A 57,671-nucleotide genomic window follows, 5' to 3' on the forward strand; every position below is an offset into this window, starting at 1 on the left:
TTTATATATTTTTTTAATAATTTTATAGTTTAAAAATTATTAATTGTCAAAATTTTAACCATAAATTATAATAAATTCTATTTATCTATAAAAAAATACTATGAACTAATTAAATTCTAGTTCATAGTATTTTTACTTATATATTCGAATATTTCATTATAATTTTTTCTGCACACTTTATTCCATCTACTGCAGCTGTAACTATACCACCTGCATATCCTGCACCTTCTCCACATGGATATAGATTTTTAACATTTACAGACTCTAAAGTTTCCTCATCTCTAACTATTCTTATAGGAGCTGATGATCTAGTTTCTACACCTGTTAAAACTGCATCATGCATAGCAAATCCATTTAATCTTTTATCTAAAGAAATTAATGATTCTTTCATAGTCGTAGTTACAAACTCCGGAAGACATTCTCTTAAATCTACAAATTCTATTCCTGGCTTATATGATGGTTCTACACTGCCTAATGATGTAGATACTTTATCATTTATAAAATCTCCTACAAGTTGAGCTGGAGCATTATAATTTTTTCCACCTAATTCATAAGCTAACCTTTCATATTTTTCTTGGAAATATACTCCTGCTAATGGATCATCGCTTCCAAAGTCTTCTGGAAGTACATTTACTAAGAAAGCACTATTGGCATTTACTTGGTCTCTTGCATGTTCACTCATACCATTTGTCACTACTTCAAATTCATTAGATGCTGAGGCTATTACAGTCCCTCCTGGGCACATACAGAATGTATATGCAGTTCTACCATTTGATGCGTGATCTATCAGTCTATAGTCTGCTGCACCTAATCTAGGATGATTATAATATTCTTTGTACTGAGACTTGTTTATTAATTCTTGAGGATGCTCAATTCTTGCCCCTATAGCAAAAGGTTTTTGAATTATTTTTACACCTCTTTTATTTAACATTTTATAAGTATCCCTTGCACTATGGCCTATTGCAAGTATTATGACTTCTGACTCTATTTTTTCTACATCATTTATTACTACTGATTTTATTTCTCCATTTTCAATTTCAATATCTGTAACCTTAGCATCAAACTTAACTTCCCCGCCAAGTCTTATTATTTCATTTCTTATATTCTTAACTACGCCTTTTAATATATCTGTTCCTACATGTGGCTTATGAGAGTATAATATTTCATTTGGAGAACCAAAATTAACAAGCTCTTCTAGAACTTTTCTACATCTTATATCCTTTATCCTTGTAGTAAGCTTACCATCTGAGAAAGTTCCTGCTCCCCCTTCCCCAAATTGTACATTTGAATTATTTTTAAACTTTCTGTTAGTCCAAAAATTATATATATCTTTAGTTCTTTGGTCTACGTCTAGCCCTCTTTCTAAAAGAAGTGGATTATATCCTCTTTGTGCTAATAAAAGTGCTGCAAATAATCCAGCTGGACCACTACCTATTATTACAGGTCTATTCTTTAATTTTGCTTCTCCTGTTTGAACACCTATATATCTTGTCTCTTTTAATTTTATTACATCTTTTATATTAGCTTTTATTAATTTTTCTTCATTTTTAACGTCTACATCTACAGTGTATACAAAATCAATCTTTCCTCTTCTTGCATCTATAGATTCTTTATATATAGTATACTTTATAAGGTCTTTTTCTTTTATTTTCAATTTTTTTAATATAAGTTTCTTTAATACTGATATATCTTCATTTATGCTTATTTTTAAATTAGATATTCTTAACATAGTTTTCCTCCTATTTACATCTTAATAGTTTGTATTTTTACTTTATATCTAAAAATACATTAAAAACATTATAAAAGCTAGGGTATATACCTAGCTTTCTATAAATATTACATCTATATTCTCTTTTTCTAGACCTTCTTCCCAAATTTCATCTAATATAAACTCTTTTATATCTTCTTTTATACTTGATTTTTCTAATTTTGGATTTAAATTTTTTACTAAAGCTAACATATCCATTGATTTACCTATTCTCTCTACATAAATAGGATTAACTTTAATACTAACTAATTTTAGATCACATATAAATTGTTCTTTATCACTTAAGTCTATTCTATCGTCGTATTTATAAATTTTAAATTCTGCTACACCTTCAAAAGGTGTTATTTCTTCTATACCTGCTAAATTCATATTGTTAGTCCTTTTTAGTTATAAGTCCTCTTATAACCTTCATATTGTTGAATATTTTCTCTAAGAATATTTCAGCTTCTTCATTATCATCTAAAAGAGCTATTTGTAATTCATCATTTTCAGATATCCCTTTATTTTTACAGTATTCTTTTCCTATTTCTATTAATTCATTTTTCTTATCTTGAGATAAGTCAAATTCCTTATAATCTATTATTATATATTGTTTAGTTTTTTGAACACTAGATTCATTATATCCTATTTCTATATGATAAATAACCGCATAAAGGTTATTTGGATTTTCTTCTCCATTATACACAGGAACTGCTGGATTAGATTTTATGTAATTTGTTGATACGGCAATTGCGCTTCCTAACTTAAGACTCATACATGTACCTCTTTCTGTATATTTTATATCTTTATTTTATACATTATTTGAACATATTAAAACCTTTTTTAATAAAAAATATAAAATTTATACAGATATATTTATATTTTTGAATAAAATTTTAGGAATTATATTTAAATATAATTCCTAAAATTTTAGTTTATGCTTTTTATTAAGATACTTTAAGATCTTTATATCTTTTTCCTAATGTACTAGGGCTTATTTCATACTTCTTAGATATTTGAGCTTGTGTTATACTTTCTCCAGCATTTTTCTTTATGTGGTATTCAACAGCAGCTGCCCATCCATTTTCAGATCCTTTAACATCTGAGTTTGTTTTTGTATACTCTTTCCAGAATGATACACAAGCATCTATATGCTCAGCTTCAACATTTTGTCTAAGGACAGAACATACTTTACAATCATCTTCTTGTCCTTCTTCAGAAGTTAAAGCTACTTCTTCTTGTACTTTTTTCATTTTTGATTCTTTTTGTTCTTTTAAATATTCTGCTATACTTGGATCAAGTAATTGTTGCATATACTTATATAATATGTGTGTATGATGGATTAAGAATGTCTTCATATCTTTATATAAATCTTCATATTGATTGAATAGATATCTAACATCATTACATATTACGTCTTTAACTGCACTAGATATACTTATAGTTACATCTATTAATATACTAGTTCCTTCTATTTCAACTATTCTAGCTATCATACAGCTTCCAACTTTAAAGTCTTTTAATAAGTTGATGTCTTCTGTTGAAATTTCTCTCTCAGTTAAACAGTCTTTTAATACTATTTTACCTTCTAATATTTCTGTAACTTCATATACGCTTACATAAGATTCAAATAAACTTCTTAACACTTCAACATCTTGAGTTGTTAAGTTATCTCTATTTTCTTCATAAAATTCAACTGTCATTACTTTCTTATTTTCCATTATGTGGTCTTGGATAAAATAAGTGTTGAAGAATCTTTCAAATTTTTCATTAGTTGCTTCATCCTCAACTATATAGAACATTTCCTTAGCTTTTTCACATTCTTCTTTAAATTTATCTTGTTTAGCAAATTCCTGTATTCTTGTATATAATTGTGAATATTGTTTTTGTGTAGAACTAACTTTTCTCTCAGCTCTCTCCATAACAACATCTTTATTTAAACAGCATTTTTTATATTTTTTGCCACTTCCACAAGGGCATAACTCATTTCTCCCTAACAATGTGACTGTCACTCCTTCATTTTTATATTAGATTAAAGTACAATTTATTATTATACCATTTTTTATTAAATGATTCTATAAATATCATATTATTTTATTAAATTTATGTATACTGTTAAGTTTTGGTATATAAAATTGACCTTTGGATATATATAGTGTTTCTACAGATTTTTTAAATATTCCTTCATATTTATTTTGTCATTTTTATACTTAATACTATTAAATATCTTATAAGACTTTGTATATATACACTATCCTTTCTTAAAATATGTTTTTCTTTTCAAAATCTATCCTAATATACAAAAAAACTATCTAAATTTATAGATAGTTCTTATTTTTTATTTTGTATTCTATTTTTTAAGATTCTTTTTCTGGATAAAAAGGTTCTTTATCAATTAAAACTGATACGTCTCCCTTCTCAGATATTTCAACCTTAAAACTAGATTCTTTATCTTTGCTCTGTGGTCTTGGAGCTACTGTAATAAATCCTTTTGTTACTAACTCTTGGATAATGTCTGTATCATTATTTATTTTATTTATTTCAATTTCTCCACTTTGTATGGCTAAATTTGTAGCCGTAACTAAACCTGATGCTGCTACCTTATCGGCATTAATTTTTGCCGTCTGCTGAACTTCTCCAAACTTCAGAAATCCTATCCCAGATAATATTCCTAAAATAGTTATAACTATAACCATTTCTACTAGTGTGAATCCTTGCTTCTTTTTGCTTTTTTTATTAATCATAATTTCACCTCTTAAAATGAACTTGATAAATCAAACATAGGAGTTATCATTGCTATAGCAAATACCCCCACAAAAATACCTATTATGACTATTATTGTAGGTTCTATAGATTTGATTACTTTCTCTATTTTTGTACTTAGTTTGCTTGTATATAGATCTTCGCTAGATTTTAAACATCTATCTAATCGCCCACTTTCTTCTCCTATTTTTATTATACTTATGAGCGATTTTGGAAATATATTTGATAAGCTTATTGAATATGAAATACTATTCCCTTTGTTGATATGATCTATTGAAATTAAAATTTTTTTATAAATATATTTATTATCAATAACTCTTGCAGATATTTCTACTGCCTCAGTTATCTGTATACCACTTTCTATTAATAGCCTTAGTGTTGAACAAAATCTACTAGCCACTAATAATTCTATTATACCTCTTATTATTGGCAATCTTAATGCTACTATATATAGTATAGCTTTAAATGTGTAAGTATATTTATATAAATAAAATATCCCAGATACTATTGATAATAAACCAAATATTATTGTACTAAAGTTATTTCTGAAGAATTTTCCTAAATTTATAAGTACCTTTGTTAATACTGGAATATCTATATCATTTACTATGAAAATAGATTCAAAATTTGGTATTATCATAGTTATTGCAACTATTACAGAGATTAAAAATGATATACAAACAAATGCTGGGTATATCAACATATTTTTTATCCTAGACTTGGACTTATATTGATTGTCATAATACTTAGCTAGATTATTCATAGCATATTCTAACTTTCCAGTAACTTCACCTGCTCTTATAGTACTTATAAAAAACATTGAAAATGAATTTGTATTTTGAAATGATTGACTTATAGAATTACCTTTTTGTATATCTTGTATTATTTTATTTATGACTCTTCTTATCTTTGGGCTTGATTGATTTCTTATTAATTCAAATGCATTTATTATATGACATCCTGAATCTAATAATATACCCATTTCATTGCATAAATCTTTTAATTCTCTATCTTTTAATTTGTATGATTTCTCTTTTAACTTTTTATTTTTATTATTTACTACTTTACTTTCAGTAAAATCCTCATATATATTAGAATCCATTTTATCCTCGTTTATTGTATAAATTATAATTTTAAATACCTATTTCTAAACTTATGTATTCTTCTTCAGTAGTTATATTATTATCGATTAAATCTTTTGCACTTTCTTCAAATGTTATCATGCCATTTTTTATTGCAGTATCTTTTATGGTGTTATAATCTTGCATATTTTGTATATCTTTTCTTATATCATTATCTATTTCTAGTATTTCATAAATAGCAGTTCTTCCTTTATAGCCCAATCCATTACATTCTTCGCACTCCCTATTTGTATGTTTCTCATTAGTTTGGTTTAATTCATTTACTTCCTTCTGCATAATACAAGTGGTACATACTTTTCTTATGAGCTTTTGAGATATAATTCCTATTAGAGATGCACTTATCAAATATTGTGGTATTTCCATATCTAATAATCTAGATATGGCAGATACTGCATCTTTAGTATGTATAGTACTTATCACTAAATGGCCTGTAGTAGCTGCTTTTATTGCTATTTTTGCTGTTTCTATATCTCTTATTTCTCCAACTATAATTATATCTGGGTCTTGTCTTAATATAGACCTTAATCCATTTTCAAAACTCAAGCCTACTTTATTATTTACTTGTATCTGGTTTACTCCTTCTATTTTGTACTCTACAGGATCCTCTATAGTCACTATGTTTTTACTTGTGCATTTTAAATCATTTATTATAGAGTATACTGTTGTAGTTTTTCCACTTCCTGTTGATCCTGTTACTAATAATATCCCTGACTTTTTATTTATAATACTTTCTATCTTATCTATAGCTTTATTAGAAAATCCAAGTTCTTCTTTTCTTTTTAGAAATGACTTTCTATTTAATATTCTTAAAACAATTTTTTCACCATAAACAGTTGGTAGAGTTGATGCTCTAATATCAATCACTTGACCTTTTACCTCAATGGCAAGTCTACCATCTTGAGGTAATCTTTTTTCAGTTATATTCATAAATGTATCTAATTTTATTACTACTAATAGTTGTTGATATACTTCATATTCTATTTTTATATCTTCTACTAAGAATCCATCTATCCTTAACCTAACTATTATATGCTCTTTAAATGGTTCTATGTGTATATCACTAGCATTTTTTATTATAGCTTTGTCTAATATACTTTTAAAAATGTCTCTTGCATAAGTTTCATTTAAATTTATATTATTTCCTATGTACAATTCTTCTTCTGGTCTTTTTAGAACTTCTTCTTTTACATCATTTTGTATGTGTTTATGTTTCATATTAAACACTTTGTATTTGTTTCTAATTATTTTATTTTTTAAAGATATACTCTCAATTTTATTTAGGTTTATTTTATTTACCTCCTATATACTCAAATTTACCTTGATAATTAATTTTTCCAATTTGATACTCTCTAATTAGTATCGCCATCATGCTACTTATTAATATATACTAGTTAATATTATCAACATATATTTGTCTTTCATACAACTATACTCCCTATAAATTAATTTTTATGTTATTTAATTTCTAATAATATCATCCATATTTTTAATAACTCTTTAGAGTTCTAAGTATATTAAATAATATGTAGTTTAATTCTAATAAAAAAAGAGAAAGACACGTTGTGCCTTTCTCTTTTTTTATTATTCTTCATACTTCAAAATTCTATTTATTATCTCTTCTTTTAACTCTTCCATTTTATCAAAGTTCATATTAGGCACATAGTATGCTTCTATAATATCATGCTTTGCCTTAGCCTTTTTTAAGTTTGATATAGCATAATTTAATAGCTCATCAAATACTTTTTTATCAAACTTAATTTCTTCTATATATTTTTCTAATTTTTCTTCATCTAGGTAAGCATTTAAATTTATAGTATTCTTACCTTCAAATAAACTACTTACGGTTATACCTATATCTAAATCTTTTATTATTACAGTTTCAATCTTATCCTTAATAAGTGGATAATGAAAAATTTCCACATTCATTCCCTTTTGAATGGCTTTATCACATATATTTCGTAAAAACGTAGTTTTACCTGTTCCTATATTACCTTTCAAGTGATATACCTTATTAACTTGACTTAATATACTATCTGCATAATCTAAATGTCCGACTGGTGTTATAGCTGTTCCAAATAAATGTCTTGGTGATTTATAAATACCAGTACTACTAGAATCTTTAAATATATCGTGTATAAAATGCTCTATTTTTAGATTTACTTGACCAAAGTCCATGCAATCTCTATACTTTTCTTCTATATCATAATAAATTGGCTCAGCAGCTTTTAAATACTTATATGCTCTTTTAAATGAGTTACTTATATCTTTTCCACATTCTACAATAGTATCTTTATTTTTTTCTAATTTTTCTACATCCCAATATTCACCAAAATTTAATATTTCATCTATAGCACCAGGGTCTTTTGGGTCTACAATATGCGGTGCAGTTGCATCTAGCAGAACTACTCCTAATTTAAGTATCACAACCCCATCTAAAGAGCTTGGATCTGATGGACAGTAGTGTAGCTCTACATCATACCCTTTTTCAATAAATTCTTTTGCTATTTTTTTCATAAATGATGATTTTCCAACTCCTGGTCCACCTTTTAAGCAAAAGATTCTATTAACATTTTGAGGTATTATATTATCAAAAAAATTAAATGATCCATTTGCCGTATTTCCACCTGGGAATAACTTCCTAACTCTACCTGCCATGATTTAGCCCCCTCATATTTTTCTTCTACTTTATAAAATATTAATTTGCATTTTATTTTGTTACTATCTTAAAAATTATTTTGTCTATAACTAATTATTTTAATACATTTTTTTATATTAAAATTCAATGAATACCTTTTATAATTATATTCTTATTTACTTATAATATTTATTTAATCATTTTGTAATATAGCTATATTTAACTAAATAATCTTAAATAAAAATAGAACCGTCTCAATTTTGAGACGGCTCCTTATACTACGCTACATTATTTTGTATTTCTTGTTTTATCTTCTTATTTTTAATTATATTATAAATTGGCAAGCCAGCTAATGTTATTATAAGTCCTAATATAGCATTTTGTGTTTGAGTGATAAATGTACTAACAACAATAAATACTCCTCCTATTATTGCTATTATAGGTATTACTGGATATAACGGTACTTTATATGATCTCTTCATATTTGGCTTATCTTTTCTAAGTTTTATAACTCCTACAAATAACATTGTGTAGAATATCCATATTGTAAATATTGCTAAATCAGATAGGAAATTGAACTGACCTGATAAAGAATATATTATTGCTAACCCAGCTATTAACCACATTCCATTTAATGGAACACCATTATTATTTAACTTAGCAAAAGTTTTTGAAAAAGGTATTCTCCCGTCACATCCCATTATATAAGGTATTCTTCCTCCGGTCATCAAGAAACCATTTAATGTTCCAAATACCGATATTAATATACCTACACTTATCACCTTAGCTCCTGATTCTCCAAATAATTTACTTGCTACAAGTGTAGCTGGTGCACTTACTGCTGCCATCTCTGATGCTGGAACAACACATAAGTATGCTACATTTATAATTATGTATACTCCCATTACTAAAGAAATTCCGCCTACTATAGCTTTAGGTAAATGCTTAGCTGGATCTTTCATCTCACCTGCTAATGCTCCCACATATATCCATCCATCGTATGCAAATAAAGTTGCTATAAGTACTTGAGATATGGCGCTAACCATATTCGTATTTTCACCTACCAGAGGTGTCATTATATCTGTTGATGGTTCTCCTTTTATAAATCCAAATATAACTATAAGTGCTAAAGGTATTAACTTACATATTGTAGATACAGTTTGTATTCCTCCTCCAAATTTGGCTCCTAGAGAATTTAATAAAGCTATAAGCACTATTACTCCTATTGCAATTAAAATTACATATATGTCACTTTGTAAACTCAATAAGCTCACTGCTTCTTGTGCAAATATAATTCCTAGCGCTGCTGTTATTGCAGGTATAAATAGTATAGATTGCATCCATCCTGTTAAAAATCCTACTTTTTCACCGTAAATTTCTTCTAAATAAACTATTAATCCACCTGGTTTTACTATACTAGAAGATATTTCAGCTGCTGTAAGCCCAGCAGCTATAGTTATAAGTCCCCCTATTAACCATGCTAAAAGTCCTAGACATGCTCCTCCATTTGTAGATTCATATATGGCTTGTGGTTTAAAGAATACTCCCGAACCTATTAGCATTCCTACTACCGTAGAAAGTGCTGCACTTAAGCCTAATGTCTTTCTTAATCCTTTTTGATTATTGTTACTCATTGTTTCACCCCCAAGTTGCTCTATTTCGTGTTATTTTACATATTTTACTATTTAATTTAATAAATATCAATATAAATTGACATTTTAGTTTTAATTTTTTAAATTTTTTTAATTTTAAAATATTTACTTTAATTAATATAAATTTATAAATTATTTTTCTATAAATAATATAAAAAAATAGACTATCTCAGTTTTGAGATAGTCTATTTCATACTAGTCAACAGTTATTTCATAACCAGCTTCATTGTATTGGCTTATTATTTCTTTCCATATTTCTTCTACTCCAGTTTTCTTAAGAGAAGATATAGGAAGTATCTTTTCATCTTTATCTAATTGTAATTTCTTTCTTATCATACTAAAATGCTTTTGGTATTTACCTTTAGCTATTTTATCTGCTTTAGTAGCTATTACTACGCATTTATATCCAAAGTGCTTTATCCATTCATACATCATAACGTCATCACTTGTAGGTTCATGTCTTATATCTACTAATAAGAATATTGCACATAATTCTTCTCTATCAGCTAGATATCTTTCCATTATAGTTCCCCATTTTTCTTTTTCAGATTTTGCAACCTTTGCATATCCGTAACCTGGAAGGTCAACAAAGAAAAATTCTTGGTTTATAAGATAGAAGTTTATTGTTCTAGTTTTACCAGGCGTCTGACTTGTTCTAGCAAAATTTCTTCTATTTAATAATGTATTTACTGTTGATGATTTTCCAACGTTAGATCTACCAACTAAAGCTATTTCTGGTATACCTTCGTCTGGGTATTGAGCTCTGTTTACTGCACTCATTGTTATTTCTGCACTTCTAATTTTCATTACTTTTCACCATTCCTTACTAATGCCTGCTCTAATACTTGGTCCATATGGTCTACAAGTACAAATTCCATTTTTTCTTTTACATTTTCAGGTATTTCATCTAAATCAGCTTCACACTCTTTTGGAAGTAATACCTTTGTTATTCCAGATCTATGTGCAGCCAATAGTTTTTCTCTAACTCCACCTACAGCTAAAACTCTTCCTCTAAGAGTTATTTCTCCTGTCATAGCAACATCATTTCTTACTGGTATATTTGTTAATGCTGATAAAACAGCTAAAGCCATTGTTATACCTGCTGATGGACCATCTTTAGGTACTGCACCTTCTGGTAAATGTATGTGTATATCTTTATTTTGGTAAAAATCAGGATCTATATCAAATTTGTCAGCAATTGATCTTATATAAGATATACCTGTTCTAGCTGATTCTTTCATTACATCACCTAGTTTACCAGTTAATACTATTTGGCCTTTACCTTTTACAACATTTACTTCTACAGTTAGAGTTTCTCCTCCAACAGACGTCCATGCAAGACCTGTTACAACACCTACTTCTGGTTTAGTTCCTGCTAATTGATGTCTATATTTATTCTTACCTAAGTAATCATCTAGGTCAGATTTATTTATAACTATTTCTTCTAAAGATTTATCTTCTACATACTTTTTAGCTGCTTTTCTGCATATTTTACCTATAGTTCTTTCAAGGTTTCTTACCCCTGCTTCTCTAGTATAAGATCCTATTATCTCTCTCATAGTTTCTTCATTTATTTTAACAAAACCAGGTGCTAAACCATGTTCTTTTATTTGTTTAGGTAATAAATATTTATTAGCTATATTAAGCTTTTCCTCTTCTATATATCCAGATACCTCTATTATTTCCATTCTATCTAATAAAGGTCTTGGAATAGTTCCTAAGCTATTTGCAGTTGTAACAAATAATATTTTTGATAAATCAAAAGGAACTTCCATGTAGTGATCCACAAAATCTTTGTTTTGCTCTGGATCTAAAACTTCTAACATTGCAGCAGATGGATCTCCCTTATAATCTGCTGACATTTTATCTATCTCGTCTAGTAAGAATACTGGATTTTTAGTTTTGGCTTCTTTTATTCCATTTATTATTCTTCCTGGTATAGCTCCTACATAAGTTCTTCTATGACCTCTTATTTCAGCTTCATCTCTAACTCCACCTAAAGATATTCTAACGAATTTTCTTCCTAATGAGTTCGCTATCGATTTTGCTATAGATGTTTTACCAACACCTGGAGGTCCTACTAAACATATGATAGGTCCTTTTAGTGATTTTGATAATGTTCTTATAGCTAAATACTCAAGTATTCTTTCTTTTACTTTTTCTAATCCATAATGTTCATTATCTAATATTTCTTTAGCTTTTTCTATATCAAGCTTGTCTCTAGTTTCATTGTTCCAAGGTAATGAGAATATATTATCTAAATACCCTCTTAAAACTGATACATCTGGAGACATTGGTGATATTCTAGAAAACTTATCTATTTCTTTAGATATCTTTTCTTTTGTTTCTTTAGGAGCTTTTATTTTCTTAAGCTTTGCTCTATACTCGTCAGCTTCAGAATTTATGTCTTCTTCTTCTCCTAATTCTTTTTGTATAGCTTTTAATTGTTCTCTTAGGTAATATTCCTTTTGAACCTTATTCATTTGCTTTTTAACTCTTAGAGTTATTTTCTTTTCTATTTTAAGTATATCTATCTCTTCTAAAAGAGTTTTGTATATTAATTCTAATCTTTTCTTAATATCAAACTCTTCTAAAACTTCTTGCTTTTGTTCTGGTTTTAGATAGATATTAGCAGCTATAGTGTCTATAAAACGATCTACATTTTCTATTTCACCTAGAGATATTAATATTTCTGGTGATACTCTATTTCCTATGTTTATGTACTCTTCAAATGCATCAAACACATTTCTTACAAGTGCTTCTACCTCAATATCTTCCTCTGCATTTTCATCATCGTATGCTATTTCCTCTATTGTTGCTTTAAAATACCCTTCTTCATTGCTTACTTCTTTTATTTTACCTCTTGAAATTCCTTCTACTAATACACGTACTGTATCCCCAGGAAGTTTTATCATTTGTTTAACTTTACATATAGTTCCTACATGATAAAAATCATCTTCTGTTGGCTCATCAACTTCTGCTGCTTTCTGAGAAGTTAAGAATACTAACTCATCAGCTAACATAGCTTGGTCTAAAGCTTTTAAAGATATTTCTCTTCCTATGTCAAAGTTTAGTATCATATATGGGAATATCGCTAATCCCCTCAGTGGAATTAGCGGTAATTCATGTTCTATCTTCGTATAATTCTGTTCCACTAATATCACTCCTTAAAGTGCTAGATTTTATTGCTTTATATATTATATATTTACAATCCCTAATTTTCAACATTTATAGAAAAATTCACTTTGCTTAAAGAATGTATAAACAAATTTATTGATTTGGTAAAATCTTTTATCACTTTTCTCTTATTTTATTATGTTGTAATATTGAATGTAATATACTAATGAATAAACTTTATATTTTTTATATTAGAATAATATATATTTATTTATAAATATACTCTTATATAATTTTTATGATAAACTTTAAATAGGTTTTATATGAATAGTTTATATGATATTTTAATAATAAACAAGTTTTGACTATTATATGTAATGATCCTCTTTTATCTAATTAATGATATTTTATACTTTTTAAAGTTTATTAATCTATTAATACCCATTAATTATAGTTATAAAATCCTTACATTTAAAAAGGAGCTTTTAAGGCTCCTCTTTTTTATTATGCACTTTCTTCTTGATCTTTTAATATAAATACTGGTTGTTCTCCTTTAGTTACACATTCCTTTGTAACTACAACTTTTTTAACGTCATCTCTCGATGGAACTTCAAACATGCTCTCCATCATGATTCCTTCAACTATACTTCTAAGACCTCTTGCACCTGTGTTTCTTTCTATAGCTTTATTAGCTATTGCACGAAGTGCGTCATCTTCGAATTCTAGTTCAACGTCATCTATTTCTAAAAGCTTTTTGTATTGTTTTACTAAAGCATTTTTAGGTTCTTTTAATATTTGAACTAAAGCATTTTCATCTAATAATTCTAGAGTTGCAACAACAGGAATCCTTCCTATAAACTCTGGTATTAAACCAAATTTAAGTAAATCTTCTGGAAGTACTTGGGCATATACCTTTCCTAAATCCATTTCTTTTTTACTTTCAATTTTAGCTCCAAATCCTAGAGTTTTTTCTTTACCACGGCCTTGTATTATTTTTTCAATACCATCAAAAGCTCCACCTAATATAAATAATATATTAGTTGTATCTATTTTTAAGAATTCTTGATGTGGATGCTTTCTACCACCTTGTGGTGGAACGTTAGCTGTTGTTCCTTCTAATATTTTTAAAAGAGCTTGTTGAACACCTTCTCCACTAACATCTCTAGTTATAGATGGATTTTCTGATTTTCTAGCTATCTTATCTATCTCATCTATATATATTATTCCTCTCTCAGCCTTTTCTACATCAAAGTCAGCTGCTTGGATAAGCTTTAGTAGTATGTTTTCTACGTCTTCTCCAACGTATCCAGCTTCTGTTAAAGATGTTGCATCAGCCATTGCAAAAGGAACATTTAGAGTTTTTGCTAGTGTTTGAGCTAATAATGTCTTCCCTGAACCTGTAGGCCCAAGTAAAAGTATATTACTCTTTTGTATTTCTACATCTTTATTGCTTGCCTTTTTACTGTATATTCTTTTATAATGATTATAAACTGCTACTGATAAAGCTTTTTTAGCTGTTTCTTGACCAATTACATAACCATTTAAGATATCCATCATCTCTTTTGGCTTAGGTAGAGATGTTGTATCCTCTTCAACAGTGTCTTCTATTTCTTCTTGGATTATTTCATCACAAAGTTCAACACACTCATCACATATATAAACACTTGGACCTGCAATTAACCTTCTTACTTGCTCTTGGTTTTTGCCGCAGAATGAACATTTTAACTGTCTTTTGTCTTCATTTTTTGACATATTAAGCACCTCTTCCTATCTACGGTCTTTTTGTGTGATTACTTCATCTATTAAACCATATTCCTTAGCTTCTTGTGCGCTCATGAAGTTATCACGTTCAGTATCCATTTGAATAGTTTCTAATGGCTGACCTGTTCTTTCAGATAATATTTTATTTAAAGTGTCTTTCATTTTTAATATTCTTTTTGCGTGTATTTCTATATCAGTTGCTTGCCCTCTAGTCCCACCTAATGGTTGATGTATCATTATCTCACTATTTGGTAATGCAAATCTCTTTCCTTTTTCTCCTGCTGCTAATAAGAATGCTCCCATAGACGCTGCCATACCTATACAGATAGTGCTTACATCTGGTTTGATATATTGCATTGTATCATATATTGCCATTCCAGCAGTTATACTTCCACCTGGTGAATTTATATATAAATGTATATCTTTATCTGGGTCATCTGCTTCTAGGAAAAGTAATTGTGCCACTACAAGACCTGCTGTAGCATCATTTACTTCGTCTCCTAAGAATATTATTCTATCTTTTAATAATCTAGAATATATATCGTAAGATCTTTCTCCTCTTCCTGTTTGTTCAACAACTACAGGTACTAATGCCATAGATCATACCCCCTCTATATGTTTATATTTATTTTGTTTATATATAATTTACAGTAGCCTAAAAGGCTACTGTAAAAAATTAAGCTATTACTGCATTATCAACTAATAAATCTATAGTTTTTCTTATCTTTATTTGACCTTTTATATCTTCTATATCAGTTTCTCTTAAAGATGCTTTTATTTTATCAGATTCCATGTTGTACATTTTAGCCATTTTTTCTAATTCTTCGTTCATTTCTTCTTCTGAAACTTCTATAGCTTCAGTTTTAGCTATTGCTTCTAATACTAATGAAGATTTTACTAATCTAGCAGCATCTTCTCTTCTTTCTTCTCTTAACTCTTCTATGCTTCTTCCAGTCATTTGTAATAACTGTTGTAAGTTTAATCCTTGGTATTGTAATTGCATGTTAAGTTCCATTAACATATTGTCTATTTGATGTTGTATCATAGCTTCTGGTATTTCTATTTCTGTATTTGCAGAAACTTTTTCAACTATAGCATTTCTCATTTCAGCTTCAGCTGAAGCTTTTGCGTTTTCTTCTAACTTAGCTCTTAAGTCAGATTTTAATTCAGCTAATGTATCAAACTCACTTGAATCTTTAGCAAATTCATCATCTAATTCTGGTAATTCTTTTACCTTAACATCATTTACTTTAACTTTGAATACTGCAGGCTTTCCAGCTAAGTTTTCAGCATGGTATTCTGCTGGGAACTCAACGTTTACTTCTACTTCTTCTCCAGCTTTCTTTCCTACTAATTGATCTTCAAATCCTGGTATGAAAGTGTTTGATCCTATAACTAAGCTATAGTTTTCACCTTTTCCACCTTCAAATGCTACACCATCAACGAATCCTTCGAAGTCTATTATAGCTGTGAATCCTTTTTCTAATGCTTTATCTTCTGCACTTACTAATCTAGCGTGCTTGTTTTGCATTTCTTGTAGGCTTACTTCAACTTCTGCTTCAGTTACATTATTATCAACTTTAGCTATTTCTATACCTTTGTAAGCTCCTAATTCAAACTCTGGTTTAACCTCAACAGTAACAACCATAACTAATCCGTTGTCTTTGCTTATTTCTTCTACATCTAAGTCTGGTCTATCTATTGGATCTATATCTAATTCTTTTATAGCTTCTGGATAAACTTCAGGGAATAATAATTCTATAGCATCGTTGTAGAATACACCTTTACCGTATTGAGATTCTATTACAACTCTTGGAGCTTTACCTTTTCTGAATCCTGGTATATTGAACTTTCCTTTATTTTTATTGTATGCTTTTGTTACTGCTGCTTCAAATTTATCATTTTCTACAGTTATTTTTAAAGATACTTTAGTACCTTCTTTTTTTAATAATTCTGCTTTCATTAACTTAATCCTCCTAGTTATTGTTATGTAATTAATTTATATTGATTTTAATTTACAATATTATAGTTTAACTCTTTAATTATATCACATAAGTTTTTTTATTTACAAGTATTCACTTAGTTTATAAAACTTTTGAATACTTGTTTATATCTTAATTTCTGTCATATTTATTTTTCCATTATCTATATCTAATATTACAAAACTTTTATATGCGACTCCCCTTGGAAAAGATACACTTCCAGGATTAATATATAAAATTTCACCTTTTTCTTTACATAAAGGTGTATGAGTATGACCAAATACAACTATATCTGCATTTACAGACTTTGCTTTTATTTCTAGTTCATCTAATCCATACTTTACTCCATACTTATCCCCATGACACAAGAATATAGTTTTATCCTCTATATCAAATACCAATTCATCTTCTACATTTTCAAAATCACAATTTCCTTTTACAGCCATAATAGGAACATTAGTCATATTGTGTATATACTTAGAATCAGAAAAATTATCTCCTGCATGAATTAGTAAATCACAATCTTTTAAGTAGGGTATAGCTTTATCTATAAACTTAGTTATCATGTGTGTATCACTTACTATACCTATTTTCATTATCTCACTACCCTTTTAGAAAACTCACTTTTCATTAATTTTAATGCATTAGCTCTATGGCTTATACTATTTTTTACAGAACTTGGCATTTCTGCAAATGTTTTATTATATCCACTTACTATAAATAATGGGTCATATCCAAATCCATTTTTACCTTTTTCTTCAAATCCTATAGCCCCTTCACAAGTTCCTCTAACTACAAACTCTTTTCCATCTGGGAATACTACAGCTATAGCTGATACAAATCTTGCAGTTCTTTGACTTGCAGCCACATTATTTAAAGATTTCATTAACTTTTGTCTATTTTCTTCATCAGTTGCATTTTCTCCTGCAAATCTAGCAGAATAAATTCCTGGTTTTTTCCCTATAGCATCTACCTCTAATCCTGAATCATCAGCTATTGTTATCATATTTGTTTTCTTTGCTATAGTTCTTGCCTTTATAAGTGCATTATGTTCAAATGTTTTTCCATCTTCAACTATTTCTATTCCCGCTAAATCTACATCTTTTAATGAATATACATTGTATTCAAAATCTTCTAGTATAGCACCTATTTCTTCTAATTTATGAGCATTATTTGTTGCTATAACAACTTCATTTCCATACTCCATACCTAATATTTCATCTGCTATTTCACCTAAAGCAGCTCTTTGCGCTTTTATTAATTCTTTATTTCCTTTTTCACCAAGTTCTAATAATTTATTTAAATCATTTCTTGAGAAAGGTCTTTCTTCTCCAGTTCCCTGAACTTCAACAAATTCACCTTTATCAGTCATTATTATATTCATATCTACATGTGCATTTGAGTCCTCTTCATAACATAAGTCAAGCATATGTTCTTGGCCAACTATACCAACACTTATTGCAGATACAAAGTTTGTTATTGGCATTTCTTTTATTGCTTTTGATTTATGTAATTTATTTAAAGCATCTACAACCGCTACAAATGCCCCTGTTATTGATGCTGTTCTAGTTCCACCATCAGCTTGAATAACATCACAGTCTACCCATATAGTTCTTTCGCCTATTTTAGATAAATCTACAACAGATCTTATAGTTCTTCCTATTAGTCTTTGTATTTCTTGAGTTCTCCCGTCTAGCTTTCCTCTTGATGCTTCTCTTATTTTTCTTTGATGAGTAGATCTTGGTAACATAGAATACTCAGCATTTATCCATCCTGTGCCAGTGTGTCTTAAAAATGGTGGTACTTTATCTTCGATTGAAGCTGTACATATTACTTTTGTTTCCCCCATTTCTATAAGCACAGAACCTTCTGCATATTTAGTATAATTTCTAGTTATTTTTATATCTCTTATTTCATCATTTTTTCTATTATTAATTCTCGCCATATAAATACCTCTCTTAATCTTGTATGCTTAGCTTTTGTATATACTAATAATATTAGCATATATTGTTAATAGCTTTCTACATTCGTAATATTGTAGATGAAATATTATTTCTACAATAGTTTGCTTATTACTTTAATTCATTTTCTACTTCTTCTTTAGACTGTAAGCCTGTTAGTTGTATAAATTTATCTTCATCAATTACTTTTACACCCAAATCATTGGCTTTAGTTAATTTTGAACCTGCTTCTTCTCCAGCTAATACAAATGTTGTAGACTTACTTACACTTGAAGTAGCCTTTCCTCCCCTAGACTCTATCATCTCTTTTGCGTCATTTCTTTTAAGAGTTGGCAATGTACCTGTAAGTACGATTTTCATCCCCTCAAATATTTTAGCAATATCAGAACTTTCGTCTTGTATTGACTTTGTATTTACACCACAGCTCTTTAATTTTTCTATTAATTTTATATTCTTTTCTTCTTGGAAGAATTTAACAACACTATTTGCCATTATTCCCCCAAACTCTTCTAAATTAACTAACTCTTCATTTGATGCAGACATTATTAAATCTAAATCCTTAAAGTTATTAGCTAGTATTTTAGCTCCCTTAGTACCAACAAATTTTATTCCTAATCCATTTATAAACCTCCATAAATCATTTGATTTAGACTTTTCAATTGAGTTTAATAAGTTATTTGCTGATTTTTCTCCCATTCTATCTAGTTTTACAACTTCATCTTTATTTAATGTATATAAATCAGCTATATCTTTAATTAACCCTTTATCTAGTAAAAGTGTTATTATAGATTCTCCCAATCCATCAATATTCATAGCATCTCTAGACACAAAGTGAATTATACCTCTTCTAATTTGAGCTGGACAAGATATATTAATACACTTAACAGCAGACTCCCCTTCTAATCTTACTGTTGGTTCAGAACATACAGGACATTTTTTCGGCATTTCAAAATCTATTTCATCTCCAGTACGCTCTTCTTTTATAACTTCTACAACTTGAGGAATTATATCACCGGCCTTTTGAACCAATACTGTATCATTTATTTTTATATCTTTTTCTCTTATGTAATCTTCATTATGAAGTGTAGCTCTGCTTACACTAGTTCCTGCTAGCCTTACAGGTTCTAGTACTGCTGTAGGGGTTATTGTTCCAGTTCTACCTACTTCAACTATTATATCTAATATTTTGGTTTTCTTTTGTTCTGCTGGGAACTTATATGCTATTGCCCATCTTGGACTTTTAGCAGTATACCCCATAGTTTCTCTTTGAGCTAAATTATTTACTTTTATAACCATACCATCTATTTCAAATCCTAGCTCACCCCTATTATCTGTCCAATATTTTATATGATCAATTACATCTTGTATATTATTATATACTTTATAATTTGGACTTACCTTAAATCCTAACTCTTTAAGATAATCTAAGGCTTCGCTATGGTTCTTAAAATCTGTGTTTTGTACATACTCTAAATTAAATATAAATATATCTAAAGGTCTTTTTGCTGTTAGCTTAGGATCTAATTGTCTTAATGAGCCTGCAGCTAAGTTTCTAGGATTAGCAAATAATTGTAATCCTTGTTTTTCTTGTTGTTCATTAACCTTTTTAAAATCATCTTTAGATATAAATACTTCGCCTCTTACAACAACTTCTTCTTGATCTTTTATTCTTAAAGGTATACTTTTTACTGTTTTAAGATTTTGAGAAATATCTTCTCCTACAATACCATCTCCCCTAGTTGCTCCCTTTTCAAATAATCCATTATTGTATGTAAGTCCTACAGATAAACCATCTATCTTAAACTCTACAACATATTCTACTTCACCCTCTACCATGTCTCTTACTCTTTTGTCAAAATCTCTTAAGTCTTGTGCAGAGTATGCATTTGCTAAGCTTAACATTGGTATTTTATGAACTACTTGTTCAAACTTATCTAATGGTTTTCCTCCAACCCTACTTGATGGAGAATCTACTCTTTTTAACTTAGGATTTTCTTCTTCTAACTTTATTAGCTCCTTCATTAGATTATCATATTCATAATCAGATATTTCAGGAGTATCTTCATTATAGTATTTATCATTGTGATAATTTATTAAATCTATTAATTCACTTATTCTATTCTCTACATTCACTATTATCACCTCTTATGTAAAATCTTATTTTTTATTATTGCCATTTTATAACTTTAATATATTTTAGTATATCACTATAACCTTATCATTTGTTTAATTATTTCATATTATAATTTCTCTATAATAAAAAAATAAAAGTCCTTCAATTGCTTGAAGGACCAATCTATTTAAAAATAAATGTATATATGACTGCGATGATAAGTTCTGAGGTGCTATATACATTTATTTAATACTATTCTAACCAAATTCCACTATATTTATTTGCATTTTTATTTCTTTTCTAATTTTGCTACACATTCTACGTGCATAGTATGAGGGAACATATCTACTGGTTGTATTTCAGTACATCTATACCCTCTTTCATCTAGGTAATTTAGGTCTCTTGCTAATGTAGATGGATTACAAGATACATATACCACTCTATCCGGTTGCATTGATATTATTGTATCTAATACTTTCTCATCACATCCTTTTCTAGGAGGGTCTACTACAACTACATTAGCTGTTTTTCCTTCGCTATACATCTTAGGAACAACTTCTTCAGCCTTACCTACATAGAATTCAACATTGTCTAATTTATTTATCTGAGCATTTATTTTAGCATCTTTTATAGCATCTTCCACTATTTCTATTCCATAAACCTTTTTTGCCTTTTGAGCTAAGAATAATGATATAGTCCCTATTCCACAGTATATATCAAATACAGTATCATTTTCTTTTAAATCAGCATATTCTAAAGCTTTATTGTATAAAACCTCTGTTTGAACTGGATTTACTTGGAAGAATGATAATGGAGATATTTCAAATACTAAATTTCCTATATAATCATTTATTTTTCCATTTCCATATATAACTCTATTTTCTTTTCCTAATATAACATTAGTTTTTTCTCTATTTACATTAACCACTAAAGTTTTAAATCCTGGTATATTTTCTTCTAGTACTGATGCTAACTCCTTTAAATATGGCAACTTTTTGCCATTAGCTACTAATACAACCATTACTTCATTAGTCGTAAATCCTATTTTAGTTACTAAATGTCTTAATACTCCAGTGTGTGTTTTTTCATCATAAACACTTACATTATATGCATTTATATAAGTCTTTATTATTTTCACTATTTTATCATTTATGTCATGTTGTATTATACACTTGTCCATTGGAATTATATCATGGCTTTTTTTCTTATAAAAACCTATTACTGGATTATTTCCACTCTTTTGTATAGGAAATTGTGCTTTGTTTCTATACCTAAAAGGATTTTCCATTCCTATAGTATTGTGTATTTCTACGTTATCTAATTTTCCGATTCTCGTTATAACTTGTTTTACTTCATTTGTTTTTATATCTAATTGCTTTTGATATTCTAATTCTTGTACCTGACATCCACCGCAATCTTTAAGTGAATCACTACATTTTCTATCAACTCTAAATGGTGATTTTTCTATTATTTCAACTATATCTCCAACTGCATAGTTTTTCTTAGATTTGTTTATTTTAACTTTTACCTTGTCTTCTACTAATCCGCCCTCTACGAAGACTGTAAATCCATCATGTTTTCCTATTCCTACTCCACCTTGACCTATATCAACTATATCTACAATATATTCTTTATTTTTTGTCAACATCAAAGTATCCTCCGTCCGTATATTTTAAAGCTACAAGAATTTATTTTACCAAAAAAATAGAGCCTTATAAAGCCCTTATATAAATAAATCTCTACTTTTATAGCCCCTATACATTTGTAAGCAAGCAAATAATAATAATATAAAACCAAATATAGGTCCTATATATACTAATTTTTCTGCTAAACCTTCTGCTACCCCACTATCTACAATAGCCTTAACTGCGCCTGTGTAGTCTGCCTTGGCATTAATTCCATATCTTATCCATGTAAAAGAAGTCATTATAGCTACAGGTACAACACTCATAGTCATATAAAATCCCGTCATGGTTCTTTGTTTAACACCTTTTAGACCCATGTATATAGGTAAGAAAAATATCACTGGCAATATAAATCCATAAAACTGTGGAGATAGTGCTAAAAACAATATGGAACTAAATAAAAAACTCGTAATATACTTTCTTAAGTAACTTGTCTTTCCCTCAAAGTCACATAAAGATGCTTTTAAATATCTTATGTAAACTTCTATACTCCCTTCTATTTTGTTTTCATCTTTAGATCCTTTAATTTCTTTTAAAAGCTCTGTTCCTTTTGAATTTAGTTGCTGATACTGCTTTTTAAAATTTTCATTTATTTCTATGTCCTCATACTTTGTATATAATGTTTTAAGCTGTTTTATGTATTTTTCCTTTTTATTATCCTTTATCCTCTTAGATTTCTCAACCTCTATTCTTATTTGATTTATAGTTGTCATAACTAATTTTCCGCCCATTAAAATCCCCCCTTAAATATATATTAATATACTTAATCTATTTTTACCTTATTATATATGTGTTTTATTCAAAAAACCCTACAGTAAAATTAAGTAGGGTTTTTATATTTTATCTTACTTTTGATCTTTAATTATAGTTTTCATAGATACTCCTATACAGACAAATATTGTAGTCCATATTGTCCCCATAAATACCCATGCAGCGCCTGTCATAAGTTCAACCTCCTTTATTTTATGAAGTTGTTACTTTATTTGATTCTATTTCCTCTTTATATTTAGATTTGATAGATTTATATGATTGAATAAAGCCAATCAATAATACTCCAAAAACAACTGCTCTACCTAAATTTACCCAAACGGCAAACTCTGGTATACCTTCTATATAGCTTGGTGTTATTTTAAAGTTACCAGCCATCCAATAATCTCTTGTGAAGAATACTAGGAAAGTTATTATAGTTATTGGTGTTAAGAACTGATGGAACAATCTAAAGAACCACTTATGGACTTTCCATAATCCGCCTCTATTCATTTCTTGTAAAGCCTTATCTTTAACACACCAACCTATTACTATTATCTCTATTAACCCAAGAACTATCAGTAAGTAGTTACCTATCCAGTTGTCAATTTCTGTAAAGTAAACTAAGTTAGCACTTTGAGTTAGTATTGACTCTAATGCTATTGGTGCCCCAACTATTAGATATCCAACAAATACTATCCAAGCACCTTTCTTTCTATCTATACCTGCATCTTCTTCTAGTAATGCAACTAAATAATTGTACATTGCTATTGCAGATGTTATACCAGCAAAGAATAACAATAAGAACCACAGAGCTCCAAATATTCCTCCACCAGTCATAGTGCTAAATACATTTGGTAATACCATAAATGCAAGACCTATACTTCCTTTTATACCTTCTGGTCCTAAAAATGCATAAGCTATAGGTATAACAGCTGTACCACCTAATATAACTTCTGCAAATTCATTTAATGATACTGTAGCTACAGAAGCTGTTACTATATCTTCATCTGGCTTTAAGTAAGATGCATAATTGTGTATTATACCCATACCTAAAGATAATGTGAAGAATATTTGACCTGCTGCTGCTATTGCAGATGACCATGATAATTGACTAAAGTCTGGATTCCATATAAAGTTAAGACCTGCTAATGAACTCCAATCTGGATTGACTGGTGCCCCTAGTGTCAACGCTCTTATACCTAGTATAATACCAAATACATAAAGCGTAGGCATCATAACTTTGGCCCATGATTCTATACCTTTTTGTATACCTTTCATTACAGCAAATGCTAGACAGAGTAATGAAATAACCCAGAATATTAAATTCTTCGGATCTTGTATATAACTTCCAAAGAACGCTCCTGGATCTGAATTGTATCCTCCTGTCAATGAGTTGAATGCAAACCCTAATGACCATCCTATTATGTGATTGTAGTAAGAGTTAACTAATATAGTAACTCCAAAAGCTATCATTCCACATAAAGCTCCAACTATAATTGCTTTTTTCGGAGCCATTGCTTGCTTAGCCTGTAAATACATCATAGGACCTATTGTACCATGCCCATATTTACCTCCATGGCGTCCAATACTCCATTCAACTAACATTATAGGTATACCTATAACTATTAGTGCGAAGAAGTATGGTATCATAAATGCTCCTCCACCATTTGAAGCGGCTACATATGGAAATCTCCAGAAGTTCCCTAGCCCAACAGCATTACCCGCCATAGCCAATATAAGGCCAACCTTAGAACCCCAATTCTCTCTACTCTCTGACATTTGTATCCCCCCTTTTTTTATAGTTATGCTTTAAATGAGGTGCATATTACTGTTACATATCAATTTGTTACAGAATATGAATACAAAAAATAGCCACTAAGTTTAATTATTAAACTTAGTGGCTAATATATAACTCAAAAATATAGTATAACTGACTTTAGGAATTTTAAAGTTGTTATTTTTAATTTTTTAGAAAATTTAAAATTATTTTTTAATTCTTTTTACTACAGAACTCTACTTGATCCTCTATATATTACTCCTCTTGATGCATCAACAGTTATAACCTCTCCATCTTTTACTATACTTAATATATCTCTAGCTGAAACTATAACTGGTTTATCTAAGTTTAGTCCAACTATTGCTGCATGTGAAGTCATACCGCCTTCTTCTGTTACTATAGCTCCTGCTTTTTCTATATATGGATTCATTTCTATATCAGTCATAGTTGTAACTAATATATCTCCTTCGTTAAACTCTACACATTCCCCTACATTTCTAACTATACGTACATTACCTTCAGCAGTCTTACTTCCAACACCTATACCATTTGCTATTTCTTCACTTATAACATGAACTTTTATTAAGTTAGTAGTTCCGCTTACTCCAACAGGTACTCCAGCTGTTATAACAACTAATTCTCCATTGTTTATGTATTTAGCATTTTTAGCTGCTTCTATAGAGTTTTCTATAACTTCATCTGTATTATGAGCATTAGATGCTTTAACACTATATACACCCCAAGTAAGAGCTAATCTTCTCATAACTTTTTCATCATCAGTAGTAGCTATTATTGGACACTTAGGTCTAAATTTAGATACCATTCTAGCAGTGTATCCTGTAGATGTAGAAGTTATTATAGCTGATGCATTTAAATCTATTGCAGTTGTACAAGTAGCATGACTTATTGCATCTGTTACTGTTGAGTTATTATTAGTATTTTGCTTTAATAAGTTATCGTAATCTAATGTTTCTTCAGTTCTTTTAGCTATTGTAGCCATAGTCTTAACAGCTTCAACTGGATATTTACCAGCAGCAGTTTCTCCTGATAGCATTATAGCATCTGTTCCATCGTATATAGCATTTGCAACATCTGTAACTTCTGCTCTTGTTGGTCTTGGATTTCTTATCATAGAATCAAGCATTTGAGTAGCTGTTATTACTGGCTTAGCTAATTCGTTACATTTTCTTATTATCATCTTTTGAACTACAGGTATATCTTCTGTTGGTATTTCAACTCCAAGATCCCCTCTTGCAACCATTATACCATCAGAAACTTTTAATATTTCATCTATATTATCTACACCTTCTTGATTTTCTATTTTAGATATTATTTGTATATCTGTAGCATTATTTTTTTCTAATAATTCTCTTATAGCTAATACGTCTGATGCTTTTCTTACAAATGAAGCTGCTATGTAATCTATACCTTGAGATATACCAAATTCTATATCACTTGCATCTTTTTCAGTTATAGCTGGTAAGTTTATCTTAACACCCGGAACATTTACACCTTTGTGATTTTTAACTACTCCAGAGTTTTCAACTACACAAACGATATCATCTCCATTAACTTCTTTAACTCTAAGTCCTACTAATCCATCATCTATTAGTATAGTATCTCCTGAAACAACATCTTTAGCTAAATCTTTGTAACTTACTGTACAAATTTCTTTTGTTCCTATAACATCTTTCATCGTTATAGTAAATGTTTGCCCTTCTTCTAATAATACTTCTGGGTCAGCAAAGTTTCCTGTTCTTATTTCTGGTCCCTTAGTATCTAATAAAAGCGCTACTGGCTTTCCTAATTTTTCTCTTACCCCTTTAGCAACATCAAATCTTTCTTTGTGCTCTTCATGAGATCCATGAGAAAAGTTAAATCTACAAACGTTTAACCCACTCTCAACAAGTTGTGTTAATACTTCTTCCGTACTTGATGCTGGTCCTAATGTACAAACTATTTTTGTTCTCTTCATATTATTTAACATATATATGCTCCTCCTAAATTATATAGATAGTATTTTTGCCATCTCATAAGTTTCCTTATCAAAATCCCTAGTCATTGATAAAGCTTCAGTTATATCCATGTCAATTATTTCATTTGCTCTAGTACCTACAACTCTTCCAGCTTTACCATCTAGAAGCAATTCTACCGCTCTAACGCCCATCTTACTAGCTAATATTCTATCAAATGCCGTTGGACTTCCTCCTCTTTGGACATGTCCTAGTATTGTAACTCTTAAATCTGCATTTGTTCTAGCCACTATTTCTTTTCCAAGGTCTTGGGCATTTCCAACACCCTCTGCTAAAATTATTATACTGTGTCTTTTACCCCTTTTCTTTGTTGTATCTAACTTATTACATACATCATCTACATTATAGTTAATTTCTGGAACTATTATAGTTTCCGCTCCTCCTGCAAGACCAGCATATAAAGCTAAGTCTCCACAGTGTCTTCCCATAACTTCAATTATGTTAACCCTTTCATGAGATGAAGAAGTATCTCTTATTTTACCTATGGCATCTATTATAGTATTAATTGTTGTATCAAATCCTATAGTATAGTCTGTATACGCTAAGTCATTGTCTATAGTTCCTGGTAATCCTATTGCAGGGAAACCTAACTCTGTTAATTTTAATGCACCATTAAATGATCCATCTCCACCTATAACAACTAAACAATCTATACCATATTTTTTTAAAACTTTAACTGCTACTTTTCTTCCTTCTTCAGTTTTAAACTCTTCACATCTAGAAGACTTTAATATTGTTCCACCTCTATGTATAATGTCACCTACAGAAGATAAGTTCATTTCTTCTAGGTCTTCTTCTATTAACCCTTTATATCCTCTGTTAATTCCATATACTTTGCATCCGTAATAAATAGCAGATCTGACAACAGCTCTTATAGCTGCGTTCATTCCTGGAGCATCTCCTCCACTTGTTAATATACCTATAGTTTTCATAATGATACCTCCTAGTATATATTACATACAGGGACATTAATCGTCCCTGTATCTTTTTTTTATCCCATCAAAGTTAAAAAAATTAAACATGCTAATATATTCTTTTCTGATATTATACCATAATATACATTACTTTTTTAATAATATTATTAATATTCTTCTATTTTATTTTTATTCTTTATAGTACATAGGAAATTATATTCCTATTTTAACTTTATAGTAAATATAATCTCCTAAAATGTACTTTATTAAAATATTTTATCTAACGTTTTATTATAAAACTTCATTATTATCTTTATTTCTTTATCTTGATACAACTCTTAGGTAGTATTTTTTCTAAGCTATACATCAACTCTTCACATATATCTACACTTAGACCATTCCACTTGTATAATTGTTTTGTATCTTCTGCATATAAAAATACATTTTCTTTTCCTAAGTGATTTTTAAATACATCACCTATACGGTTTATAATATCTTGATTTTTATGACTATCTACCTTTAGGTATAAACCAAGTTTAGAATTGTTACCTACCTGTGATCTTTGTCTTTGATTATTATCTACTCTATTTTTATATCTAGACTCTTCAAACTTAGAAGTGTCACTTATATCTTTTATCTCTCTAGCTATAAGTTTTGCATTTTCATCCTCTTTTATACTTAGAGTACCTTTTACATATATAATATTATCTTCATTTAGTATATGATTGTATTTTTGCAGTAATTGAGGAAATACTATTATTTCTATTGTTCCATACAAATCCTCAAGTTCTATAAATGCCATAATATCATTTCTTTTTGTAGTTTTTATTATTTTATTAACTACCATACCACCCATTATAACTTCTTTTTCATCTAGTGCTAAATAATTTTCAACATCGTCTTTTAAAGCATTTAGTTTTCCATTATCAATAGAAGTTCTTCTACTTATTTCTTCTTCAAATTGTGAAAGAGGGTGTCCACTTACATACATTCCTAGGACTTCTTTTTCTAAGTTTAGCTTTTCTCTTTCCTCATATTCTTTTAAACTTGGTAACTTACTAACTTCTTGTAATTGAGTAGACTCGCCTTGAGATCCAAATGCATCAAATAAAGATATTTGACCTTGAAGATTTTTCTTTCTGTCCATAGAGACACTATCGATTAAGCCTTCATACCCTGCCATTAGACTTGCTCTATTTTCAGATATTTCATCAAAAGCCCCACACTTTATTAAACTCTCTATAACCCTTTTGTTTATATCTTTTGAATCTAATCTTTTTAGAAGATCTGATATATCTGTAAATCTGCCATTAGCTTCTCTTTCTCTTATTATATTATTTATAATATTCACACCGACATTTTTGACAGCTGCTAGTCCAAATCTTATGTTAGTTCCCTCAACTGAGAATTTAGAAAAACTACTATTTATATCTGGCCTTAATATTTCAATTCCTAATGCGTTACATTCTCTTATATATTCAACAACTTTATCAGTATTACCCATTACACTTGTTATTAAAGCTGCCATAAATTCTACTGGATAGTGTGCTTTTAAGTAGGCTGTTTCATATGATAATACACCATATGCAGCAGCATGCGATTTATTAAAAGCATATTTTGCAAAGTCTATCATATCATCAAATATTTTTTCAGCTATTTCTTCTGGAACACCATTCCTTACACACCCAGCTATTTCTATATTTCCGTCTTCATCTTCTTTACCATGGACAAAGTATCTTCTTTCTTCTTCCATTACATCCATCTTCTTTTTACCCATAGCTCTTCTAACTAAGTCACTACGGCCATAAGTATATCCACCTAAATCTCTAACAACCTGCATAACCTGCTCTTGATATACTAAACATCCATAGGTAACATCCATTATAGGTCTTAAAGACTCATGTAGGTATTTAACTTTATCTGGATTATTCTTGTTTTCTATATAAGTAGGTATAGAATCCATTGGACCCGGTCTGTATAAAGATATTCCTGCCACTATATCCTCGAAATTATCAGGTCTTAATTGTTTCATGAAACTTCTCATCCCAGCACTTTCTAATTGGAATACACCTAGCGTATTACCTGATGATAAAAGTTCATATACTTTTTTATCATCATAATCCATTTTAGAAAAGTCTATTTTTACACCATGATTTTTTTCTATCAATTCAAGTGCATCTCTTATTACAGTTAAAGTTCTCAGTCCTAAGAAATCCATCTTTAAAAGACCAAGCTCTTCTAATGTAGTCATAGTAAATTGAGTTGTTATAGCATCTTGGTGTTTATATAGTGGTACATATTCATCTACTGGATTTTTAGATATAACTACACCTGCTGCATGGGTAGATGCATGTCTAAGCATTCCCTCTATTTGCTTTGATATATCTATGATTTCTTTTGTTTCTTTATCTTGTTCATATAATGCTCTTAGATTTGGATTGGTTTCTAGAGCTTTATCTATTGTCATCCCTAAAGCAAATGGAATTTCTTTTGCTATTTTGTCTACTTTGTTATATGGTACATCTAAAACTCTACCAACATCTCTTATAGCAGCTTTAGCTCCCATTGTTCCAAAAGTTATTATCTGTGCAACGTGATCTTCACCATATTTTCTTTTTACATAATCTATAACTTCTTCTCTTCTTTCATAACAGAAGTCAATATCTATATCGGGCATGGATACACGCTCTGGATTTAAAAATCTTTCAAATAACAGTGAGTATTTTATAGGGTCTATATCTGTTATTTTAAGGGTATATGCAACAATAGAACCTGCCGCACTACCTCTACCTGGACCTACCATTATATTATTTTCTTTAGAGAAATTTATAAAATCCCATGTGATTAAGAAATACTCTACGTATCCCATTTTTTCAATGACACTTAATTCATAATTAAGTCTATCTATAACTTCTTGACTTGGGGTACCATATCTTTCTTCTAATCCCTTAAAGCAAAGTTCTCTAAGATAGCTATCTGGTGTATAACCTTTAGGAACTTCATATTGTGGTAAATGTATTGTATTGAAGTCAAATTCTACATTACATTGTTCTGCTATCTTTACAGTATTATCTAATGCCTCTATGACGTCTGGAAATACCCTTTCCATTTCTTCTCTTGATTTTAGATAAAATTCATCACTACCAAACCTCATTCTATTTGGATCGTTTAAAGTTTTACCCATCTGAATACACATAAGTGCATCATGAATCTTTGCATCTTCTTTATTAACATAATGTACATCATTTGTAGCAACTAATGGTATACCTGTTTCTCTTGAAAGTTTTATTATTTCTTCATTTACAGACCTTTGCTCTTCTATGTTTTGGTCTTGTATTTCTAAATAATAATTACCCTTTCCAAATATACTTTCATATTCTAAAGCATATTTTTTTGCTTTTTCATAATTTCTATCCATAAGAGATTGTGCTATATCTCCTGCTAAACATGCTGATAAAGCTATAATTCCCTTACTATATTTTCTAAGTTCATCCATATCTATTCTTGGTTTATAATAAAATCCTTCTACATAAGAAGTAGATACTAGTTTTATAAGATTTTGATATCCTTCCATATCCTTTGCTAATAAAACTAAATGTCCTTGATTTTTATCATAATTAGGGTCTTTATCTCTTAATCTACGAGGTGCTGTATATACCTCACAACCTATTATAGGTTTTATTCCTTCTTTTTTAGCTGTTTTATAAAAATCTATTACTCCAAACATACAACCATGGTCTGTTATGGCAATAGAACTCATATTCAATTCTTTTGCTTTACTCACAAGCTTCTTTACTCTTGAAAAACCATCAAGTAAACTATACTCCGTGTGAACATGAAGATGTGCGAAATCTTTGCTCACTAAACCACCTCCTGTCTTATCTTCTTATATTACCATAAAATAAGGTGATAAAACTTTAATTTTAACACTTATCTATTGAGCTATCATATTTATACCTTTAATCAGTATATATCCTTAAAATAACGAACTATTAGTTAATATATACCGTATTTTTATATACAAAAAGAGGTTATATAAATATAACCCCTATATTACTTATTCCTAAGATTGTTAGCTATCTCTTCTATTTTTCTTAATCTATGATTTACACCAGACTTACCTATTGGAGGATTTAGTATTTCTCCTAATTCCTTTAATGTTAAGTCTTCACATTCTAGCCTAACTTTAGCTATTTCTTGCAAGTTTTCAGGTAAACTATTTATTCCGATAGTTTCTTGTATAAACTTAATATTTTCCACCTGTCTAACTGCTGCATTAACAGTTTTTGAAAGATTCGCAGTTTCGCAGTTAACTATACGATTTACATTATTTCTCATTGCTTTTACAATTTTTGTGTTCTGAAGACTTAAAAGTGCATTGTGAGCTCCTATTATACTTAATAAATCCGATATTTGTTCACTTTCCTTTAAGTACACTACATAGTTATTCTTTCTAAGAACTATTTTACAATTAAATCCTAATGAATTTATAAGGTTCTGTAGGGATTCTGCAAATTCCTCATTGTTAGTTACAAACTCCATATGATAATTTTTCCCCGGATCACTTATAGATCCTCCTCCAAGAAATGCACCTCTTATAAAAGCTCTTATACATTCATCATCTTTTAAAAGATGACTTGGTACTTTATTTAAAGGATAAAATCCATCTCCTGGCTCTAATATCCCTAAATCCTTTATAAGTTTTTGTGCTCCCATTTCACTAGTAACCATAAGAACATAGCTATTATTTCTCTTTAGCATTTGATTCTTATTTACCGATATAGTTGTGTTTATACCAAAATTTTGTTTTAGTAGTCTAAATACCTTACGAGCTATAGAGTTTAGCTCCGTAGTTATCTTTAAATTTAATTTTTTATATCCTACAATTTGTATACTTCCTGATAATCTTACTAGAGCAGCTAATTCAGCTATGTTGCAATTATCATTATCTGACGTAATTCTTGCTAACTCATTTTTCGTTTCAGCTGAAAAAGACATAATTATCACCTATTAACTGTTCTTTTTTAATCGTTTTTTTATTTCTTGTAAAGCAACTTTGATGATTTCCTTTTCATCATCATATCTAGCCAAGTCTACTACCCTATCTAAATGTATAAACTTAGCATCTATAAACCCTTCTTCTTTTTGAGGTATTGTATCCATATTTCTTGCATGCATTAAATACCAAAATACAGTTTTATGAACCGCTTTGTTTTCATCCCAGTTTTCTTTGAATGTATAATGAATTTCACCTAAATATTTCAGTATTTCAGCTTTTACCCCAGTTTCTTCTAAAACTTCTCGTAACGCTGCCTCTTGCCTATTTTCGCCTTCTTCTACCTTTCCTTTCGGTAAAACCCAATCTCCATTGAATTTTCTAAGTAAAAGTATGGCATTGCCAAATAGTACTACACCTCCGGCACTAACCTCTTCTCTCATAGATGTTCACTCCTTAAAACTAACATAATAATAAGGATTTCTACATAAATACTTAAAATCCTTTTTTACTTCATAGTGTCATTTTTATGACTTAGTGCCAAATCAACTATTATACTAGAAATGCAATCTGCATCATGTCTAATATAATTATTTTTTATCTCAATTAGGTTTTCTTCTATCGATTTTACCCCCATACCTTTAAGGGTATTTTTTTGCCCTTTGTCTAGTAAAACTTGACTAGCACCATCTTTTTGGTATCTTTCATATATATATTCTGGTAATATTTCATTATTTGATATCACATAATCAATAATATTTTCACTTGAATGTTTTATTATTGCATTTACATGTTGCAAAACATTGTATTCGTCTGTTTCCCCTGGTTGGGTCATTATGTTAGATATATATACCTTTGGGGCTTTTGACGCTTTAATTGCATCGACTACTCCATCAACTAAAAGATTTGGAATTATACTTGTATATAAACTTCCTGGACCTATAACTATTATATCAGCATTTTCTATAGAGTTAATAACTTCGTCCAACGGTTTTGCATTAGATGGTTCTAAAAATACTTTTTCTATAGATGTATTTTTAGATTTTACTTCCTTTGGAATATTCGATTCCCCTTTTACTATGCTTTTATCTTTTAGCTTTGCTACAAGATTTATATCTTCTAATGTTACTGGCAATACCTTTCCAGTTATTGCAAATATTTGACTCATTTTATATACAGCAACTTCAAAATTTCCATATAAACCATTCATTGCTGCCAAAAACAGATTGCCAAAACTTTGACCTTTTAAGCCACCTTCTGTGAATCTATACTTCATAACTTCATCCATAGTAGGCTCTATATTGGCAAGAGCTAACAGACAATTTCTTATATCCCCTGGAGGCAACATCCCTAAGTCTTCTCTTAATACTCCAGATCCTCCACCATCATCTGCAACAGTAACTATTGCAGTTATATTTTTAGTATGGTATTTTAGACCTCTCAAGAAAATTGATTGACCTGTACCTCCTCCTATAACAACAACTTTTGGTTCTACACTTTCCTTACTTCTAAGATATCTTGGCTTGATTCTTTCATTTACAATTCTTCTATATAAATAAAATGATATTAATAAAGAAACCCACCCTGTTACCCCTACTATAAAAAATATAGTACTCATTTTTTCCTCCAGATTATCTAATCATAGAGTCTCTGTGTTTCTTTACGACCCTATATCCTTTTTTCATCAGCTCATCATATATAAGATTCGCTATAGTTACAGATCTATGTCTACCTCCAGTACAACCTATACCAATAACTAAATGTTGCTTTCCTTCTTCTATATACTGTGGTACTAAAAATTGTATCATATCATTTAATTTGTAAAAAAATTCTTGACTTATCTTAGAATTCATAACATAATCTCTTACATCTTGTTCGTCACCTGTTTTAGGTCTTAATTCTTCTAGATAGTATGGATTTGGCAAGAATCTTACATCAAATACTAAATCACAATCTGCTGGTATACCATGTTTAAATCCAAATGATAATACAGATATAGTTAATTTATTATTTTCTTCTCCTTGAGAGTATATCTTGCTTATCTCTTCCTTTAAATCCTTAGGCTTCATATTAGTCGTATCTATAATAGAATCAGATACTTCTTTTAAGGGTTCCATTATCTCTCTTTCCATTTTTATACCTTCTGTTAAAGATACGTTCATAGAAAGAGGATGATTTCTTCTTGTCATTTTATATCTATTTAATAATACTCTATCTGAACAATCTAAATATAACATTTCATATTTATAGTTTTCTTTTTTTAAATACTCTAAACTCTCATGAAGTTCCTTGAAAAATCTTCTTCCTCTAATATCTATACCTAAAGCAACTTTATCAATACTTGAATTTGGTTGATAACATAACTCTGCAAATTTTGTTATTAAAGCAGGTGGTAAGTTATCTACACAATAAAATCCCATATCTTCTAAAGCTCTCATAGTTTCACTTTTTCCTGACCCAGAAAGTCCAGTAACTATTACAAATTTCATCTAACTTACCCCCTTAAATTTTTATACTCTTATATTTTCAACAAATAATAAATCTAATTTAGCTTCTTTAATAGTCTTCATAGCTTTGTCAAAATTTCCTACGTTATTAGGTATGTGTGCATCAGATCCTATTATAAATGTATTTCCTAAATGTTTTATTTTTTTTAGCTGTTCTACATTTAAATATCCATGACTACTATTAATTTCAAGTCTTGTATTAGTCTCTTTTGCCACCTTAGCTATTTCCTCTATATACACATCTCCTTTATCTCCAGGATGCGTTATAATAAAAATATCATTGTTTCTCATAGCATTTATTATGCCTTGAGTATTATACTCTTTTGCCTTTTCATTTTTTATAATGTAATTATTAAAATGATTCATCATACTTTTTAATGATGTTGGAGCTGATCCAAAATGATACCCTGCCATTACGTAATCGAAAAAATGTATAATATTTTCATTTATATCTATGTTACCATTTTTATCTAGTATATTACATTCCATTCCTAAAAGGATATCTATATTAGGGTATTTTTGGTTCAATTTATCAATTTCTTCTCTCATTTTTTGTATATCTTTTAGTTTAACACCATATGTCATATGTCTATATCCATGGTCTGATATTCCGATTTTTTTTATACCCTTAGACATAGCCACTTTAACATTCTCTTCTATTGTACCTTTTCCATGACTATATATAGTGTGTGTATGATAATCTGCTAATATTTGCATATTTTAGTCCTCTCCAAGTATCTTAACCTCTTCTTCAAGTAAAACATTGAACTTAGCATTAACAGTACTTTTTACTACATACATTAAATCCAATAAATCTTTAGCTTTAGCATTGCCTATATTAACAACAAATCCACTGTGCTTTTCAGAAACTTGTGCTCCACCTAATGTAAGACCTTTTAATCCACAGTCCTCTATTAATTTACCTGCAAAGTGTCCTTCTGGTCTTTTAAAAGTACTTCCCGCACTTGGTAAACTTAAAGGTTGCTTTGTAACTCTTCTTTGAGTAAAGTCTTTCATTGTTTCTTTTATTTCTTCATAGTTTCCTTTTTCTAATTCTATTACTGCTGATAATACTATATAGTTTGTTCTAGTTAAAATACTTTTTCTATATTCAAATTCCATTTGTTCATTTGTAAACTCAAATATATTACCATCTGTATCCATAAGTCTTACAGATTTAACTATATCCTTCATTTCTCCGCCATAAGCACCTGCATTCATAGCTAATGCCCCACCTAATGTACCTGGTATTCCAGCCGCAAATTCAAAGCCTTTTAACTCTTCCCTCATTACAGCTTTCCCAACTACAGAAAGCATTGCTCCTGATTTAATTTTTACAGTAGTTCCTTCTATTTCGAAGTCATTGAAATTATTTGATATTTCAATAACAACTCCTCTTATTCCACCATCTTTAACTAATAAGTTTGAACCATTTCCTATTACAATATATGGAACGTTTTCTTCCTTTAATAGTTTTATAATATCTCTTATCTGTTCTTCTGTATTTGGCTTTACTAATATATCGGCAGGTCCACCAACTCTAAATGATATGTGTTTTTTCATCGGCTCATCTACCATTATATTTCCTTTATTTTCTTCGCCTAATATATCTAATAAACTGTTATATATAAATTCCTTATTCATATATCTATATTTCCTCCTAGTTTATACTAATTATACATATTTATATACTTATTTATATTCATTTACTTGTATTTTATTAATTTCATCTATCTTATATATAATAATGTATTAAAAAAAAAATAACAATATATAAAGGTCTAAAGTAAATTAAAAAAGCGTTGATATAGCTATATCAACGCAATGTTCCTAATTAGTATTTTTTGATGTTGTTTTTTTAAGGTAACATCTATGATATGCAAAGGGAATAATTATAGCCCCTCCTACAATATTTCCTAATGTTACAAAAACTAGATTTATTAGTAATCCTACTATACTAACTTGTGCACCTAATAACATTCCCATAGGTATGAAGAACATATTCGCAATACTATGTTCAAATCCACATAATACAAATAGCATTATTGGGAACCAACATGAAAATATTTTTGATGCTATATCTTGAGAAGCTGTAGCCATCCATACTGCTAAAACAACTAAAATATTACACATTATAGCTCTTAAGAACATCTGCAAAATATCAAGATTTGCTTTAGATTCTGCTATAGCTATTGCTTTAGTAGCTGCATCACCAGATAATGTACCTGAATAAAATACAATTAAAGCTAGAACTACAGATCCTACAAAGTTTGCCAAATATACAAAGCTCCAATTCCTAAACATTTGACCTATAGTTATTTTCTTTTCTAAAATTGCTAAGGTCATTAAATTGTTTCCTGTAAAAAGTTCTGCTCCGCATATTACAACTAACATAAGTCCAACAGGGAACACCATCGCTCCAACAAATCTACCTAGCCCTGGGTCTATATTAGATATAGTTTGACCGAATAGTATGTTTCCTAATCCTCCAAAGCCTATAAAAATACCTGCAAGCATACCTAACCTAATACATGAGCTAGTAGATAAGTTAGCTTTATTTATACCTACATTTACAGTAGCATTTGCTACTTCCCTGGGTGTTAAGAATCTTTTGTCCATAAATCCACCCCCTATTTTTATATAAGCACTTAAAAAGATTATAGCACCATCATAGTTAATTTATCTACAAATACAAACCATGTATACTAAATATATATTTTTAAACATAGTTACTCACATTATAAAAGACGTTTTTGTAGATTAATTTCACATTTTATTAAGTTGAATGTTTTATGTATACAAAGTTAAATTTTTATTGTATAATTACTACTGTTGTGTTTTTCGACAGAAAAATTAAAATTTCATAACAAGTTTGAAATTTATTATTTAATAATATTTATATATTTTAGAGGAGGACTTTATATGTCAGATAAGAAAATGCTTATGCCAGCTGAAATAGCAGAGTACACTATCAACACTGGTATAAAAAAGGCTACTACGCCAACTAAAAAAGTTTTAGCTTCTGCATTCTTAGCTGGTGCTTACATAGCATTCGGTGCTTTAGGATCAGTTGCAGCTGCTTACAACTTATTAGCAAACCCTGCTACTTACGGATTAGGTAAAATGGTAGCTGGACTTATGTTCCCTGCTGGACTTATATTTGTTTTAATAGCTGGTGCGGACTTATTCACAGGAAATATACTTGTAGCTTTAGCAGCTTTCAAGAAAAAAGTTACTTGGGGACAAGCTTTCAAGAACTGGGCTTTAGTTTGGATAGGTAACTTATTAGGTGCAGTATTAGTTGCATGGATGGTTAGTATGTCTGGTGTATTCGATTGGAGTAACGGACTATATGGTGGTGTTGTTGTTAAAAATGCTATCGGTAAATTAGGTTTCCCTTGGATATCTGCTATGATATCAGGTATATTATGTAACTGGATAGTTTGTGTTACTGTATGGATGAGCTACGGAGCTAAGGATATATCTGGTAAAGTTTTAACTGGATTCATCGGTATATTCTTATTTGTTTGTGCTGGATTTGAGCATAGTGTTGCTAACATGGGATACTTATTCGCAGGTTTATTCGCTAAAGGAAATACTGCATTCTTAGAAGCAGCTCACAAAACTGCCGCTGATGCAGCTGCTATAAACGTACCAAGCATATTCATGAATAACTTAATACCAGTTACAATAGGTAACATATTAGGAGGGGCAATATTCGTTGCTGGTATATACTTCTTCTTATATGCTAATAAAGAAGAATCTTCAGAAGCTAAGAAAGCAGCTTAATTAATATAAATATTCAAGAGATTATACTATAATCACAGTATAATCTCTTTTTTTATTATTAATACATTCTGTTAGCTAATCCTTATTTTTTCGACATTCTTTTGTATTTACGTTAAATTTATACCTTATTTATTGACTATGTGCTATAAATAGTATTAAAATATATATTTATTCGTACTTATTCTAGAAGGGGGTTTTGTGATGAACTTATCTTTTATTAAAGATTCGGCCTATGAAATGTTTGTGACACTAATCTATATATTAAACTTTTCTGCAGTGATACATCTTATATTTAGAGAAAAAAGAGATACTCAAACTACAATGGCATGGATTCTTATACTTTTAACCATTCCTGCTGTAGGTTTTGTATTATATATTACTTTTGGACATGGAATCTCCAAAGATAATATGTTTAAGATTAAAGAAGAAGAAGATAGGATTTTAAAAGATAATATAGTTAACACTCATGCTAAATTAGAATGTGATAACAGTCTAGATCCTAGCTTATTAGCTAATAAGGATATTATTTATGCTCTAGCTAATTCTAACTATGCACATTATTCAACTAATAACTCTGTTGATATATATGAAAAACCTAAGGAATTTTTTGATTCTCTATTAGATGAATTAAAAAAGGCTAAGGAGTATATAAATATACAGTTTTATATATTTAAAGATGATGACATCGGAAATAAAGTAATAGATATTCTATTAGAAAAATTAGATGAGGGTGTAGAAGTAAGGCTTCTATATGATGCTGTAGGAAGTAGACTCTTCTCAGATAAATCTATAGCTAAGTTAAAAAAAGCCGGAGTTAAAGTTGGTTGCTTCTTCCCTTCTTTTATGAAAATAGTAAACTTCAACCTAAACTATAGAAATCATCGTAAAATTGTTGTTATAGATGGTAATGTTGGTTTCGTTGGTGGGAATAATGTTGGTGATGAATATTTAGGTAAAGACCCTAAATTTGGTTACTGGAGAGATACTCACCTTAAACTTACAGGAGAATGTGTAAGAGATTTAAATATTAGATTTATGCTTGATTGGAGATTTACAACTCAGGAAAATTTAGATATGGATAAGTATTTCATTCAAAAAAATACTATGGTTCCAACTGAGACTTCTTGTGACAATGTTGGTGTTCAAATTGTATCTAGTGGTCCTGATATAACAGAATTAGATGAAATAAAATATGGGTATATGAAAATGATTCAGGGAGCTAAGAAGTACCTTTATATACAAAGCCCTTATTTTATCTTAGATAAAACTTTAGTAGATATACTAAGGGTAGCATGTCTATCTGGTGTTGATGTTAGAATAATGATACCATCTAAACCTGACCACCCATTTGTATATTGGGCATCTTACTCTTATGCAGGTGAGTTATTAAAATTCGGTGCAAAACTGTATACTTATGACGAGAATGCATTTTTACATGCTAAGACCATAGTTATTGATGATACTATCTGCTCTATTGGTACAGCTAATATGGATATAAGAAGTTTCGAGTTAAACTTTGAGGTTAATGCATTTATGTACTCTCCTGAAGTTGCTAAGAAACAAAAGAAAATATTTGAAAATGACATTCTAAAATCTAAAGAAATTACCTTAGATATATATAATTCAAGATCAAATATAGTGAGAATAAAGCAGTCTATTTCTAGACTTTTATCTCCTGTATTGTAATAAATAAAAGTATGTATTGAGTTTTAACTTGATGCATACTTTTATTTATTGTATATTTTTAGATAATTCAAAATATTCTTTCACTAATTCTTTAAATTTTAACTTTTTAACTATTTTATATATTATAATATAATTATCATTTAAACTATCACATCTTTACTAACATCGTAATACTCATCTAATTTTTCATCTTAGATTTACTGATTTAACATATTTCCAATGGGTATATCTTAATTTTAGTTAACTTTTTGGCATAAAATAATATAAAATCTACTATTATAAGATAAGTATTATTTTATGAAGTTAATTTTTAATAAAACTCTTATTATACCTTAAAGTTTTATTAGTTTAAATTTTTTATACGATAAGGGGGATTTGTATGTGTGACTTTTATTCACGTAACAAGCATTTATTTGACCAATTAGACAACTTCATTGATTCTCTTGAAACTAGAAAGGGCGCTTTAATCCAAGTACTACACCATGCTCAAGGTATATTTGGCTTCTTGCCTAAAGAAGTACAACTTTATATAGCTAAAGCTTTAGATGTTGCTCCATCTAAAGTGTACGGTGTTGTTAGTTTCTATTCTTACTTTACCACTGAGCCAAGAGGTGAATATAAAATAAGTGTATGTTTAGGTACTGTTTGCTTCGTTAAAGGTGCAGATAAAATATTAGCACAATTTGAAAAAGAACTTGGTATAAAATCTGGAGAAACTACAAAGGATCTTAAATTCTCTCTTGAGGGATTAAGATGTGTTGGTGCATGTGGCCTTGCTCCGGTTGTTGTGGTAAATGGTAAAGTTTATGGACAAGTTAAGCCTGAAGATGTTACTAGTATCTTAGACAATTATAGAGAAACAGAAATAAATTGCTAAGGGGGGAAATAAATGAGTAAGATAAAATCTTTTGAAGAATTAAAAAGCCTGGTTGCAAAGTATAAACCAGCCCTTGATATGAGAGAAAATCATTCTAAAGGGAACTTAACAAAAAGAGAATTATTAGTCTGTGGAGGTACTGGATGTACTTCTGCAGATAGTAATCTTATAATAAAAAATTTGAGAAATGAAATAAAAAATGCAGGTCTTGAAAGTCAAGCTGAAGTTCATCTTACAGGATGTTTTGGATTCTGTGCTAAGGGTCCAATAGTTAAGGTCTTCCCTGATAATGTTTTCTATGTTCAAGTAACTCCAGACGATGCTAAGGAGATAGTTGATACACATCTAGTTAAGCATGAAGTTGTTGAAAGACTATTATTTGAAGAACCTGCTCTTGGTCATAGAAAAGTTGAAAAACATGACGATATGTCCTTCTATAAAAAGCAATCTCGTGTTGCCCTTAGAAATTGTGGTCATATAAATCCTGAAAATATAAACGAATATCTAGGATGTCAAGGATACGTTGCACTTGGTAAATGTATAAATGAATTAACACCAGAACAAGTTATTGAAGAAATAAAAGCTTCTGGCCTTAGAGGCAGGGGTGGTGCCGGTTTCCCTACAGGAGTTAAATGGGAATCTACTGCTCAAACTCCTCCAGGTCAAAAATATGTTGTATGTAATGCCGATGAAGGTGATCCAGGTGCATTCATGGATAGATCTATACTTGAAGGTGACCCTCACAGCGTATTAGAAGCTATGGCTATATGTGGCTATGCTGTAGGTGCTGATACAGGTCACATATACATAAGGGCTGAGTACCCTCTTGCAATAGAAAGGTTAAAAGTTGCTATATCTCAAGCCCAAGAAATTGGTCTTCTTGGAGACAATATATTAGGTACAGATTTTAACTTTAATATAGACTTAAAGTATGGTGCTGGAGCATTCGTTTGTGGTGAAGGTACTGCCCTCATTAATTCAATAGAAGGTAAACGTGGAGAGCCTAGAATGAAGACTTATAGTTCTTCTAAGCGTGGTTTATGGGATAAACCAACTTGCTTAAACAACGTTGAAACTTTCGCTAATATCCCTGCAATAATAAATGAAGGTGCCGAATGGTTTACTAAGTACGGTACTGAAAATTCTCCAGGAACTAAAGTTTTCGCACTTGGCGGAAAAATAAATAACGTAGGTCTTGTTGAAGTTCCTATGGGCACTACTTTAAGAGAAATAGTATATGAAATAGGTGGCGGTATACCTAATGAAAGAGAGTTTAAAGCTGTTCAAACTGGAGGACCATCTGGTGGATGTATTGCATCTAACAACCTTGATACTCCTATAGATTTTAAATCATTAAGCTCTATAGGTTCTATGATGGGTTCAGGTGGTATGCTCGTTCTTGATGATTCCGATTGTATGGTAGATATATGTAAATTCTTCTTAGAATTTACTGTAGAAGAATCTTGTGGTAAATGTACTCCTTGCCGTATAGGTAATAAGAGATTACTTGAAATGCTTACAAAAATAACAGAAGGTAAAGGTACTTTACAAGATTTAGCTGATTTAAAAGAGTTGGCAACAACTATAAAGACTACTTCTTTATGTGGCCTTGGTAAATGTGCTCCTAACCCAGTTTTAAGTACACTTGATAACTTCTATGATGAGTATGTTGCTCACGTTGTAGATAAAAAATGTCCATCTGGAAAGTGTCAAGCACTTCTTGATTACATCATAACTGATGACTGTAAGGGATGTACTAAGTGTAGCAGAATATGCCCTGCTGGATGTATATCTGGTAAACCTAAAGAAAAACACGTAATAGATGTTTCTAAGTGCTTAAAGTGTGGTGCTTGTATGGATAATTGTAAATTTAATGCTATCATAAAACAATAAATTTAGCTTTATTGGGGGGATAAAAATGAGTTTAGTTAACTTAACTATAAATGGCAAGTCTGTTTCAGTTCCTAAAGGCAGTACTATTTTAGAAGCTGCAAAAGAAGTAAATGTTCAAATACCTAATCTTTGTCACCTAAAAATGAAAGAAATAAATATGATTAACCAATGCGCATCTTGCCGTGTATGTATGGTTAGTGCTGGAAGAGGTTTAGTTCCTGCTTGCGGTACTTTAGTTAAAGAAGGTATGGATGTTCAAACCAATACTAAAGAAGCTTTAAAGGCTCGTAAAAATGTTGTTGAATTATTATTATCAGACCATCCTCAAGATTGTTTAGTTTGTGAGAAAAATGGAAACTGCGAATTACAAAGTATAGCCGCTGATTTAGGTATAAGAAAAATCAGATATAAAGGCGAACAATCAACTTCTCCAAAAGACACTTCAACAGAATCAATAGTAAAAGACCATGACAAATGCATCTTATGTAGAAGATGTGAAACAATGTGTAATGATATACAAAGTGTAGGCGTTTTATCTGGCATAAATCGTGGATTTGGCACAGAAGTTAGCACCTTCTTCAATTCTGATTTATGTGAAACTGAATGTACTTTCTGTGGTCAATGTATAGCAGTATGTCCAACAGGAGCTTTAACAGAGGTAAATAATATACCTACTGTATGGAATGCCTTAAATCAAAAAGAAAAGACTGTAGCCGTTCAAGTTGCTCCTGCTGTAAGAGTTGCTTTAGGAGAAGAATTTGGATTAGAGCCAGGTACTATAACTACAGGAAAAATGGTATCTGCGTTAAAAGCTCTTGGCTTTAAATATGTATTTGATACTAACTTCTCTGCTGACCTTACTATATTAGAGGAAGCTTCTGAGTTCTTACACAGACTTAAAAAAGGTAAAAATCTTCCTATCTTAACAAGTTGTTGCCCTGCTTGGATAAACTTTGTTGAAAAAAACTATCCAGAATTTCTAAATCTTCCTTCAAGTTGTAAATCACCACAAGAAATGTTTGGAGCTATAGCCAAGAATTATTTTGCTCCTAAAGTTATAAATATAAAACCAAAAGATATGTATATTGTTTCAGTGATGCCTTGTGTAGCTAAGAAATATGAATGTTCTAGAACTGAATTAGGTCAAGAAGAGGTTCTCGATGTTGATGTTTCTATAACTACAAGAGAACTTGCTAAAATGATAAAAGAAGCAGGTATAGATTTCTTAACATTAGATGAAAAAGATTTTGATAACCCACTAGGTAAATCTTCTGGGGCTGCTGATATATTCGGTACTACTGGCGGTGTTTTAGAGGCTGCTCTTCGTACTGCTTATGAATGGGTAACTGATAAAGAACTTGCTGATGTAAACTTCACTCAAGTTAGAGGGATGGAAGGTATAAAGGAAGCTAGTATAGATATAGATGGTACTATTGTAAATGTATGTATAGCTAGTAGCCTTGGAAATGCTAGAAAAGTTATGGATGAAGTTAAAAACGGAAACTCTAAGTACCATATAATAGAGGTAATGGCTTGTCCTGGTGGATGTATTGCTGGTGCTGGTCAACCATATCATCATGGTGATTATGATGTTGTTAAGAAAAGGGCTTTAGGGTTATATAATATAGATAGAAATAAAAAACTTCGTAAATCTCATGAAAATCCTGCTATAGTAGCATTATATGATGAATTCTTAGGAGAACCTTATGGAAAAGTTGCTCATAAATTCCTTCATACTCACTATTTTGATAAGAGCTTAGTTTACAATGTAAATAATGGAGAATGCACTTGTATAAAAGAGTCTGATGCAACAGTTTAACCTAAATTAGTAAAATTTTAATATAAGTGAATTGAGCTAATTAAATAATATTGGTCAATTCACTTTTTATTTACATACTATAATATTTTACAAATAAAAAGTGTAGATAAGCTTATTATTTATTCCTACCTACACCATCTTTTTAAATATTTTTACTTAACACTTCTTAGTATCTATAAGTTGAGATAATTTTTTAGTAAATTCTTGTGCTGCATCATATCCCATTCCCTTTTGCCTAAAGTTCATGGCTGCAACTTCTATTATCATAGCTGTATTTCTACCAGGTTTAACTGGTACAACTAACTTCTCGACACTTACTTCTAAAATTTCTTCAAATTCTTTGTCTAATCCTAATCTATCATAATATTTATCTTCATTCCAAGCCTCTAAGTGCACTACTAAATCAATAGTTTTACTATTTTTTACAGCGCCAGCACCATACAAGCTTCTCACATCTATTATACCAATCCCTCTTATTTCTAAAAAATGTCTAAGTAACTCTGGGGATTGCCCTAAAAGTACACTTTCATCTAATCTTCTTATTTCTACTGCATCATCGGCAACTAATCTATGACCTCTTTGAACTAATTCTAAAGCTGTTTCTGATTTACCAATGCTACTTTCTCCCTTTATTAATACTCCTATACCATATACATCCACTAATACACCATGCAATGTAGTATGAGGTGCCATTCTATCATCTAAATAATTTGATAATCTGTTTATAAATCTAGTTGTATTTCTCTTTGTGCTTAAAATTATTCTTCCATACTTCTTAGCATATTTTATGACATCAGAATTAACTTCCAATCCTCTTGTTACTATAAGTGCAGGAATTTCATAAGAAAATAATTTATCTAGTACATTTTCTCTTCTTTCTGCATCTAAATAACTAAAGTAATTATATTCTGCTCTTCCTATTATTTGAATTCTATCATAAGCAAAATGTTCAAAATATCCAGCATATTGTAATCCTGGCCTATTTACATCCTGAGAATATACATAGTACTCTTTATTATCAGGCATATATACTACTTCTAATTCTAAATCCTTTATAATTTCTTTGATTGAAACCTTATCGATGAAATTCATATTATTATCCCTTTCTGAAATAATTGTAAACATTCTCACAGGCTGCTCTATTCATTCCTTCCACTTCTAATAATTCTTCAATGTTAGCTTTTTTTATAGATTCTATATCTTTAAAGTGATTTAATAGAGCTTTTTTTCTTTTTTCCCCTATTCCTTGTATATCATCTAGAACTGATTTTGTCAAAGATTTATTTCTTAAACTTCTGTGATATGTTATAGCATAGTTATGAACTTCTTCTTGAATACTTGCGACAAATCTATACAAGTTAGATGTTTTATCTAGTTCAATCTCTTTTTCCTGGGAAATAAGTCCCTTTGTTCTATGTTTATCGTCTTTATACATTCCCCATAGAGGTATTTCTACATTATATCTTTCTAAAACTTTTTTTACTGCACTAACTTGTCCTTTTCCTCCATCTAAAAGAATTAAATCTGGTAAATCTCCATACTTCAATCTTCTTTCTACTATTTCTGCCATAGAATCAAAATCATTAGGACCTATAACTGTTTTTATTTTATATCTACGATATTCCTTTTTATCTTTTTTTCCATCAGTAAATACTACCATAGAACCAATAGAGTCTACACCTTGTATATTTGATATATCAAAGGACTCTATTCTTTTTGGTCTTTTGTCTAATCCTAGTATATTTTTTAACTCATCTAAAGCTCCAATACTTTTTTCGTACTTTCTCTTGTTCATATCGGAAAATTTCTCAAGATATTCTACAGCATTTTTTCTTACCATTTCTACTAGATTTTTCTTTTCTCCTTTTTGAGGAACCCTTATAGTAACTTTTTGCCCTTTTTTAGCAGATAACCATTCTTCTAGTATAAAACTGTCTTCTATTTCATCTTCTATTATTAATTCCTTTGGTATATACTCTTGTTCCATGTAAAACTGCTTAACAAAGGATGATAATATAGATGCTCTCTCACTTTCCATAACCCCTTCTAATATAAAATGTTCTCTACCTACTATTTTACCATTTCTAATAAAGAATACTTGAACACAAGCTTCATCATGTGCTCTTGCCATTGCTATAACATCTTGATTTAAGTCTGATGTAGTGGCATCTATTTTTTGCTTTTGCATCATTTCTTCTAAACTTCTAATTTTATCTCTGTACATAGCTGCATCTTCAAAATTAAATTCCATAGCACATTTATTCATTTTCTCAGTCAGTATTTCAATTAATTTTTCTTCTTTACCTGATAAGAAAAGTATTATTTCTTCTATCATTTTATTGTAATCTTCCTTGCTTACATTTCCTGTACATGGGCCTACACACTTTTTTATATGCATATTTAAGCATGGTCTCATTTTGTTCTTTATAGCTTTATCTATATCTATATTACAAGTTCTTATTGGATAAGTATTTCTTATTATCTCTAATGTATCATTCACTGCTGTTGTATTAGTATATGGACCAAAATACCTTGCCTTATCCTTTAGTACTCTTCTAACTTTTAATACTCTAGGAAAATCTTCATTAGTTGTTACCTTAATATATGGGTATGTTTTATCATCCCTTAATAAAACATTATATTTAGGTCTATATTGCTTAATCAGATTACATTCTAATATAAGTGCTTCTAATTCTGAATCTGTAATAATATACTCAAATTTATATATATTTTTAACCATAGACTTTACTTTTGAAGGATGATTTTTAGATGATTGAAAATATTGTCTTACTCTATTTTTTAAGGATACAGCCTTTCCTACATATATAATATTATCAAACTTATCTTTCATTAAATATACACCAGGTTGTGCTGGAAGTTTCTTTAAATGATCCTGTATGTCAAACAATTTATTACCTCCACTTTTATATTTTCATATTAGAATTATACCCTAAAAAAATAAATTATTCCCATAGATTATTTTATTAAAATTAAAAGCGTAGATATAAAACAGTCAAAACTAATTTATACCTACGCTTTAGCAAAATCAATATATTTACTTTTAAAATTTTTAAAATTATTTATTATTAAAGTACTTAGGCTATATTATAAAGCTTTTAATTTATTTTATTTAGAAGCTCCTCTCCCACCATTTACTTGTAAGAAGAATGTAGACGCTTGACCGTAGTTGTGAACTTCCTTACTATCTTTATATTTATCAACAAAGTCAGAATCTAATAGACATCTATCTATTTGACCATCTTCATATAAGTTAACTGAAGCACTAGTTTCCTTAACTACTTTAGTATTTATAGTATCTAATTTGATTATATCTTTATTCCAATAGTTAGGATTTTTTTCCATAGTATATTGGTCTTCTACTTTCCAATTTGTTAAAGTAAATGGTCCATTATATATTTGAGTATCTGCTGTAGTACCATATTTATCTCCCTGAGCTTCAACAAATTTTTGATTTTGTGGGAAGAATACTTGGAATGATACTAATTCAGGGAAGTAAGAAACTTTTCTGTTTAACTTAACTTCTAATGTATAATCATCAACAGCCTTAACCCCTACATTTTCTGAACCTTTATCAGCTGCTTCTGCTGCCCCTGCTATATCATTCATTATGTATCCATACTCAGATGCTGTATCAGGGTTTAAAGTTCTTTTCCAAGAATACTCAAAATCTTTAGCTGTTACAGGGTCTCCATTTGACCACTTAGAATCTTTTCTTAACTTGAAAGTCCAAGTTAATCCATCTTCAGAAACTTCCCAAGATTCAGCCACACCTGGCTCAACTTTACCATCTTTATCTATTCTAGTTAATCCTTCCATAGTATTATTCATAACTGTGAAAGATGAAACGTCTGTTGCTTTACTTGGGTCCATTGTAGGTATATCTGAACTTATATCTATATTAAGAACTTTTTCTGGTTTATCTACATCTGCATATCTATAATCATAGTCAGCTCCCCAAGAATAATTTATTATTCCTGAAACATAAGGCTTCTCTAAATAAGTTCTTCCTTTTTGTTGAATTGGCGCTAAGAATCCATCAGATAACATTAATTCTTCTGCTTTTGCGTATTTTTCATATGCTTCAGTTGTAGTTTCTGCTTTTGTAGCTTCATCTACTAATTTATTAAATTCATCACTTTTATATCCAACTTGCTTAGAGAATTGGTTTCCAGTTTGCATTGTTTGTAGGAATGTTAATGGATCTGGATAGTCAGCTCCCCATCCTGAGTAAGCTAAGTCAAAGTTTCCAGCTGTCTCCTCTGCTAATTTTTGCTTGAAAGGAAGATTTTTAACTTCTACATTTAATCCTTCTAATGCATCAGATAATTCTGCTTGGATAAATTCACCTGTTCTTTTTCCTGAGTCATGGTCGAAAGTTAATAACTCAAGTGTAACAGTATCGAATCCAACTTCTTCTTTAGCTTTTGCCCATGCTTCTTTAGCTTTTTCTTCATCATAAGTTACACCTTTATCTTTTGTGTACTCTGCATAATCTTTTCCGTTGTCAAATGCCAAGTTAGATGGTGTAAATGTATCAGATGCAATTGATCCATTATTTAATATAACATCACATAAGGCTTGCTTATCTATAGCCATAGCTATAGCATTTCTTGCATTTTTATTAGCAAGAACTTCTTCTGAAGTAGCTTCTCCTCCACCACTAGAGCTAGATCCTCCTGTGCTACTGCATCCAACAAGCAAACTTGAACTTACTAATGCTATTGTTGCTAATACTGATATTTTTCTTTTTAAAAACATAGTAAACATCCTCCCCTATATCCAATTTACAAATAAACTCATATATTTAAAGTTTATTATATAACATGTTATAATAAAAATCATTTGTTTTTTTTAATTTTCTGATTTTTTAATTAAAAAAATTTTTTTATATGAAAATATTAATTTTAACTTGAAAATACTTTATTATGCTACTACAATTAAAATAATAAACAAGCTCGAAAGGCGGTTCGAATATGAAAAATACTTTTCAACTTCTTGCAATTAATGCTATTATCAGTTTATTATATTCAATTATCAACAAATTTAGTGCATATTCATTTTTAAATTGTGCATTTATTGTTGGTATGATTTATTTCCTTTTCGGATTATTATGTTTCGTTTGGGAAAAAGGATTTTTTAATATCACACTTTTCTCTTTTAATAAATTAAGTCAAGAATTTCAAAGAAGAAAAGGCGTATTAACAGAAGATATTAACATGACAATTGAAGATTACGTTAATAGAGAAAATAGCTTTTATCTTACAAATAGTTTATTAATATCTGGTTTGTTAATATCAACAATTACTATTGGTATAAGTTTTATGTTTATATCATAATTATATAAAACTAAATTAATTATTATACTTAGATTCTATATCACTTAAAACTAGTGATTTTAATTAAAAATTCAAAAAAAGGGGGGGTAGCGATGTTTCGCTATGTATTAAAACGTATTGCATATATGTTTATAACTTTATTTATAGTCATATCAGTTACATTTTTCTTGGTAAGACTTCTTCCAGGCAGTCCATTTAATGAACAAAAGTTAAATCCTCAACAAATTGCTAGACTGGAAGCTACTTATGGATTAGATGATCCTGTTCCAGTCCAATATGTAAGATATCTTACAGGTGTATTCAAAGGTGACCTTGGCATTTCATTTAAACAATCTAATAAGAAAGTCGAAGATATCATTGCCAGTCGTATAGGCCCTTCTGCTATGTTGGGTGCTCAATCTTTAGTTTTAGGTACCTTCATAGGTTTAGCACTTGGAATTGTCGCTGCACTTAAGAGAAATACTATTTGGGACTATACTTGTACTATACTTTCAGTAATAGGAGTTTCTGTTCCATCATTTGTATTTGCAGCTTCACTCCAATTGTATATTGCAAGTAAATTAAAAATACTACCTATAGCTTGGGGAGTTCCTTTAGGTTCAGATTTTAGATATGTTTGGACTATTCTTCCATCAATTGCACTTTCATTTTTTACAATATCAAACGTTGCTCGTTTTACTAGAACAGAACTTGTTGAAGTTCTAAACTCTGATTATATAATTACTGCTAAAGCAAAAGGTTTAAAAAAATCCACAGTTATCTTAAAGCACGCTCTTAGAAATGCATTAATTCCTGTTATAACTATATTAGGTCCTTTAGCTGCAGGACTTCTTACAGGTTCTTTAGTTGTAGAAAAAGTTTTTGCTGTACCTGGTATAGGTGACTTATTAGTTAATGCTATATCTATAAATGACTTATTCATAATTTCAGGGGTTGCTATACTTTATAGTGCATTCTACATAGCAGTTATATTAATAGTAGATATACTTTACGGTGTAATAGATCCAAGAATCCGTTTGGCAGGAGGTAAATAAAATGGTTGATAAAGTAATAATTGATGGTCAAGAAGTAGAGTTAACAGCTGATTTATTTGAACCTACTCCTATACAGTCAGGAGATAATGAAGCTATTACTAGAGAAAGTCTAACTTTTTGGCAAGATGCTCGAAAAAGATTATTTAAAAATAAAGGGGCTGTAGTTGGATTAATAATACTTTTTACTATAGTGTTAATGGCTATATTCGCACCTATTTTTTCTAAATATGATTATAAATCTCAAAACATAAGAAACGTTAAGATTCCACCTAAAATGCCTATAGTATCTTCTTTAGGTATAATGGATGGTAAAGATTCAAATGGTGTTGACGTTTATGCTGAGAAAAATATAAAAGAAAACTATTTATTTGGTACAGATGCACTTGGACGTGATATCTGGACTCGTACGTGGACTGGTGCTAGGGTTTCTTTATTCATAGCAGTCTTAGCAGCTATTTTTGATTTGCTTATAGGTGTTGCTTATGGTGGTATATCTGCTTACTATGGAGGTAAAGTAGACCTTGTAATGCAACGTATAATAGAGATAATTACAGGTATTCCTCAGTTGGTTATTGTTACACTTTTCATAATGGTATTTAATCCAGGTATATTATCAATTTCTTTAGCAATGGCTGTATCTGGGTGGACTGGTATGGCTAGAGTTGTTCGTTCTCATGTACTTAGACTTAAAAATCAAGAGTTTGTATTAGCTTCTAAAACTTTAGGTTCTTCTGATTTTAGAGTTATTTTTAAACATCTTTTCCCTAATGTTATTGGTCCTATTGTGGTAATGATCATGTTCTCACTACCTCAAGCAATATTTTATGAAGCATTTTTAAGTTTTATAGGGTTAGGTCTTCAACCACCTCAAGCATCACTTGGTGTATTAATAAATGAAGGATTTAAATCATTACAAAGCTACCCATATATGATGTTTATCCCATCAATAGTAGTTTGTTCTTTGATATTTGCTCTTAATTTATTAGCTGATGGTCTAAGAGATGCTGTTGACCCTAAAATGCGTAATCAATAATTAGTAAGGGAGATGAGTTGATTGGAAAAATTATTAGAAGTTAAAAACCTGTGCGTTAGTTTCAATACATATGGTGGAGAAGTTCAAGCTGTTAGAGGCGTTACATTCGACTTACATAAAGGTGAAACACTTGCTATAGTTGGTGAGTCTGGTTCTGGTAAATCCGTTGCTTGTAAAACTATAATGAGAATACTATCTGCAAATGGTTATATAAAAGATGGTGAAATATTATTTAACGGTAAAGATTTAACTAAACTTAGTGAACCTGAGATGGAAAAATTAAGAGGTAAAGATATTGCAATGATATTCCAAGACCCTATGACTTCTTTAAATCCTACTATGACCATAGGAAAACAAATAATGGAAGGTATTATTAAGCATCAAGGTCTTAGTAAGGAAGAAGCTAAGGCTAAAGCTATAGAACTTATAGATTTAGTTGGTATATCTGAACCTGAAAAAAGGTTTAAACAATATCCTCATCAATTTTCAGGTGGTATGAGACAGCGTATAGTAATAGCTATATCTTTAGCTTGTAATCCTAAAGTTCTAATAGCAGATGAACCAACAACTGCATTAGACGTTACTATACAGGCTCAAATATTAGAGCTTATGAAAGCTCTTCAGGAAAAAACCGGAGCTGCCCTTATATTTATAACTCATGACCTTGGAGTTGTTGCTAATATGGCTGATAGAGTTGCAGTTATGTATGCTGGTAAAATCATAGAACATGGAACAACTAATGATATATTCTATAATCCTCAGCATCCGTATACTTGGGGACTTTTAGGTTCTATGCCAACTTTAGATATAGGAGATAATGATTTATATAATATACCTGGAACTCCTCCAGATTTAATGCACCCTCCTAAAGGAGATGCATTTGCTCTTCGTAGTGATTACGCTCTTAAAATAGATCACTTAGCTGAACCACCTATGTTTAAAGTTAGCGATACACACTATGCAGCTACATGGTTATTACATCCATTGGCTCCAAAGATTGAAAGACCTAATAACGTAGGTAGAAAGAAGGTGAAAGCAGATGAGTAAAAAAGTTCTATTAAAAGTTAAAAACTTAAAACAACACTTTAGAATAGATAGAAATGCTACTGTTAAAGCTGTTGATGATGTTTCTTTTGAAATATATGAAGGTGAAACATTTGGTTTGGTTGGGGAGTCTGGCTCTGGTAAATCTACTACTGGTAGAGCTATAATAAGACTTTATGATCCAACTAGTGGAGAAATAGAATTTGATGGTAAAAATATCTCTTCTAAAAAATTGAAAAAAGATGAGAAAAATCATGTAAATAAAAATATGCAAATGATATTCCAAGATCCTATGGCATGTCTAAATCCTCGTATGACTGTTACTGATATAATTGCCGAAGGTTTAGATGTACATGGCCTATGTAAAACTAAAGAAGAAAGAAGAGATAAAGTTTATGAGTTGTTAAGAACTGTAGGGCTTAATGAACAACATGCTAGTAGATATCCTCATGAATTCTCTGGTGGGCAAAGACAACGTATAGGTATTGCTCGTGCTCTAGCTATACAACCAAAATTTATAATTGCTGATGAGCCTATATCTGCACTAGATGTTTCTATCCAAGCACAAGTTGTTAACTTACTTAGAAAGCTTCAAAAAGAAAATGGCTTAACTTATCTATTTATCGCCCATGACCTTTCAATGGTTAAATATATAAGCGATAGAATAGGGGTTATGCATAAAGGTAAGTTAGTTGAACTTACTACTGCTGATGAATTGTATGAAAATCCACTTCATCCTTATACTAAATCTTTACTATCTGCTATACCTTTACCAGACCCTGATTATGAAAAAAACAGAGTCCGTATAAAATATGATCCAGGTATTCATGACTATTCTACTGAAAATCCTGAATGGGTAGAAATAAGACCTGGACATTTTATATATGCATCAAAGTCTGAAATAGCAGGTTACGAAAAAGAACTTTCTGCAAAAGAAATTACTAGTAATTAATTCCTCTTTTTCATATAGAGCTATCTCCAAAAGAGATAGCTCATTTTGATACTTTTAGACTATGTAATGTATGTTATAATATACACTCTTCTATTAAAATCAGTTATTAGAATTTATTAAAAAGGAGTGTTTAAAATAAATCTCAAAAATTATTTTAAAACACTCCTTTAGTATTAATCTATATAATTACACCTATACCAAGTACTACTATTGCAAGTACTGATATCATTATAATTAATGGTGTTACAAATTTTAGCCATTTATCATAAGTTACATTTACCATAGCAAGTGATGCAAGTATTAATCCTGTAGGAGTTATAAAACTTATAAGTCCTTGTCCAAATTGATATGCACTTACTATTACGTCTCTGTTTACTCCAACAACATCTGCAAGAGGTGCCATTATAGGCATTGATAAAACTGCAAGTCCTGAAGATGAAGATATAAAGAATCCTAGTAATATATAAACAAAGAACATTACTGTTGAGAATACTATACCACTCATATTTGATACTACATTACTTAATCCATATAATATAGTATCACTTATCATACCACCATCCATTATTATAGTGATACCACGCGCAAGACCAATTATTAGTGCAACTCCTAGTAAATCTGCTGCTCCTGCAACAAATTCAGAAACAAATTCTTTTTCACTAAGTTTTGCAAATATAGCTAGTATGAATGTTACAAATAAGAATAATGATGTCATTTCTTTAAATGACCATTTTAATTCTTTTACACCATATACCATTACAACAAATGATAATGCAAATATTAATAACATTAATTTTCTTCCCCATGTAAACTCAGGTACATTTTCTTCATTATGACCTTTTAGGAAGTGATCTTCTAATTCTTTCTTTTGTGAATATATTAATGATTGACTTGGGTCTTTTTTTACTTTTTCTGCATACTTAACTGTGTAGAATATACAAACTGCAAGACCTGCAACTAACATAAATATTCTTAAAGGCATTCCACTTGTAAAATCAATTCCTGCTGTATTTGATGCTATAACTGTAGAAAAAGGATTTACTGTTGATGCCATTGTTCCCATACAAGAACCAAGATATATTGCTGCAATCGCTACTAATGCATCATATCCTGCTGCCAAGAATATCGGCACTACTATTGGATAAAATGCTATTGTTTCTTCTGCTAATCCAAAGCTTGTTCCACCTATTCCTATTATTACTGTTATTATTACTATTAACCAAGCTTCTTTTCCTTTTAGATTTCTTGATAAAGCACTTATACCCGCTGTAAATGCTCCTGTTTTATTTATTACTCCTACTATACCACCTATTACAAGAACGAAAGCAATTATATCTATTGAATCATATAAACCTTGTATAGGTGCATTTAAAAATGTTGTTAATGCTTTAAATACTGTTGGTTTTTCTTTTGGTAGTTGTTCATAAGTCCCTGGTATTGCCACTGGTTTACTTATAGAACCATCTGTAAATTTACTTAGATTAGTTTTTACCCCTAGTTCATCCAGTGTTTTTTGAGTTGCTTTTTTTTCTGATACTTGACCTGTAGGCGATTCTATTACGAATACGTTTGCTTCAGCATCATAAAGTAATTTTGAATACTTTCCTGAAGGTATTACATAAGTAAGTCCTAACACTAATAGCATTACTATAAGTATTACAGTGTAGGCTGTTGGAAATGAGAATTTAGATTTCTTTTTTGCTGACATATAAATCATCTCCTTTTTTGTCTAAGTTTCTCATTTATATTTTAACATATTTTTACATATATGTTAAATTTCTTACAATTCTAAATATTACTTATATAGTTTTAGCCAATATTGCAATTAAAATTACAAAATTGGCTAAATAAAAAATTAATTTTATTAAAATTATTATATATTCTTTTAAATTCACTCATCCACGTCTGTTACTTAAAATTCACTGAGTTCATTTCACTTATTTATTCAAAATATTTCTTTAAGAACATCCCTGTGTAAGACCCTTCAACTTTAGATACTTCTTTTGGTGTCCCTGTGGCAACTATTTGACCACCTTTATCTCCACCTTCAGGTCCTAAATCTATTATGTAGTCACAAGTTTTTATGACATCTAAGTTATGCTCTATAACTACTATTGAATTACCTGTGTCTGCTAATCTTTGAAGTACTTGTATTAACTTGTCTACATCTGCCATATGAAGTCCTGTTGTAGGTTCATCTAATATATATAAAGTCTTACCTGTTGGTCTTTTACTTAATTCTGTAGCAAGTTTTATTCTTTGAGCCTCTCCACCTGATAATTGTGTAGATGGTTGTCCTAATTTTATATATGAAAGTCCAACATCCATTAATGTTTCTAATTTTCTTTTTATATTAGGTATGTTTTCAAAGAATTTAAGAGCTTCCTCAACATTCATATCTAATACATCAGCTATTGTTTTATCTTTATATTTAACTTGTAGTGTTTCTCTATTATATCTTTCGCCCTTACATACTTCACAAGGTACATACACATCTGGTAAGAAGTGCATCTCTATTTTTATAATACCATCACCTTTACAAGCTTCACATCTTCCACCTTTCACATTGAAACTAAATCTTCCTTTTTGATATCCTCTAGCTTTAGCTTCATTAGTTGATGCGAATAAATCTCTTATCATATCAAATACACC

General features: G+C 29.9%; 45 protein-coding genes (1 of these 45 running past the window's edge). 10 read left to right on the top strand and 35 right to left on the bottom strand.

The features are described 5' to 3' along the window. Positions 1-136: 136 nt before the first annotated feature. From ABHC41_RS12380 to ABHC41_RS12525, 30 genes are all read right to left on the bottom strand, one after another. A complete protein-coding gene (locus ABHC41_RS12380) occupies positions 137-1,729 on the bottom strand; it encodes an FAD-dependent protein (RefSeq protein ID WP_271893338.1) in 1,593 nt (530 codons plus the stop codon). A gap of 90 nt (positions 1,730-1,819) precedes the next feature. Then, a complete protein-coding gene (locus tag ABHC41_RS12385) occupies positions 1,820-2,137 on the bottom strand; it encodes a hypothetical protein (protein ID WP_195238076.1) in 318 nt (105 codons plus the stop codon). A gap of 4 nt (positions 2,138-2,141) precedes the next feature. Continuing rightward, positions 2,142-2,522: a hypothetical protein gene (locus tag ABHC41_RS12390; RefSeq protein WP_092922396.1), complete on the bottom strand. Its 381-nt coding sequence runs from the start codon at positions 2,520-2,522 to the stop codon at positions 2,142-2,144. Positions 2,523-2,694: 172 nt separating this feature from the next. Beyond that, the gene (locus tag ABHC41_RS12395; protein WP_195238078.1) at positions 2,695-3,747 is read right to left on the bottom strand and encodes an SEC-C domain-containing protein; all 1,053 of its coding nucleotides are present in this window, start codon (positions 3,745-3,747) and stop codon (positions 2,695-2,697) included. A gap of 357 nt (positions 3,748-4,104) precedes the next feature. Next, positions 4,105-4,491, bottom strand: a complete 387-nt coding sequence (locus ABHC41_RS12400) for a prepilin-type N-terminal cleavage/methylation domain-containing protein (RefSeq protein WP_195238079.1) — start codon at positions 4,489-4,491, stop codon at positions 4,105-4,107. Between the two features lie 11 nt (positions 4,492-4,502). Continuing rightward, a complete protein-coding gene (locus ABHC41_RS12405) occupies positions 4,503-5,612 on the bottom strand; it encodes a type II secretion system F family protein (protein ID WP_092922386.1) in 1,110 nt (369 codons plus the stop codon). Positions 5,613-5,643: 31 nt separating this feature from the next. After that, positions 5,644-6,867 carry a GspE/PulE family protein gene (locus ABHC41_RS12410; protein ID WP_092922383.1) on the bottom strand — a complete coding sequence of 408 codons (1,224 nt, stop codon included), beginning with the start codon at positions 6,865-6,867 and terminating at the stop codon, positions 5,644-5,646. A gap of 366 nt (positions 6,868-7,233) precedes the next feature. Beyond that, positions 7,234-8,307, bottom strand: a complete 1,074-nt coding sequence (locus tag ABHC41_RS12415) for a PRK06851 family protein (RefSeq protein WP_092922380.1) — start codon at positions 8,305-8,307, stop codon at positions 7,234-7,236. A gap of 258 nt (positions 8,308-8,565) precedes the next feature. Further along, positions 8,566-9,921, bottom strand: coding sequence for an amino acid permease (locus tag ABHC41_RS12420; protein WP_195238080.1), 1,356 nt, complete (start codon positions 9,919-9,921; stop codon positions 8,566-8,568). Between the two features lie 213 nt (positions 9,922-10,134). Then, positions 10,135-10,746: a ribosome biogenesis GTP-binding protein YihA/YsxC gene (gene yihA / locus ABHC41_RS12425; RefSeq protein ID WP_166504697.1), complete on the bottom strand. Its 612-nt coding sequence runs from the start codon at positions 10,744-10,746 to the stop codon at positions 10,135-10,137. Further along, positions 10,746-13,094, bottom strand: coding sequence for an endopeptidase La (gene lon / locus ABHC41_RS12430; RefSeq protein WP_166504696.1), 2,349 nt, complete (start codon positions 13,092-13,094; stop codon positions 10,746-10,748). The genes yihA and lon overlap by 1 nt, the downstream gene beginning before the upstream one ends. A gap of 466 nt (positions 13,095-13,560) precedes the next feature. Continuing rightward, positions 13,561-14,808, bottom strand: coding sequence for an ATP-dependent Clp protease ATP-binding subunit ClpX (gene clpX, locus ABHC41_RS12435; RefSeq protein WP_092922371.1), 1,248 nt, complete (start codon positions 14,806-14,808; stop codon positions 13,561-13,563). A gap of 15 nt (positions 14,809-14,823) precedes the next feature. After that, on the bottom strand, positions 14,824-15,414 hold the full coding sequence (gene clpP, locus ABHC41_RS12440; RefSeq protein ID WP_092922368.1) for an ATP-dependent Clp endopeptidase proteolytic subunit ClpP: 591 nt from the start codon (positions 15,412-15,414) through the stop codon (positions 14,824-14,826). 79 nt (positions 15,415-15,493) lie between these two features. Next, positions 15,494-16,780: a trigger factor gene (tig, locus tag ABHC41_RS12445; RefSeq protein ID WP_271893345.1), complete on the bottom strand. Its 1,287-nt coding sequence runs from the start codon at positions 16,778-16,780 to the stop codon at positions 15,494-15,496. 144 nt (positions 16,781-16,924) lie between these two features. Further along, positions 16,925-17,395, bottom strand: a complete 471-nt coding sequence (locus ABHC41_RS12450; protein ID WP_092922362.1) for a metallophosphoesterase — start codon at positions 17,393-17,395, stop codon at positions 16,925-16,927. Continuing rightward, positions 17,395-18,744 carry a ribonuclease PH gene (rph, locus tag ABHC41_RS12455; RefSeq protein ID WP_271893348.1) on the bottom strand — a complete coding sequence of 450 codons (1,350 nt, stop codon included), beginning with the start codon at positions 18,742-18,744 and terminating at the stop codon, positions 17,395-17,397. Before rph ends, ABHC41_RS12450 begins: the two co-directional genes overlap by 1 nt. A gap of 127 nt (positions 18,745-18,871) precedes the next feature. Further along, on the bottom strand, positions 18,872-20,893 hold the full coding sequence (gene ligA, locus ABHC41_RS12460; RefSeq protein WP_271893350.1) for an NAD-dependent DNA ligase LigA: 2,022 nt from the start codon (positions 20,891-20,893) through the stop codon (positions 18,872-18,874). A gap of 269 nt (positions 20,894-21,162) precedes the next feature. Beyond that, on the bottom strand, positions 21,163-22,521 hold the full coding sequence (rlmD, locus tag ABHC41_RS12465) for a 23S rRNA (uracil(1939)-C(5))-methyltransferase RlmD (RefSeq protein WP_092922353.1): 1,359 nt from the start codon (positions 22,519-22,521) through the stop codon (positions 21,163-21,165). 75 nt (positions 22,522-22,596) lie between these two features. Further along, entirely contained in the window at positions 22,597-23,289 is a 693-nt protein-coding gene (locus ABHC41_RS12470; RefSeq protein ID WP_271893353.1) for a hypothetical protein, read from the bottom strand. Between the two features lie 232 nt (positions 23,290-23,521). Beyond that, entirely contained in the window at positions 23,522-25,087 is a 1,566-nt protein-coding gene (locus ABHC41_RS12475; protein ID WP_271893354.1) for a sodium-dependent transporter, read from the bottom strand. A gap of 224 nt (positions 25,088-25,311) precedes the next feature. After that, a complete protein-coding gene (pyk, locus tag ABHC41_RS12480; RefSeq protein WP_092922344.1) occupies positions 25,312-27,072 on the bottom strand; it encodes a pyruvate kinase in 1,761 nt (586 codons plus the stop codon). An 18-nt stretch (positions 27,073-27,090) separates the two neighbouring features. Then, positions 27,091-28,050, bottom strand: a complete 960-nt coding sequence (gene pfkA, locus ABHC41_RS12485; RefSeq protein WP_092922341.1) for a 6-phosphofructokinase — start codon at positions 28,048-28,050, stop codon at positions 27,091-27,093. Between the two features lie 295 nt (positions 28,051-28,345). Beyond that, positions 28,346-31,894 carry a DNA polymerase III subunit alpha gene (locus tag ABHC41_RS12490; RefSeq protein ID WP_092922338.1) on the bottom strand — a complete coding sequence of 1,183 codons (3,549 nt, stop codon included), beginning with the start codon at positions 31,892-31,894 and terminating at the stop codon, positions 28,346-28,348. 191 nt (positions 31,895-32,085) lie between these two features. Next, positions 32,086-33,030: a DNA-binding protein WhiA gene (gene whiA / locus ABHC41_RS12495; RefSeq protein WP_166504691.1), complete on the bottom strand. Its 945-nt coding sequence runs from the start codon at positions 33,028-33,030 to the stop codon at positions 32,086-32,088. Between the two features lie 12 nt (positions 33,031-33,042). Next, complete coding sequence (locus ABHC41_RS12500) at positions 33,043-33,471, bottom strand: NUDIX hydrolase (protein WP_092922332.1); 429 nt, start codon at positions 33,469-33,471, stop codon at positions 33,043-33,045. A 65-nt stretch (positions 33,472-33,536) separates the two neighbouring features. Further along, positions 33,537-34,646: a gluconeogenesis factor YvcK family protein gene (locus ABHC41_RS12505; protein WP_166504690.1), complete on the bottom strand. Its 1,110-nt coding sequence runs from the start codon at positions 34,644-34,646 to the stop codon at positions 33,537-33,539. A 13-nt stretch (positions 34,647-34,659) separates the two neighbouring features. After that, the gene (rapZ, locus tag ABHC41_RS12510; protein WP_092922327.1) at positions 34,660-35,517 is read right to left on the bottom strand and encodes an RNase adapter RapZ; all 858 of its coding nucleotides are present in this window, start codon (positions 35,515-35,517) and stop codon (positions 34,660-34,662) included. A gap of 21 nt (positions 35,518-35,538) precedes the next feature. After that, entirely contained in the window at positions 35,539-36,252 is a 714-nt protein-coding gene (locus ABHC41_RS12515; protein ID WP_166504689.1) for a PHP domain-containing protein, read from the bottom strand. Positions 36,253-36,255: 3 nt separating this feature from the next. After that, positions 36,256-37,179: a UDP-N-acetylmuramate dehydrogenase gene (gene murB, locus ABHC41_RS12520; protein WP_092922322.1), complete on the bottom strand. Its 924-nt coding sequence runs from the start codon at positions 37,177-37,179 to the stop codon at positions 36,256-36,258. 186 nt (positions 37,180-37,365) lie between these two features. Further along, complete coding sequence (locus tag ABHC41_RS12525; protein ID WP_092922319.1) at positions 37,366-38,154, bottom strand: formate/nitrite transporter family protein; 789 nt, start codon at positions 38,152-38,154, stop codon at positions 37,366-37,368. Positions 38,155-38,457: 303 nt separating this feature from the next. Between ABHC41_RS12525 and ABHC41_RS12530 the strand changes: the two genes are divergently transcribed. The 5 genes from ABHC41_RS12530 to ABHC41_RS12550 all read left to right on the top strand — a co-directional run bounded on the left by ABHC41_RS12530 (position 38,458) and on the right by ABHC41_RS12550 (position 45,599). Next, positions 38,458-39,324, top strand: a complete 867-nt coding sequence (locus tag ABHC41_RS12530) for a formate/nitrite transporter family protein (RefSeq protein ID WP_092922317.1) — start codon at positions 38,458-38,460, stop codon at positions 39,322-39,324. 201 nt (positions 39,325-39,525) lie between these two features. After that, complete coding sequence (gene cls / locus ABHC41_RS12535) at positions 39,526-41,010, top strand: cardiolipin synthase (RefSeq protein ID WP_207733567.1); 1,485 nt, start codon at positions 39,526-39,528, stop codon at positions 41,008-41,010. Between the two features lie 379 nt (positions 41,011-41,389). After that, the gene (locus ABHC41_RS12540; protein ID WP_195581454.1) at positions 41,390-41,887 is read left to right on the top strand and encodes an NAD(P)H-dependent oxidoreductase subunit E; all 498 of its coding nucleotides are present in this window, start codon (positions 41,390-41,392) and stop codon (positions 41,885-41,887) included. 12 nt (positions 41,888-41,899) lie between these two features. Beyond that, positions 41,900-43,780, top strand: coding sequence for an NADH-quinone oxidoreductase subunit NuoF (locus ABHC41_RS12545; protein ID WP_271893363.1), 1,881 nt, complete (start codon positions 41,900-41,902; stop codon positions 43,778-43,780). Positions 43,781-43,805: 25 nt separating this feature from the next. Then, positions 43,806-45,599 (top strand): NADH-dependent [FeFe] hydrogenase, group A6, encoded by a 1,794-nt coding sequence (locus ABHC41_RS12550; RefSeq protein ID WP_271893365.1) that lies wholly within the window; start codon positions 43,806-43,808, stop codon positions 45,597-45,599. Between the two features lie 156 nt (positions 45,600-45,755). Here ABHC41_RS12550 and hprK read toward each other — a convergent pair whose 3' ends face one another. The 3 genes from hprK to ABHC41_RS12565 all read right to left on the bottom strand — a co-directional run bounded on the left by hprK (position 45,756) and on the right by ABHC41_RS12565 (position 50,378). Further along, positions 45,756-46,691 (bottom strand): HPr(Ser) kinase/phosphatase, encoded by a 936-nt coding sequence (gene hprK, locus ABHC41_RS12555; protein ID WP_092922302.1) that lies wholly within the window; start codon positions 46,689-46,691, stop codon positions 45,756-45,758. A 4-nt stretch (positions 46,692-46,695) separates the two neighbouring features. After that, positions 46,696-48,507 carry an excinuclease ABC subunit UvrC gene (gene uvrC, locus ABHC41_RS12560; RefSeq protein ID WP_092922299.1) on the bottom strand — a complete coding sequence of 604 codons (1,812 nt, stop codon included), beginning with the start codon at positions 48,505-48,507 and terminating at the stop codon, positions 46,696-46,698. A 218-nt stretch (positions 48,508-48,725) separates the two neighbouring features. Further along, on the bottom strand, positions 48,726-50,378 hold the full coding sequence (locus ABHC41_RS12565) for an ABC transporter substrate-binding protein (RefSeq protein ID WP_166504687.1): 1,653 nt from the start codon (positions 50,376-50,378) through the stop codon (positions 48,726-48,728). Between the two features lie 215 nt (positions 50,379-50,593). Between ABHC41_RS12565 and ABHC41_RS12570 the strand changes: the two genes are divergently transcribed. The 5 genes from ABHC41_RS12570 to ABHC41_RS12590 all read left to right on the top strand — a co-directional run bounded on the left by ABHC41_RS12570 (position 50,594) and on the right by ABHC41_RS12590 (position 55,019). Then, on the top strand, positions 50,594-50,956 hold the full coding sequence (locus ABHC41_RS12570; protein ID WP_092922293.1) for a DUF3899 domain-containing protein: 363 nt from the start codon (positions 50,594-50,596) through the stop codon (positions 50,954-50,956). 92 nt (positions 50,957-51,048) lie between these two features. Next, positions 51,049-51,990, top strand: coding sequence for an ABC transporter permease (locus ABHC41_RS12575; protein WP_092922290.1), 942 nt, complete (start codon positions 51,049-51,051; stop codon positions 51,988-51,990). 1 nt (position 51,991) lies between these two features. Continuing rightward, positions 51,992-53,023, top strand: coding sequence for an oligopeptide ABC transporter permease (opp3C, locus tag ABHC41_RS12580; RefSeq protein ID WP_092922287.1), 1,032 nt, complete (start codon positions 51,992-51,994; stop codon positions 53,021-53,023). A 21-nt stretch (positions 53,024-53,044) separates the two neighbouring features. Continuing rightward, positions 53,045-54,070, top strand: a complete 1,026-nt coding sequence (locus ABHC41_RS12585; RefSeq protein WP_092922284.1) for an ABC transporter ATP-binding protein — start codon at positions 53,045-53,047, stop codon at positions 54,068-54,070. Then, positions 54,063-55,019 carry an ATP-binding cassette domain-containing protein gene (locus ABHC41_RS12590; protein ID WP_271893373.1) on the top strand — a complete coding sequence of 319 codons (957 nt, stop codon included), beginning with the start codon at positions 54,063-54,065 and terminating at the stop codon, positions 55,017-55,019. Before ABHC41_RS12585 ends, ABHC41_RS12590 begins: the two co-directional genes overlap by 8 nt. Before the next feature lie 178 nt (positions 55,020-55,197). Here the strand turns inward: ABHC41_RS12590 and ABHC41_RS12595 are convergent, their stop codons facing one another. Continuing rightward, positions 55,198-56,727, bottom strand: coding sequence for a YfcC family protein (locus tag ABHC41_RS12595; protein ID WP_092922278.1), 1,530 nt, complete (start codon positions 56,725-56,727; stop codon positions 55,198-55,200). Between the two features lie 233 nt (positions 56,728-56,960). Further along, positions 56,961-57,671 carry the 3' end of an excinuclease ABC subunit UvrA gene (gene uvrA, locus ABHC41_RS12600; RefSeq protein WP_092922275.1) on the bottom strand. It continues 2,115 nt past the right edge of the window, so only the last 711 of its 2,826 coding nucleotides appear in the window; its start codon lies beyond the right edge, outside the window — the gene reads right to left on this strand; its stop codon occupies positions 56,961-56,963.

This window comes from Romboutsia sp. 1001216sp1 (genome assembly GCF_039841805.1).
In the GTDB taxonomy this organism is placed as follows: domain Bacteria; phylum Bacillota; class Clostridia; order Peptostreptococcales; family Peptostreptococcaceae; genus Romboutsia_C; species Romboutsia_C hominis.

Coding starts and splice junctions, on each gene's coding strand:
- ABHC41_RS12415 (WP_092922380.1), bottom strand. CDS start 8,307: ATGGCAGGTAGAGTTAGGAAGTTATTCCCAGGTGGAAATACGGCAAAT.
- rlmD (WP_092922353.1), bottom strand. CDS start 22,521: ATGTTGACAAAAAATAAAGAATATATTGTAGATATAGTTGATATAGGT.
- ABHC41_RS12540 (WP_195581454.1), top strand. CDS start 41,390: ATGTGTGACTTTTATTCACGTAACAAGCATTTATTTGACCAATTAGAC.
- ABHC41_RS12410 (WP_092922383.1), bottom strand. CDS start 6,867: ATGAAACATAAACACATACAAAATGATGTAAAAGAAGAAGTTCTAAAA.
- ABHC41_RS12400 (WP_195238079.1), bottom strand. CDS start 4,491: ATGATTAATAAAAAAAGCAAAAAGAAGCAAGGATTCACACTAGTAGAA.
- ABHC41_RS12475 (WP_271893354.1), bottom strand. CDS start 25,087: ATGTCAGAGAGTAGAGAGAATTGGGGTTCTAAGGTTGGCCTTATATTG.
- ABHC41_RS12545 (WP_271893363.1), top strand. CDS start 41,900: ATGAGTAAGATAAAATCTTTTGAAGAATTAAAAAGCCTGGTTGCAAAG.
- ABHC41_RS12575 (WP_092922290.1), top strand. CDS start 51,049: ATGTTTCGCTATGTATTAAAACGTATTGCATATATGTTTATAACTTTA.
- ABHC41_RS12565 (WP_166504687.1), bottom strand. CDS start 50,378: ATGTTTTTAAAAAGAAAAATATCAGTATTAGCAACAATAGCATTAGTA.
- rph (WP_271893348.1), bottom strand. CDS start 18,744: ATGGCGAGAATTAATAATAGAAAAAATGATGAAATAAGAGATATAAAA.
- ABHC41_RS12420 (WP_195238080.1), bottom strand. CDS start 9,921: ATGAGTAACAATAATCAAAAAGGATTAAGAAAGACATTAGGCTTAAGT.
- pyk (WP_092922344.1), bottom strand. CDS start 27,072: ATGTTAAATAATATGAAGAGAACAAAAATAGTTTGTACATTAGGACCA.
- opp3C (WP_092922287.1), top strand. CDS start 51,992: ATGGTTGATAAAGTAATAATTGATGGTCAAGAAGTAGAGTTAACAGCT.
- ABHC41_RS12525 (WP_092922319.1), bottom strand. CDS start 38,154: ATGGACAAAAGATTCTTAACACCCAGGGAAGTAGCAAATGCTACTGTA.
- hprK (WP_092922302.1), bottom strand. CDS start 46,691: ATGAATTTCATCGATAAGGTTTCAATCAAAGAAATTATAAAGGATTTA.
- clpP (WP_092922368.1), bottom strand. CDS start 15,414: ATGGCATTAGTACCTGTAGTTGTTGAACAAACAGGAAGAGGAGAAAGA.
- ABHC41_RS12470 (WP_271893353.1), bottom strand. CDS start 23,289: ATGGGCGGAAAATTAGTTATGACAACTATAAATCAAATAAGAATAGAG.
- whiA (WP_166504691.1), bottom strand. CDS start 33,030: ATGTCTTTTTCAGCTGAAACGAAAAATGAGTTAGCAAGAATTACGTCA.
- ABHC41_RS12390 (WP_092922396.1), bottom strand. CDS start 2,522: ATGAGTCTTAAGTTAGGAAGCGCAATTGCCGTATCAACAAATTACATA.
- rapZ (WP_092922327.1), bottom strand. CDS start 35,517: ATGAAATTTGTAATAGTTACTGGACTTTCTGGGTCAGGAAAAAGTGAA.
- ABHC41_RS12505 (WP_166504690.1), bottom strand. CDS start 34,646: ATGAGTACTATATTTTTTATAGTAGGGGTAACAGGGTGGGTTTCTTTA.
- ABHC41_RS12570 (WP_092922293.1), top strand. CDS start 50,594: ATGAAAAATACTTTTCAACTTCTTGCAATTAATGCTATTATCAGTTTA.
- pfkA (WP_092922341.1), bottom strand. CDS start 28,050: ATGAAAACTATAGGTATATTAACAAGTGGAGGAGATGCTCCAGGAATG.
- tig (WP_271893345.1), bottom strand. CDS start 16,780: ATGAAAGCAGAATTATTAAAAAAAGAAGGTACTAAAGTATCTTTAAAA.
- cls (WP_207733567.1), top strand. CDS start 39,526: ATGAACTTATCTTTTATTAAAGATTCGGCCTATGAAATGTTTGTGACA.
- ABHC41_RS12595 (WP_092922278.1), bottom strand. CDS start 56,727: ATGTCAGCAAAAAAGAAATCTAAATTCTCATTTCCAACAGCCTACACT.
- ABHC41_RS12405 (WP_092922386.1), bottom strand. CDS start 5,612: ATGGATTCTAATATATATGAGGATTTTACTGAAAGTAAAGTAGTAAAT.
- murB (WP_092922322.1), bottom strand. CDS start 37,179: ATGAATAAGGAATTTATATATAACAGTTTATTAGATATATTAGGCGAA.
- ABHC41_RS12550 (WP_271893365.1), top strand. CDS start 43,806: ATGAGTTTAGTTAACTTAACTATAAATGGCAAGTCTGTTTCAGTTCCT.
- ABHC41_RS12500 (WP_092922332.1), bottom strand. CDS start 33,471: ATGAGAGAAGAGGTTAGTGCCGGAGGTGTAGTACTATTTGGCAATGCC.
- yihA (WP_166504697.1), bottom strand. CDS start 10,746: ATGAAAATTAGAAGTGCAGAAATAACAATGAGTGCAGTAAACAGAGCT.
- ABHC41_RS12450 (WP_092922362.1), bottom strand. CDS start 17,395: ATGAAAATAGGTATAGTAAGTGATACACACATGATAACTAAGTTTATA.
- ABHC41_RS12530 (WP_092922317.1), top strand. CDS start 38,458: ATGTCAGATAAGAAAATGCTTATGCCAGCTGAAATAGCAGAGTACACT.
- ABHC41_RS12515 (WP_166504689.1), bottom strand. CDS start 36,252: ATGCAAATATTAGCAGATTATCATACACACACTATATATAGTCATGGA.
- ABHC41_RS12590 (WP_271893373.1), top strand. CDS start 54,063: ATGAGTAAAAAAGTTCTATTAAAAGTTAAAAACTTAAAACAACACTTT.
- ABHC41_RS12385 (WP_195238076.1), bottom strand. CDS start 2,137: ATGAATTTAGCAGGTATAGAAGAAATAACACCTTTTGAAGGTGTAGCA.
- clpX (WP_092922371.1), bottom strand. CDS start 14,808: ATGTCAAAAAATGAAGACAAAAGACAGTTAAAATGTTCATTCTGCGGC.
- ABHC41_RS12380 (WP_271893338.1), bottom strand. CDS start 1,729: ATGTTAAGAATATCTAATTTAAAAATAAGCATAAATGAAGATATATCA.